Consider the following 57,671-nt stretch of genomic DNA (forward strand, 5'->3'; position numbering starts at 1 on the left):
TGGAGATACGGGTCCTACCGGTGCCACTGGTATTACTGGAGCTACCGGTTCTACTGGCGCTACGGGCAGCACTGGAGATACTGGTCCTACCGGTGCCACTGGTATTACTGGAGCTACCGGTTCTACTGGCGCTACGGGCAGCACTGGAGCTACCGGACCTACCGGGGCTACAGGTAGCACTGGAGATACTGGTTCTACCGGGGCAACGGGCATCACCGGAGCTACTGGTCCTACCGGTGCCACTGGTATTACTGGAGCTACCGGACCTACCGGTGCTACGGGTAGCACTGGAGATACTGGTCCTACCGGGGCTACAGGTAGCACTGGAGATACTGGTCCTACTGGTGCCACAGGTTCTACTGGATCAACCGGTCCTACCGGCGCTACGGGTAGCACTGGATCAACCGGTCCTACTGGCGTAACGGGTAGCACTGGAGCTACTGGTTCTACCGGGGCTACAGGTAGCACTGGAGATACTGGTCCTACCGGGGCAACGGGCAGCACTGGAGATACTGGCCCTACCGGTGCCACTGGTATTACTGGAGCTACTGGCCCTACCGGGGCTACGGGTAGCACTGGAGATACTGGTCCTACCGGGGCTACTGGTAGCACTGGAGATACTGGGCCTACTGGCGCCACGGGCAGCACTGGAGATACGGGTCCTACCGGGGCCACTGGTATTACTGGAGCTACCGGACCTACCGGGGCTACGGGTAGCACTGGAGATACTGGTCCTACTGGCGCTACGGGCAGCACTGGAGCTACCGGACCTACTGGTGCAACGGGTATTACCGGAGCCACTGGAGCTACCGGCGCAACAGGTATTACTGGACCAACGGGTCCTACTGGCGTAACGGGTAGCACTGGAGCTACTGGTTCTACCGGGGCTACTGGTATCACTGGACCAACGGGTCCTACCGGAGTTACTGGGCCTACTGGCGCCACGGGCAGCACTGGAGATACGGGTCCTACCGGTGCCACTGGTATTACTGGAGCTACCGGTTCTACTGGCGCTACGGGCAGCACTGGAGCTACCGGTTCTACTGGCGCTACGGGCAGCACTGGAGCTACTGGTTCTACCGGGGCTACAGGTAGCACTGGATCAACTGGTCCTACTGGTGCCACAGGTTCTACTGGATCAACCGGTCCTACTGGCGCTACGGGTAGCACTGGAGCTACCGGACCTACTGGTGCAACGGGTAGCACTGGAGATACTGGTCCTACCGGTGCCACTGGTATTACCGGAGCTACCGGACCTACTGGCACCACAGGTATTACCGGGGCTACCGGACCTACTGGCACCACAGGTATTACCGGGGCTACCGGACCTACTGGCGCTACGGGTATTACTGGAGCCACTGGTCCTACCGGGGCTACAGGTATCACTGGTGCAACGGGTATTACCGGAGCCACCGGACCTACCGGCGCTACGGGTATTACTGGCGTAACGGGTAGCACTGGAGCTACCGGACCTACTGGCACCACAGGTATTACCGGGGCTACCGGACCTACTGGCGCAACGGGTATTACTGGAGCTACTGGGCCTACCGGTGCCACAGGTATCACTGGAGCTACCGGCGCCACAGGCATTACAGGTGCAACTGGTCCTACTGGCGTGACAGGTGTTACTGGTGTCACTGGGGCAACTGGAACAGGTGGTTTTACAGATACTGCACTTTATGCTGCTAATAGTTCTGGACCTACCATTGTTACTGTAGCCGGTGGAACGAATATTCCTCTGCCAAACTTTCAAAACATCACTGGTTTTACGGCAAACGGCACAAGTACTGTTTTTACCGTTCTGCAAACTGGTAAATATTATATTACGTATCAAGTCAACACCACTACAGCTCTTTTGATTAGTACACGTTTGCTTTTAAATGGAGCAACTACTATTTCTGGTTCTGTTCAATCACCTGTTATCTCAACTTCATTTATCAACAACACTGTTATTGTTAATTTAACAGCTGGAAGCACCATTTCACTGCAGTTTTTTGGGGCAGTTGTCACAGCTATTTTAGTTGGCGGGGGCGGTGCTGCAGGAGCAGCCTTGACCATTATACGGCTAAGCTAAACGAAAAAAGAAAGGCTTTTTCAGCCTTTCTTTTTTATGTCTTCTATTACATTTATACACTGTTCAATATCATCAGATTGCAAAAGGTGAAAAACAGATTGGATGATTGAAAACTCTAAATTCCACCATTCTAATAACTGCAGTTTTTCGATTATTTCGGATGAAAATCGATATTTCATGAGCTGCTGGGGATTTCCTGCGGCTATTGCATATGGAGGCACATCTTTTGTGATCACACTATTTGCTCCTATCACAGCCCCGTTGCCTATACATACTCCGGACATAATCGTCGCACCATATCCAATCCATACGTCATGTCCAATATGAACATCCCCCTTCGATTTTGGGTGTCCTTTAATATGTGCAGCTTCTTTGAAAATTTGATTAAACGGATACGTTGTGACCCAATCTGTACGGTGTTCCCCGCCTAGAAAAATTTTCACTTCGTTTGCGATGGAACAAAACTTCCCAATATGTAATGTCGTTCCTTCCCCCCATGTCAGCACTTGGAAATCTGGTCCGGCATAAGAAAAGTCACCGATATTGTACGAGCTTAGTTCACTTCTTTGATTCAAAAACATAGAAGATCCGGCCTCCTTAAAAGTGATAGATCTTCGTATGTATATGCTACTTTACGCCTTCACATTATGATTGAACAAGCGCTACAATTTGTTTTTTCTTCCATACGAGCTGATAGTAGCTGTATTGGAGGAGTAAGTTCACAAAGAACGCAGCAGGGTAGCCAATCCATATTCCCTTAATGCCGAGGGATGTATAATGTGATAGCACATAGGCGACTGGTACTTCTACAAGCCAAATGGAACAAATACTAAAGATCGTCGGCCAAAGAACTGTCCCGCTTGCTCTCATTGTGGCTGCAACAATTTGGGCCGTTCCAAAAATGAGATAGCTCCATAGTGTAATGACAACCAAACTATAAGCAATGTCTATCGTCTTAGGATCTGTTAAAAAGATAGATAAAATCTGCGGTGCAAAAATATAAACGAAAATAATGATACATCCGCCTATGGCGAAGTTAAGTCCTAACCCAATTTTAATGACATCTTTCAGTCGATTCATATTCCCTGCACCAATGAATTGTGCTGCAAAGATTGAGACCGCAATGCCAAGACTCACTGCCGGCATCTGCACATAACTCACGACTTGATTGACAACACCATAGGCAGCTGTCGCCTGTGATCCATAATCGTTGACGAAAGAAATAACGGCAATTTCTGATAAAGAAATAAGGATCATATTAATGCTTGATGGGATACTGAGCTTTAATAACGTTTTTAATAGATCCCCTTTCATCAATAAATGCTTTCTCACCGATGCATCAATACGAAGCGGATGCTTTGTCTTATATAAGTAGATATGTAGAATGATAAACGTCACAATTGTTGAAATCACTGAAGCATACGCAGCGCCATATAAGCCGAACGCCGGCAGTCCCAGCCAGCCAAATAATAAAATGGGCAGCATCAGAATATTCGTTGCCGTACTAATCATTAAGAAATAAAAAGGTGTTTTCGAATCCCCTGTTCCCCGCAAGAATGTTGTATAAACAAAATAAAGAAATAAGATCGGCATTGAGATGAATAAAATTCTGGCGTAAGCCGCACTTTTCTCCACGATATTAGCAGGTGTTCCCATGAGGTTTAAGATGTCTGTTGCGAAAAAACCTCCAATGATCGCTAAAGAGACGCCGATCAAAAAAGTGAATGAAAGCGTTGTGCCAATGATTTCTTTTAATTTCTGTTCATTTTTTGCTCCATACGCCTGTCCAATAAGGATCGAGCTTCCCGATCCAATTCCAATGGAAAAAGAAACGAGCAAAAAGAAAAGCGGAAAGAATGCAGAAATGGCAGCTACTGCATCCTCTCCAATCCATCTTCCGACAAGAACAATGGACACTAACTGTCCGATCGATTGCAAAATATTGCTTAGCAAAAGCGGGATGAGAAAAATGGACATGGTTTTTACTAAAGATTGATTGTTATCTAACGTCATGATGGTTCTCCTTCTCTCTCTAAATCTAAAGGTTCTCAGCTAATATGCTGACAATACGGTCTTCTATCTCTTTCCCTTTTTCGTCATCAACAAGGTGATTTAACAAGATGGAAAAAGCGAGCGTTTTTCCGCCCTGCGTGTCAATATATCCAGAAAGTGTGCTGACCGTTGTTAACGACCCTGTTTTTGCACGTACTTTTTCTAGCGTAACTGGTTCTTTCAATCTGTTCCTTAACGTGCCCCCCACCATTCGTTCACTCGCCCCTGCTAAAGGGAGCGCATGTTCATAGGTTTTAAACCATTTTTCCTTTTGAATGTTTGTCAAAAATAAAGTGAACTGGTTAGCAGAGACAAGGTTAATAGGTGATATCCCCGAGCCGTCACGCAAAACTGCAAGCGAAGGATCGATGCCAAACGCAGGAAGCCGTTCATTCATGACGTCCAGCCCAGCTTCAAAGCTCCCTTTGTTCTTCACTTTTTTGCCTAGTTCCTTTAGCAAAATTTCTGCATGTGTATTGTTGCTTAATTTCATCATAGGAACGAGCAGCTCTGATAATGGCATCGATGTATGGGAGGCGATTTTTTTGGCTTTTTTAGGAACTTGTTTTGCTTTCAGTGGTCCTTTTACTTGAATGCCTTCCGCCTTTAACGCTCGTTTCAATAAGTCTAAAGCATAGGCGGCCGGATCCCATAAAGCGACCCATTGTTTAGATGAGCTTGCTTTAACCGGAATGGTCCCAGTCAACGTAATCTTGTTGGTTCCGTGAGAGCGCTTAAAAGAGATTTTCTTTTTTCCACCTTCTGGAACTGTTTTCACTTGATTGATGACTTGAGCGACATCCGTCTTCGGGATCATCTCATACTCGGCTTTCTGTCCTGCTTTTTTTCCTGGTTTTACTTCGAGAATCACGGTCCCTGCATCATAATCTTGATTCGGTGAAGCCGTGAGAGCAGAAATTTGTGCCCCGTAATATTGATCCTCATCACTCCAAGGCAGATCAATGGAGTATCTCGTGTCATCAAACCAAGTGTCATCTGCTGCAAGCTGTCCGCGAATGCTATGTATTCCGGCCTTTTTGACTTTTTTGGCAAGTGCTGCAAAATCCTTCTCTAATAAAGTCGGATCGCCGGTGCCGCGAAGATAAAGGCTGCCATGTAACGTTTTCTTTTGAATGGAACCATCCATCCAGATGTCTGTAGGGAATGTGTGTGTTTCTCCAAGTATATCAAGTGCGATGGCTGATGTGAGCAGTTTCATATTAGAAGCAGGAGTAAGACGAATATCGGCTTGATGTTCATAAAGAAGAGAGTTGTCAGAAGTATCGCGGACGCTGATGCCAGAGATCGCGCCCTCTAAATCAGGTGCTGTTCGTATGAGTTCGTCTAAAGCGGTCATCCAAGCCAGTGAATCATCACGAGCTGTGAGCTGTTCATCTTTCGCTGAAAAAGGAAGAAATAAAATCGACAGGATACATATTTGTAAAAACATGAGCTGTGAAAAACGCTTCACGTAATCCCTCCTTATTGTAGCCGCCAAATTTAGAAGAATATGTTCATTATACACAAAAGAACGTTTGTTCTCAAAGGTTTTTTAAACAGAAAAGTCAGCTTTCTTTGACGAAAACTGACAAGCCCTTTACCTCTTTTCTGGATTCCAACCATCGGCTCCTCCAAGAACTGCTTGAACCGTGATCTGACTTGCTTCGTTATTGGTTAAAATAGTTGACCATTTTACGCGGTTTGCTGGACTGCTCCCTGCTCCTGTCGATCCAAATTCTTTATACCTGGCCGTTCTTTCGTTGTCACGGTTATCCCAGTTATGCCATCCCTCTGCTTTTATATGGTCATCCATTTTTGTATGGAGGAATGTCACAGCCGAAAAAGGTCTCCACGGACGTCCTAAATAAACCGATTGCGCAACTGCCGTTCCCTTTTTCAACGTAGAATCTATGAATACGTAGCCGTACCTTTGTGCTTCTGTTGTGGATGCTGCAGTAATATACCCATTTCCAAGGCTTTTTATTTCAGCTCTTTTAAACACAGCCGTGGCTGATCCAAAAATAAAATCGACCGTGCCCTCGATATAGCAGTTTTCATAATATTGCCGCCCTGTGCCTGTTGCATAAAGTGTATCTTGATAGCCTAACACACGTATTTGTTTGAACACAGCGCGGTCTCCAGACACATACAGCGCCACCGCCTGACCAGCATGTCTTCCAGCTGTATTTTGGAAGGTAATATTTTCTGCATAAAAATCGTTTGCACGAATCATTGTGCTTGAGCTATTGGTTGTACTCCCAGTGCTTGCATTGGTGTCATCATACGTAAGGATCGTCTTGTGCTGGTTTTCACCGATAAAAGATACGTGTGGTTTATTTTGCGGAAGCAAAATTTTTTCTCTATATACGCCATTTTTAATATAGATCGTTGTCCGCTGTTGATTGTTTGCTGGAATCGCATCAATGGCAGACTGAACGGTGCGGTATGCCCCGCTTCCCTTTTGATCAACGACAAGGACGCGGTTATGCCCTGCTTCTGCTGCTTGAAGTGAAGCTGGGTCAAAAAGAAATAAAGACAAGACCATGACAATCCATACGTTTCTACATTTCATCACATATCTCCTCCTCATTTTGTGAACGTTTTCATCAAACATTCTTTTTGATCCTATTCCCTACACACGCAAAAAAACACCCACGTTTTTATGTTGTGGATGTTTTTTTAGATTTTTCATATTGCATCGCATAAATTCCTTCATTTTCAATCCATTCACAAAACAGAACGTCTCGATAAGAGGAAATATGCTGCTTTTTTAATTGCTCAAGCAGCCAGGATTCATCAAAGCCAGCTTCTTTTAGATCTTTTTTTAAAATTTCACCGTCAATAATAAACGTTCTAGGCAATTTGACTTCTTTTCCCTTCACGTTCACATCTTCTGCTGTGGCTGGTGCGTATTTCATTTTCGGAAGAACACTGACAGATCCGTCAGTTTCCAAAATGGCATATTCAATTTCATTCAGGGCAAAATGGCCTTTTGCGCGAACCAGTGTCTGCAGCTGATTGATATCAAGCATATTCCTCTTCAACCGGTTGTAGTGAATCTTCCCCTTATCAATCACAAGCGTAGGTCTTCCTTCTAAAAACGCACGAATGGACTTAAAGCGCTGTGAAAGCCATTCAACTGTATAAATGAGAACGCCCCATACCGCAACAGCAAATAAAATGTGCTGAATCTTGACTTCTGGGTCAAAAATGGCGTTTCCGACCATTTCGCCTAAAATAAGTGCAGAAATGAAATCAAACGGTGTGATTTGTGCAAATTGTGTTTTTCCTAATAATTTTGTAATTAAAAATAAAGCAAAAAATCCGATGAAGAGTTCAGTCAAAATATTAACGAACGGCACAAAAGTTCCTTCCTTTCTTACTGCATTTATAACAGCATATACATGAAAGGAAGGATCTAAACGTGTTCGTCATTTCCATCAACGCATCCATTCTTCATCTCTATCTCCAATACATAAAAAGCCATGACCACACTTCGGTCATGGCTTTTCTTTATATTGTAACACCCTTTGTTTGACCTATTTTGGCAGAACCGAACTCCCCATTAAATAACGGTCTACCTCGTGCGCCACTTGTCTGCCTTCATTAATTGCCCAGACAATCAAGCTTTGCCCGCGTCTTGCATCTCCCGCTGCAAATACGCCTTCTACATTTGTTGTATATTCCCCATACTTTGCGTCAATGCGATTGTTTTTGCTGTCCACGCCAAAGTGTTTCACAAGCGGCTGTTCAGTTCCCTCAAAACCAATTGCAATAAAGACGAGCTGAGCAGGCCATACCTTCTCTGTCCCTGGAATCTCATGAAATTCAAACTTCCCTTGTTCGTTTTTCACCTTTTCCATTTGAATGGTATGAAGCTCTTTTAATTTCCCATTTTTATCTGCCACAATTTTTGTGGTTTGAATTGAATATTGACGCGGATCTTCTCCGAATTTTGCTTGTGCTTCTTCATAAGCATAATCCAGTGAGAAGACATAAGGCTGTTCTGGCCACATGTTATCCCCTACACGTGTATCCGGAAGCTTTGGATGCTTCCCGAATTGAACAACACTTTTTGCTTTTTGGCGAAGTGCAGTTGCGACGCAGTCAGCGCCTGTATCTCCTCCGCCAATCACAATCACGTCTTTTCCTTTTGCATCAATGAAGTTTTTGTCTTTGAATCCTGAATCAAGCATGCTTTTCGTTGCGAGTGTTAAATAATCCATTGCAAGGTGAATCCCTTTTGCTTCCCTGCCTTCAATTAACAGGTCACGCTGCTTTTGTGCACCTGTACAAAGGATAACCGCATCAAACTGCTCTTTCAGTTCGTCGGCAGTGATATCCACGCCGATTTCTGTGTTTGTCACAAAGTCAATACCTTCTTGTCTTAGCAGTTTAACTCTGCGCTCAACGACTTCTTTGTCGAGCTTCATATTCGGAATGCCGTATGTCAGCAGTCCGCCAAGGCGGTCAGAACGCTCGAATACTGTAACAGCGTGTCCTGCTTGGTTTAATTGATCAGCACTTGCAAGTCCTGCTGGTCCTGAGCCGACAATGGCAATTTTCTTCCCTGTACGGCTTGAAGGGATTCTTGGCGTGATCCATCCATTTTCAAAGCCTTTATCAATGATCGTGCGTTCGATATTTTTAATCGAAACAGCTGGATCATTAATAGCGACTGTACATGAACCTTCACAAGGCGCAGGACAAACTCTCCCAGTAAATTCAGGGAAATTGTTTGTTTTTTGCAATCTTTCGAGGGCTTCTTTCCATCTTCCGCGATAGACCAGGTCATTCCACTCTGGAATTAAATTATAGATCGGGCAGCCAGACACGCCGCCCCTGATCTCCATCCCAATTTGACAAAACGGTGTTCCGCAATCCATACATCTAGCGCCCTGCTTCTTCAATACGTCATCTGTATAAGGAGCTGAATATTCTTTCCAGTCATTTTGACGAGTGAGAGGGTCACGTTCATTTGGCTTTTCTCTTTTATAATCCATAAAACCTGTTGCTTTGCCCATTGTCCTCTCCCCTTTCTTAATGAGCGAGGGCTGCTTTTTGCCCGTTTGCCGTTTCTTGATTTTTCGGTTTTGTGTTTGCTTCAAAGGCAAACATCACCGCTTCTTCATGACTGAGGCCCGCTTGTTTTTGTTCTTCAATGCTTTGAAGCATCATTTTGTAATTTCTCGGAATGACTTTGATGAATTGATCCTTTTCTTGCTCCCAGCTTTCAAGAAGTGCTGCTGCTTTTGAGCTGTTTGTATAATCAAGGTGTTCCTTGATCATTTGCTTCACTTCTTGTTCTTCTTCATGATCTGTGAGCTTTTCAAACATGATCATTTCCATGTTGCACATTCTTTTGAACTGTTTGGCATCCGATGTATGGATGTAAGCCACACCACCAGACATACCTGCACCAAAGTTTTTCCCAACGTCTCCTAAAATGACGACACGTCCGCCAGTCATGTATTCACAGCCGTGATCTCCAATTCCTTCAACAACCACATGTACACCTGAATTACGAACAGCAAATCGTTCACCAGCACGCCCGTTAATATAGGCTTTCCCGCTAGTTGCACCGTAAAATGCGACGTTTCCTACAATGACGTTTTCATGTCCATTTTGTACAAAATGATCAGAGGTTTTAACAGCAATTTTGCCTCCTGAGAGTCCTTTGCCGATATAGTCATTTGAATCACCTGTTAAATAGAGAGACATACCCTTTGGCACAAATGCGCCAAAGCTTTGTCCAGCTGAACCAGTGAATCTTAGTGTGATCGTATCCTCTGGCAAGCCCTCTTCCCCGTAGCGCTTAGACACTTCACTGCCAGTGATGGTTCCGGCCACACGGTTGATATTGCGAATGTTCAATGATAGATCAACTGGTGTTTGATGATTCAGCGCTTCTTGTACATAAGGAAGAATTTCATTTATATCCAGCGATTCATCAATTTTATGATTTTGCGGTGTTCTGAATGTCCGCGCTCCTTCTGGCTGATAAAGCAGTGTTTCAAGGTTTAGCTGCCCTGCTTTCCAGTGAGCTTTTGCTCGTTCACTGACCGCTAGGACGTCCGTACGTCCGATTAATTCATCCATTGATGTAAAACCGAGTTCTGCTAAGATTTCTCTTACTTCCTCTGCAATAAACATCATGAAATTCACAATGTGATCAGGGTTACCCATGAATTTTTTGCGAAGCTCTGGATTTTGTGTGGCAACACCGACCGGGCAAGTATCTAAATGACATGCTCTCATCATTACGCAGCCTAATACGACAAGTGGAGCTGTCGCAAAGCCATACTCTTCTGCTCCTAAAATCGCAGCCATGACAACGTCGCGGCCAGTCATTAACTTTCCGTCCGTTTCAAGAACAACTCTCTCGCGAAGACCGTTTAGCACAAGGGTTTGATGCGCCTCTGCCAATCCAAGCTCCCAAGGAAGTCCTGTGTGTTTAATACTCGTTTTTGGTGAAGCTCCTGTACCGCCGTCATAGCCGCTGATGACAATGACGTCTGCAGTTCCTTTTGCTACACCTGCTGCAATCGTGCCAACGCCTGCTTTAGATACAAGCTTGACACTGATGCGTGCATCACGGTTTGCGTTTTTCAAATCATGAATCAGCTGTGCCAAATCCTCGATGGAATAAATATCATGATGCGGCGGTGGTGAAATTAATCCGACACCTGGCGTAGAACCACGTACATCGGCCACCCAAGGATACACTTTATTTCCTGGCAGCTGTCCGCCTTCTCCCGGCTTTGCCCCTTGCGCCATTTTAATTTGCAGTTCATCTGCATTGACTAAGTAATGACTTTTCACACCAAATCGGCCAGAAGCGATTTGTTTAATGGCACTTCTGCGGTCATCACCGTGTTCATCTACTGTAAAGCGGGCAGGATCTTCTCCGCCTTCTCCGCTGTTACTTTTACCGCCAATTCGGTTCATCGCAATCGCAAGTGCCTCATGCGCTTCTTTACTTAAAGATCCAAATGACATGGCACCTGTCTTAAAGCGGCGCACGATGGATTCAGCAGATTCAACCTCTTCCAGACGAACCGGCTTTTGTTTTGGCTGAAATGCAAACAAATTTCTGAGGAAGCCGATTCTTTCTTCATCCGCTGCCTTTGTATATTGTTTAAATAAATCGTAATCTTCATTACGGCATGCCCACTGGAGCGTATGGATCGTTTTTGGATTAAAGGCATGGTGCTCTCCATTTTTTCTCCACTGGAATTCACTGCCTGATTCAAGTGTCTGGTCAGTTGCTGCTTGGTACCCTGCTTCATGACGAAGTTTTGCCTCATGAGCAATGGTGTCAAGATCAATCCCGCCAAGCTGAGAAGCTGTTCCTGTGAAATACTCTTGAATGACGTCTTCACTAATCCCGACTGCTTCAAATATTTGCGCGCCTCTATAGCTTTGCACAGTGGAAATCCCCACTTTGGACATGACTTTGACGACACCTTCTGTCACGCTTTTACCAAACTTTGTAACAGCTTCATCAAAGCTGATCGAAATCGCTTCGTCTGCAATCAGCTGTTTGTACGTTTCATAGACAAGGTAAGGATGGATCGCATCTGCCCCGTAGCCAATCAGTGCGGCAAAATGATGAACCTCTCTCACCTCTCCAGATTCAACGATCAGACTGACCTTTGTCCGCAGACCTTGACGCACAAGGTGCTGATGAAGTGCACTTAGCGCAAGAATTGGTGGAATCGGTACTTTTTGTTCTGTCATTTCACGATCTGAAAGGATTAATAAAGAGACACCTTCTCTAATCGCTTTTTCCGCCTCTTCAAACATCGCATCCAGTCCGCGCTTTAAATCATCGGTGAAAAGTGTATGAATTGTTTTGCTTTTAAAGGCATTATGAACAATTGTTTTCAAGCCGTTAAATTGTCCGCTCGTTAAGACCGGAGTATAAAGTTTAATTCTTCGGCATGAATATTCATTCGGATGTAAAATATCGCCTTCGGCACCTAACCAAGTCATGGTTGATGTCACCAGCTGCTCACGAATGGCATCAATCGGCGGGTTCGTGACTTGTGCGAACAACTGCTTAAAATAAGAAAACAGAGACTGCGCACGATCTGATAACACAGCAAGCGGTGTGTCACTTCCCATTGAACCAATTGGGTCTTTGCCTTCCTCTAGTAAAGGAATTAAATACTTTTGAATGTCTTCGTACGTATAATGGAACGCACGCTGACGCGTCAACAAATCATCCATTATACTAGAATTTTCTGAATTTTCTTCCGAGCGATTGACGTGGACCATTTCTTCATCGAGCCATTTTTGATAAGGAAGTTCATTTGCAATGGTCGATTTCACTTCTTCGTCAGAAATAATTCTTCCTTCTTCTAAATCAATGAGCAGCATTTTGCCCGGCTCAAGACGATCTTTATACTTCACATCTTCTTCATTTGTGTCAATTACACCAACCTCAGAAGAGAAAATGATATGATCATCATTCGTGACATAGTATCTAGCCGGTCTTAATCCGTTTCGGTCTAAGATAGCCCCGATTTGTTTACCGTCCGTAAAGGAAATCGCTGTTGGTCCATCCCATGGCTCCATGAGAGAACTATGGTATTCATAAAATGCTCTTTTCTCTTTCGACATGTGCGTGTTTTCCGTCCAAGGCTCAGGAATCAGCATCATTGCTGTATGAGCAGGTGTACGGCCTGCAAGCACAAAGAATTCAAAGGCATTGTCTAAAATGGATGAATCACTTCCGTCTGCATTCAGCACTGGCAAAATCTTGTCTAAATCGTCTCCGAAGGCTTCAGATACGAATTGTTGTTCTCTTGCTCTCATCCAATTGATGTTTCCTCTTAATGTGTTGATTTCTCCGTTGTGTATTAAGTAACGGTTTGGATGGGCTCTTTCCCATGTAGGAAATGTATTTGTACTAAATCTTGAATGAACAAGTGAAAATGCAGAAACAAATGTTTCATCCTGTAGATCAAGATAAAAAGCATCGACTTGATCTGATGTTAAAAGCCCCTTATATACGATGGTTTGACTCGACAGGCTGACAAAGTAAAATTGTTTTTCCTCTTTTGTTCCCCAGTTCTCAGCCTGTTTACGGATGACATATAATTTTCTTTCAAATGACAAACGATCTGTGATGTTGTCGTTTGCTCCGATAAAGACCTGCCTCACAACCGGACAGCTCTTCGCTGCGACAGTACCAATTTTCCCGGCATCGACAGGAACCGTTCTCCAGCCGATTAATGTTTGACCTTCTTGTTTAATAAACCCGTTGATTTTCTGTTCGATGGCTTGACGCGTTTTTTCGTCATCATCTTTTGAAAAGAAGACCATTCCTACCCCGTAACGGCCCTTTTCTGGAAGTGCAAATTCTTTGCAGTTCTTTCTAAAGAAAGCGTCTGGCAGCTGTACCATTAAACCGGCACCATCACCTGTATACGGATCACTGCCTTGCCCGCCGCGGTGATCAAGCTGGCACAGCATTTGTAATCCCTTTTTGACGATGCTATGTGTCGCCTCCCCTTTTAAATGGGCGTACAGTCCGATTCCACATGCATCATGTTCAAATTCAGGACGGTAGAGACCTTGTGGTTGTGGTAGTTGATTATAAGTCATCGTTTCTCTCCCCCGTTTAAAAGATCCGTTTTTCACAGTAATAAAATCTCACAAACTCTGTAACTTATTTTAAGTTTTCAAATTGATATAAACAATATATAATTTAGATCAAAACAATCTCTTTTTGAGATAGATGGGTGTGAAGTGCAAAAATGGAGCTTCGTCAATTACGTTATTTTGTAGAAGTCGCAGACCGTGAACACGTGTCAGAAGCGGCTGAAAACTTACATGTTGCCCAATCTGCCATCAGCCGGCAGATTGCGAATTTAGAAGAAGAACTTGGAGTGGCCTTATTCGAACGAGAAGGACGAAATATCAAATTAACGAAGATCGGCAGACAATTTTTAGATCATGTCAGAACTGCACTCAAAGCCATTGATTACGCAAAAGAGCAAATTGATGAATACTTAGATCCGCACAAAGGGACGGTGAATATTGGCTTTCCTACAAGTCTAGCAAGCCAAGTGCTCCCTTCTGTCATCTCCGCTTTTAAGCAGGAATATCCAGAGGTCGATTTTTTACTTCGTCAAGGATCCTATAAGTTTCTCATTGAAGCCGTTAAAAATCGTGATATCGATCTTGCCTTCTTAGGACCTGTACCGACAAACGATTCTCAAATAGAAGGAAATATTTTGTTTTCTGAAAGCATTTATGCCCTTTTACCGGTTAGCCACCCCTTTAGCGGACAAAGGAGCATTCATTTAAGTGATTTAAGAAAGGATCATTTCGTGTTATTTCCTGAAGGGTATGTGCTGAGACAAATTGCGGTTGATGCTTGCAAACAGGCAGGCTATGAGCCTACCATTTCATCTGAAGGAGAAGATTTGGATGCGATTAAAGGTCTCGTATCGGCAGGTATGGGCGTTACCTTATTACCCGAAAGTGCCTTTTATGAAACAACACCGCGATTTACAGTGAAAATTCCGATCGATTTTCCTCAAGTGAGAAGAACGGTTGGCATTATTGCATCTAAAACGCGAGAAATGTCTCCTTCTGCCCATGATTTTTATGTGTTTGTGAAGGATTTCTTTTCTAAAATTGAACAATATAAATAATTCACTAAAACAAGACATTTCATTTGTAGAAATAATCCCTCTTTGTATATGATGGGTTACAGAACAAAAGACTATATGGAAGAAAGGTATTTGTATGAAATCAATTTTATCATTTTTAAAGCCGTATCGGCTGTCCGTTGTGTCCATTGTTATTCTCACCTTTTTAAGCAGTATGCTCCAGCTGTATTTACCGACGTTAACAGCAGATATCGTTGATGTCGGAATCGTCCAGGGAGATATTGCTTACATATGGAAGGTTGGCGGCTGGATGGTGGCTTGTTCTTTACTCGCCATTTTGCTCACCATTTGGAAGTCTTACTTGTCATCAAAGACAGCACTTGGCTTCGGCCGTGATATGAGAAGACAGCTGTTTGTGCATGTCGAACAATTTTCATTAGAAGAATTTCAAAAGATCGGCACGTCTTCCTTTATTACAAGATCAACAAATGATGTGAAACAAGTCCAAGATGTGACGATCATGATTTTACAAATGATGACGCGGGCCCCGCTTATGCTTGTGGGCGGAATCATTTTGGCTGTTTCCAGGGATGCTGTCCTGTCTCTTATCTTTTTAGCAGCCCTCCCCCTTCTTGGCGGATTTATTTATTTGGTGTCAAGAAAAGCCATTCCGCTATTTGGCCAGCTTCAGAAAAAAACAGACCGGCTGAATTTAATTATGCGAGAATCTCTTTCAGGCATCCGGGTCATTCGTGCATTTAACCGTGTGGATGATGAAAAGCAGCGATTCCAAGAAGCTAACACGTCCTATAAGGATACTGGGCTTAGAGTCAACCGATTAATGGCTTACTTGTTTCCATTTATGCTGATCATCATGAACTTCACGAATATCGGTATTGTCTGGCTTGGGGCAAACCGAATTGATGCCGGAGAAATGGAAGTTGGGAATCTCATTGCGTTCATTCAATATGCGATGATGATTTTAATGGCACTGATTATGCTGTCGATGAGCTTTATTATGGTCCCAAGAGCACAAGCATCAGCTAAACGTATGAATGAAGTGTTAAACATGGAACCAAAGATTAAAGACAAGGAAGAGTCTATGACTGAGCTTCACAAGCCCGCGCAATCCATTCGCTTTGAGGATGTATCATTTTATTACTCAAATGCAGAGAAACCGGCTGTTCAAAACATCACGTTTGAAGCCAAAACTGGCGAAACAACAGCCATTATCGGAAGTACGGGTTCTGGAAAAACCACGCTGCTCCAGCTGATGACGCGCTTTTATGAAGTGACAGAAGGCCGGATTACACTAGATGATGTAGACATTAGAGAGCTGCCACAGGAAAAACTGAGAAACCAGATGGGCTATGTCTCGCAAAAAGCTGTTTTATTCAGCGGAACCATTGCCGAGAATGTGCGCTTTGGCAATCAGGATGCAAGCGATGAAGACGTCTGGCAGGCGCTGCGAACTGCGCAGGCCGAGGAATTTGTTTTGCAAAAAGATGGCGGAATTGATGCAGAAATTGATCAGGGTGGTTCAAATCTATCGGGCGGCCAAAAGCAGCGGCTTTCCATTGCAAGGGCGCTAGTGCGAAAACCATCATTCTATTTGTTTGACGATAGCTTTTCAGCACTTGATTACAAAACAGATGCAAAGCTGCGGGCATCATTAGAAGCAGAAAAAGCACATGCAGCCCTCATCATTGTCGCTCAACGAATCAGCACAGTGAAGCATAGTGATAAAATCATTGTACTTGATGAAGGGAAAATCGCAGGTATCGGAACACACGAACAATTAATAAAGGATAATCTTGTGTACCAAGAAATTGTCGCATCACAGGAAGGTCAGGAGGTGAGCGAGGATGAGTAAGAAAATGTCTTCCGGCATGGGCCATAAAGGCGCCCACCCTAAAGGGCCAGCCGCAAAACCGAAGGAATTTAAGAAAACACTGCTTCGGTTGACAGGCTATTTAAAACCAAGAAAATTTCAGCTGATCATCGTCTTTATTGCAGCAATTGGTTCAACTGTCTTTAATGTCATTAGTCCAAAGCTGCTTGGGGATGCCACCTCTTCCCTGTTTGACAGCTTTACGAATGGAACAGCTGTTCAATTTGATGTCATTTCACGAATACTTTTGCTACTTGTCGTCCTGTACGTCGTTGCTTCTCTCTTTTCATTCGTTCAGCAATATGTCATGGCCGGTGTCTCTCAACAGACCATTGCTGAATTACGCCAGGAAGCAAATGACAAGCTCACACGTCTCCCCCTTCGTTATTTTGATAAAACAACCCACGGGGACACACTAAGCCGTGTGATGAATGATATCGATAATATTAATACATCGCTTCAGCAGGCGCTCACCCAAGTGATTACATCTGTTATTACAGTCATTGGGATTGTCGTGATGATGCTCTTCATCAGTCCGCTGCTTACATTGCTTGTTTGTTTGACGCTGCCACTCAGCCTGTTTGCGATTCGCGGCATTACGTCATTTTCACAAAAGCATTTTAAAGCGCAGCAAAAAGAGCTTGGGACGATCAATGGCCATATTAATGAGATGTTCACAGGTCATCAGACAGTCCGTGCGTATGGCTACGAAAAGAAAGCGATCGATACATTTGATCAATTAAATGAAAAGCTGTATGAATCTTCAAGGAAAGCGCAGTTCATTTCTGGTTTAATGATGCCAATGATGACCTTTATCGGGAACCTTGGCTATGTGGCAGTCAGTGTAGCCGGCGGGATTCTTGTCATTAACGGGAATATTCGTGTCGGGGATGTGCAGGCGTTTATCCAATACACACAGCAAATGTCTCAGCCGCTTGTGCAAGCATCAAGCGTCGCAAACTTAGTTCAATCAGCGATCGCTTCTGCTGAAAGGGTCTTTGAAATCCTTGATGAGGAAGAAGAAAGTACCGAAGAAGATGCGGCAATTGATCTTGCATCACTCTCAGGTGATGTGAGCTTTGAACAAGTTCAATTCGGATATGAAAAAGATCATCCGATTATTAAAGATTTGAATTTAGATGTGCAAGAAGGACAAACGGTTGCCATTGTCGGACCAACAGGCGCAGGAAAAACAACCATCATCAATCTTTTAATGCGTTTTTACGAATTAGATCAAGGCTCCATACGCATTGGCGGTGTCAAAACAACTGATCTCAGCCGTCAGCAAGTACGAGAATTATTTGCGATGGTTCTTCAGGATACGTGGCTCTTTGAAGGAACGATTTACGACAACATTGCCTACGGCAGGCAGCACGTTTCCAAAGAGGATGTCATCAAAGCCGCCAAACATGCCTATGCGGATGATTTCATCCGTACACTTCCAGATGGATATGACACACTGTTAACAGAAGATGCCGGCAACCTGTCACAAGGTCAGCGCCAGCTGTTAACCATCGCCCGTGCCATTTTATCTGATCCAAAGATCTTGATATTAGATGAAGCAACAAGCAGTGTGGATACACGGACAGAGATGCATATTCAAAAAGCAATGAATGAATTGATGAAAGGCAGAACGAGCTTCGTGATTGCACACAGACTTTCAACGATCAAGGATGCAGACCTCATTTTAGTCATGAAGGATGGAAGCATCATAGAAAAAGGATCGCACAGCGAACTTTTAAAACAAAAAGGCTTCTATGCAGATTTATATATGAGTCAATTTGCCGAAAATCAAGTTGGTTAACATCAAAAAAGAGGGTAAACACGCATGTCACATGCTGTCTACCCTCTTTTCAATTGTTATCTGCTCGCTTCTTCACTTTTACACTGAGCTTCGTTATATACTCTGCTTCATCTTTAGACATGAGCGAATGAAGTAAATACTCCTCAAATACATCTCCATCCAGCAACATGCCCTCTTTCTCGATTTCATCTAATAAATGCGAATAAGCAGACTCAATCTCATCATATGTACCTTGATCATATATCACCGCATAGATCCCGCCAGGTTTTTTCACTGCCCCCGGTCCATCCATTCGGCAGAACAGCTGATCTGACTGATGATAATGCCGCTTACGGAACTGCTCCTTTTTTAAGACAGAACCATTTGCCGCAGCTCCTTTTATGCCAACTCCCTTTAAAAATTCCCCTACAATACGCGATATTTCTTCTACAGGTGTATTTAAGTCAATCGGGTTTGAAGCACTTAGTATAACTGGTTCTTCTGGCAGCTCTTGAAACAGAACCTCTCCTATTTTCACAGTTGATAATTCATGCGTTGTCTCGATCACCCGCATAAGAAAAGCTTGGATATCTTGCAGTTTTTCAATCTCTTGTTTGACCTTTTCTACTTGGTCGGCCGCTAGGCTTTGCAGTCTCTCGCGAGAAGGTTCTGTGAAATATTGTTTTAACTCTTTGATCGGAAATTGAACAGCCCGCAACGATTGAATCGCAATAAAATGGTCAAATTGCTCAAGTGTATAGTAACGGTAGCCATTTTCATGAACACCAGCCGGCTTAAATAAATCGATTTTATCATAATACAGAAGCGTATCTTTTTTTACATCAAATAGCTTGGCAAACTCTCCAGTGAAAAACGTTTTTTGCACATCATTGATCATGATGAAGGCTCCTTTCTTGACTATGGAGTTACTCCATCCTTTATCATAACATGCAGAAACACCACTACGCAGGGAAAGGATAAGAAGATGAACAAAATAACTCAACATGAAGTGACATTAGCACATGCAAATAAAGAGGACTTCCCTTCTATGAAAAAAGAGCTTCAGAAAGCTTTTACAGCTGGCGTGATCGACGCATTTGGAGATGCGCAGGATGGACCGATTCCACCAGATGAAGTAATTGATGAATCTTTTCATTCGAATGAACACATTGTTTATCATATTATGCTAAATGGCGAAAAGGCAGGCGGCGTTGTTATCAAAATCAACCAAGAGACACATCACAACTCGGTTGATTTGCTATACATCTCATCATCCTCTCACGGCCGGGGCATTGGCCAGGCAGCATGGAAAGCCATCGAAGCGCAATATCCAGAAACAATTGTATGGGAGGTTGTGACCCCATATTTTGAAAAACGTAACATTCATTTCTATGTCAACAAGTGCGGCTTTCAAATAGTTGAATTTTATCACTTACACCATCCAGACCCAAACGCACCTCGTGAAGCAGATCAGGGCAATGAGACTCTAGCACCTGAGGAATTTGAATTTTTTAAATTTGAAAAGGTGATGAAGAAAAACGTTTCAAACGGATGATAACGAGCATTTCTTTAAGATAAAGTTAAAAACACTACCTCATAAAAAGGTAGTGTTTCTTAAATCTCTTCTAGTTTCTAATCTGACCGTCGCCACATAGAAGCAGCTTAGTTGTCGTGAGTGCAGGAAGTCCCATTGGCCCTCTTGCGTGGAGTTTTTGAGTAGAGATGCCGATTTCTGCTCCATAGCCAAGTGCGCCGCCGTCTGTAAAGCGAGTCGATGCGTTATGATAAACAGCCGCCGCATCGACTTCGTTTAGAAACGTGAGTGCATGTTTTTCATCTTCTGTCACGATGGCTTCTGAATGCTTTGTGCCATACTGATCGATATGGCTGATCGCTTCCTCGATTGAATCGACTACCTTCACTGCAAGATCAAGACTTAAATACTCATCTGTCCAATCCACTTCCCCAGCAGGAACCGCATCTGAAAAGTAAGACTCTGCTGCCTGATCGCCATGTACAGTGACACAGTGCTCCTGCAAAGCTTCATTTAATGAGGCTGCATTCTCTTTCAGCCAATCGCGATGAATAATCAGCGTCTCAAGTGCATTACATACAGCCGGACGATTCGTTTTCGCATTGATCACAATCTCAATGGCTTTTTTCACATTCGCGGTTTGATCAATAAAAACATGACAGTTTCCTGTCCCTGTTTCAAGCACTGGAATAGTGGATTCCTCCACCACTGTTTTGATTAAAGAAGCTCCGCCTCGCGGAATTAACACATCGATCCATTCTTTTAGTTGAAACATCGCCTGAACCGATGAACGGTCTGTTTGTTCAATCAATTGCACCGCATCACGAGGAATTGTTGTTTGATCCAATGCTTCATGAATCACACTGACAATGGCTTTGTTGGAAGAAATAGCGGAGGAACCGCCTTTTAAAATCACTGAGTTGCCTGCCTTTAAGGCAAGGCCTGCTGCATCGACAGTGACGTTCGGTCTCGCTTCATAGATCATCCCGATCACGCCGAGCGGTACTCTTCGGCTTTTCACATGTAAGCCGTTATCAAGAGTCCATTCATCCAATATTTCTCCAACAGGATCTGTTAATCTCGTCACGAGCCGCAAACTTTCAGCAAACTCATGAATTCTTTCTTCATTTAACATTAACCGATCTAAGAGTGCCTCTGAGAAGCCCTTTTCTTTCCCAGCATTTAAATCTTTTTGATTCTCCTGTAAAATGAAGCGGCTTTTTTGCTCTAACGCTTCTGCCATTTTAAGCAGCGCGTCATTCTTTTCCTCTGTCTGAAGTAAACTTAGTTTTTTTGAAACGTGCTTTGCTTTTTTCGCTTTTTCTTTGACCGATGTGACAACTTCAGCTGTCAGTGTCATGGAATTCCTCCCTTTTGGTTAACAAACTGGAATCGATAAATCTAAATGACAAACAAATGCTTCAAGATCGACGACATGAACGATTTCATCTTGTAACAAGTCAATCTTACGTGCGAGTTCATCTGACGCATAATTCACAATGCCAAGCCCTATTTCTCTTCCATCTTGATCTAAAATACGGACGACATCGCCTTTTTTAAATGAACCTTTCACACTGACAATCCCATCAGAATCAAGACTTCCCTCTCGGCGCATGAGAAATTCCTGTGTTTTCTCTTGAACCATGATCTCCCCTTTTGGTCCAGAATGAAAGGCAATCCACTGCTTCTTATAGTTCAGCGGCGCTACATTTTCGTCAGCGGTAAAATAAGTCCCGTCCTCTGTCCCATTGATCGCTTTGTCTAAAATGTGAGGCGTATCTGCTTTTCCTAAAAAGCCATTGATACCTGCGGCCATTGATATTTTAAAAGCATCGAGCTTTGATTTCATTCCGCCTGTACCTACACTGCTGCCTGCGTCTCCAGCAGCTGCTTCGATGTCTTCTGTAATGTCAGTGACTTCAAGAATTCTCTTTGCATTTGGATTTGTATGAGGATTATCTTCATACAAGCCATCAATATCAGATAAAATGGCAAGGAAATCCGCATCAATTAAGCCAGCTACTTTTGCAGACAATGTATCGTTGTCTCCAAACTTCAATCGATTGATCGTCACTGTATCATTTTCATTAATAATGGGGATGATGCCTCGATCTAATAACACATTCATTGTGTTGCGCACATTTTGATAGCGCGTTTCATCAGAAAAATCACTTCTTGTGATTAAGAGCTGTGAGGCAATATAACCGTGTGATAAAAATAAAGTAGAATATGATTCCATTAAAAGCCCTTGCCCAATTGAGGCAGATGCCTGCTTTTCCGGCAGTGTTTTCGGTCTATCGATAAATCCTAGTTTTCGGTAACCAGCTGCAACCGCACCAGATGAAACCAAAATGACTTCGTGTCCTTCATCTTTCAGTTTCACAATTTGATTGACGAGGTTTTCTAGTTTTTTTAAACTAATCTCACCTTGAAAGCTAGTAAGAGAGCTGCTTCCGATTTTCACAACAATTCGTTTTCTCTCTTTATCTGCGTACACCTTATCACTCCTGTACCTGAACTCTATTTATATAGATACTTTTTGTTTTTGCTGATTGCTTATTTCTTTTGATCGATTGGCAGCATGTTTAACAGCCTGCTTGATCGCTTCTCCTCCGCCAAAATCATCTAATGCATTCAGTCCAGCAGCAGTTGTTCCATTTGGTGACGTAATTTTCTCTCTTAGGACTGAAGGATTTTCCTCTGTTTCTTGGAGCATTTTTGCCGCACCGAGGAGTGTCTGCACGCCGATTTGGCGAGACAATTCCTTTGATAAACCTGCCTCTTCTCCTGCTTCTTCAATTCTTTCCATTAAGAAATAAAAGTAGGCGGGCCCGCTTCCAGCAATTCCAGTGAAGATATCCATTTGCTCTTCCTGAATGGTATAGACTTCGCCCATTTCAGATAAAAAAGCCTGACTTATACTCATATGATTGTTTTTCACATAACGTCCAGCAGATAAAGCAGTCGCTGATGCGCCGATCGTACTTGAGGTATTTGGCATGACCCTTATAACAGGCTGACCTTCGTGCAGCATGTCTTCAATATACAATAGCTTAACACCTGCAAGGACAGACATGATAAGCTGATCTGGCTGAATACGAGATTTTAATGATTCAAGTGCTGCTTCAGCATCCTTTGGCTTCATAGCCAGGATCAACATATCCATTTCTTCAAAAGGAAATGAATCCATTGCGGCTGTTTGAATTCCGTATTGTTTCGTTAGTTCATTCAATCGAAGTTGATTTTGTCTGTTTGTTGCGTAGATTTGGCCTAGCGGCATCTGTCCTGATCGCACAATCCCTGCAATCATTCCTTCCGCCATAGAGCCTGCTCCAATGAAAGCAACTTTCTTTTGATCAATGATATTGATCCTCTCCCTTGTTCGCTTTTTGTTCGCGTTTTTCGCACGTTAGTAATCGTAACATGATGAGAAATCGTGTCAAGAAAGAGCCAGAGCTTTTCAAAAGTCCCGAATGCATGGCCGATAGCTTGCTGTAAGTATGTTAGCCGTGTTTTTCGAATACAGCAATTTAGATCAAAAGAACTATCATCATTTGAATCATAGGACCCTTTCGTTCGACTGAATTCACCATTTTATTTTTGGTTTCGGTGACTTCAATTCTATTTTTTAGAAAGCGCTCTCATTTTAATCACTTTCTATTTTCCTATTTGGTGAATGTGCTTGAATCTTTCGATTAGACTATTGACATATTTTAGAAAACATGTCCGTTGAAATGATATTTTACTGGTGATACCGTGAAAGAGAAATCATGTGAAAAAGGAGCGTTCATAATGAAAGTGAAAGAAAACTATGTCAATGTGATTCCAATGAAAGAAATCCGTTCTACCGATGACCTTCTTTTCCCATTCCCTATTTACAATGAGCTGCGTGCAGAAAGTGATATTAGATATGATGAGACAAGAAAGTGCTGGGATCTCTTTCGATATGCGGATATCCAGTCTGTTCTAAAGCAGCCTAAAGTGTTCTCTTCACAGCGGGGAAGAAGCACGTCTAAAACAAGTATTTTAACGATGGATCCTCCAAAACATACAAAGATGAGAGCGCTCGTGAATAAAGCATTTACTCCAAAAGCGATCAAACAATTAGAAGATAAGATCAAAGACCTGACACATGATCTATTAAATCAAGTCAAGGATCAACGTACGTTTGATATCGTGCAAGATTTAGCAGCTCCCCTGCCAGTGATGATCATCGCTGAGCTTCTCGGTGCAGAGGTGCAGGACAGAGAGCTGATTAAAAAACATTCTGATGCCCTTGTGGCAGGTGCTAAGGATGAATCAAAAGAAGCCATTCAGGCTGTTGTAGATATGCAAAAACGCGCTGAAGAGGAGCTGTCCGTTTATTTTGCTCAATTGATCAAAAAACGAAAAGAAACGCCTGCGGATGACTTGATCTCGCTTCTCATTCAAGCGGAAATCGATGGAGAGCGTTTAACGGAGAATGAACTGCTTGGCTTTTGTATTCTATTACTTGTTGCAGGCAATGAGACAACGACCAATTTAATAACCAATGCCGTACGACTGCTGACAGAGCAGCCGCATATCGCTGAATCCGTTCGACAGGATCCCTCTCTTATTCCTCAATTAACTGAGGAAACATTGCGGTATTATCCGCCTGTTCAAGCCATTGGCCGAATCGCCGCAGAGGATGTTGAAATTGCTGGCGCACGCATTGAAAAGGGAGACTACCTCATCGGCTGGGTTGCTTCAGCAAATCGGGATGAACAGAAGTTTGAAGATCCAGATACGTTCCGGCTTGATCGGAAATCAAATCCGCATATGAGCTTTGGGTTTGGCATTCATTTCTGTCTCGGTGCACCGCTTGCCCGGCTTGAAAGCAACATTGCGCTTGATGTTTTAATCCATACGTTTCAAGACATCACCTGCGCTACAGATCAGCTAAAACCTATACAAAGCACGTTTGTTTTTGGGGTGAAAGAATTTCCTGTACAAGTCACCCGTTTTTAAAAGTCCCTTTTTCAGGGGCTTTTTTTCATTTTCTTCAATTCATCATCTCTTTCTTACCTTCCACCTCCGAACATGCTAAAATAAAGTCCATACAAAGCGATAACGGAATGCAGAAAGGAAGCCGAAAACTCATGACCGATTATACAGCGATGAAAGACGGAATATTCAAATCAGTTTGTTCGTTAGATTGCCCGGATCAGTGCGGTCTTTTAATACATAAAGAAAATGGAAAGATCGTGAAAGTGCAGGGGGATCCGGATCACCCTGTCACACAAGGAAACATATGCAACAAAGTGCGTAATGTCACAGCCCGTTTATACGATGAAAAAAGACTGACCACTCCTTTAAAACGTGTTGGTAAAAAAGGCGAAGCACAGTTTGCACCGATTACGTGGGAAGAAGCCATTGAAACCATTCGTCAAAAATGGACAAAGCTGATCGAAGAAAAAGGGTCAGAAAGCATTTTGCCTTACAGCTTCTATGGGAACATGGGCAATCTCAACGCAGAAGGAATGGACCGCCGCTTTTTTTATCGTCTTGGTTCAAGTCAGTTAGACCGGACGATCTGTCAGTCAGCGGGAACGACTGGCTATAAATATACAATGGGTTCAAGCATTGGGACAGATCCTGAAGACACCATTCATACGAAACTATTTATCTTTTGGGGCATCAATGCCGTATCGACCAATATGCACCAAATCACCTTGGCACAAAAAGCGCGAAAGCAAGGAGCTAAGATTGTTGTGATTGATGTTCACAAGAACCAAACCGGCCGGATGGCAGATTGGTTCATTCCGCTTCGTCCTGGTACTGACAGTGCGCTTGCCCTTGGCATCATGCATGTCCTTTTTAAAGAGGAACGTACAGATGAAGCCTTTTTAGAGACCTACACGGTCGGCCATAATGAGCTGCGCGAGCATGTGAAGCAGTATGATCCAGACACAGTTGAGCGAATCACGGGTGTCCCTAAGGATGACATCATGACACTAGCTAGAATGTACGCTGAGACATCGCCATCTCTCATTCGCATTGGGAATGGTTTGCAGCACCATGATAATGGCGGGATGAGTATTAGAACGATTTCCTGCCTCCCTGCCCTGACTGGTCAATGGCTGCACAAGGGCGGCGGAGCGATGAAATCAAACTCTTCTTTTCTTAGCTATAATGAAACAGCTCTTCAGCGGCCGGATTTATTAAAAGAACGCACGCCTAGATCATTTAATATGAATCAGCTGGGCAGCGTGCTGACAAGCGCAGAGCCTTCCGTTGATTCTCTCTTTATCTACTCGTGCAACCCAGCAGTTGTAACACCTGAAGCGAATAAAGTCAGAGAAGGTTTGCTGAGAGAGGACTTATTTACAGTGGTTCATGATTTATTTCTAACAGAAACAGCGGCGTATGCAGACATTGTCCTGCCGGCGACATCTGCCTTTGAAAATGAGGATTTCTATACATCATATTGGCATCATTATATTCAAATTCAGGAGCCAGTGATAGAACGCTACGGAGAAAGCAAATCCAATACTGAAGTATTCCGCCTGCTAGCTCATGCGATGGGCTTTGAAGATGAAGCCTTCCGAGAGACAGATGCTGAGCTCATGGAACAAGCTCTTCATCATCCAGAAAATCCGCATTATGAGGACATTTCATACGAAGCATTAAAAGAAAAGAAATGGATCAAAGCAAAACGTGGAACTTTCGAGGAATTAAAGCTTCAAACCCCAAGCGGAAAAATTGAGCTTTATTCTGAACAAATGAAAAAAGACGGGTATCCAGCACTTCCAACCTATGTGCCCCTTTATCAGGAAAGCGATTATCCGCTTACCTTTATACCGGGGCCTAACCATAATTTTCTGAACTCCACCTTCTCACTTCATGAAAAGCATCAAAAGCTTGAGAAATTTCCAAAGCTTTACATGAATGAACAGGATGCAAAGGAAAGACAAATTGAAGATGGTGACATGGTCCGTGTGCTGAACGACCGAGGAGAGTGTGAGCTTGTCGTGTCAGTCGGTCAAAATGTATTATCTGGTGTGGTGGTCAGTCAAGGATTATGGGCAGATCAAAAAGGCAAAAAGCATTTAGTGAATGGATTAACACCTGATCGATTGGCAGATATGGGCGGCGGCGCGACGTTTTTTTCTGGCAGAGTCGAAGTTGAAAAATTATCATAGAAAAAGTAAAAGCCAGCAAAAACTGCTGGCTTTCAGATTGTTGACAAAGGGCTAAAATGATCTTGATTTTAGCCCTTTGTCTTCTTTTCAGCGTGATAGAAAACCTTTGAAGTCTAGGAAGCTCGAGCACTGGAGCGGAGCGAATTTGACATTCGTGAGCACCAGCGCGCAGAGCTGACAACGAATGCAAGGGTTTGTCTACACGCTGAAAGCCAGCAAAAACTGCTGGCTTTTTGATCTGCTTTTATCGTCCAATAAACAGCTGGTTGGTCATCACATTCGCACTTCCGCTGCTTTGGTAGCCTTCTACAGTAAATGCCGTTTCATACATTTTACCCATTGGCATGCCTAAGCTTTCCCATTTATTAAAATGCGCACTGACGGAGACCGTTCCGCTTGTACGTTTGGTTTGACGTACACTCCAATATTGCTTGAAGGTCGCAATCCCGATAATGGAAGGCTGATTGACGCGGGTCGTTTCATAAATGTCATATGTGCCTCCATCGGCATAAAATGATCCTTTATACGCTCCTGTTGGACGATATGTGCCCCATGAATCAACAATGTAGTATTCTGCTAATGGAGATTGTGTCCAGCCATAGACACATAAATAGGAATTCCCGCCTGGGTTAAAGTTTGCGTTGTAGTTGATGGAGATGTTGCCAAGCTGATGATGAGTTTTAGTGGAATCAAACTTCTTTCCTTTCCGAAATAAAGCATTTCCGATACTGTTCCAGCCTGCAGTAAATGCCCCGCCGTTATTGAGTGTCATCGAGGTGTTTCCATAATCCTTCCATAATTCATAATCGTATCCGCTATGTGTACCCATTTCATTATTATAAATCGTTTTCGCATCAACTGGCACAGCCGTCAGTGTCAGCACAAATCCAATACACACCACAAACAATAGCCTCAATCTTTTCAAATTCATTTTCCATCCCTCTCCTTTTTTCATCCGTATTGTTCTGTCATCCCTAAGGTGAAAAAACCATCACCTCCTTTCATGCAGCCTTCTCAGTTAGATGAAACGATACTGCTTTAACCCGGCATGGATATCTCTTGTTTGTGTATAAATCCTTTGATACAAATGAAATAGATCAGCATATACTTCCGCATGCTGCTGATTTGGCTCATAAACAGCAGCTTGATGGATCAACTGATGGGCACATACTTCAAGTGACGGATACCATCCGCAGCCAACCGCAGCAAGCATGGCTGCACCTAAAGCAGGCCCTTGTTCATTGTCTAACTGGATGACGTCAGCCTGAAAAATGTCTGCTTGCATTTGAAGCCATGTCCGGCTTCTTGCACCGCCGCCAATGGACACAATAGAATCTATGTTTTTTCCTGCCTGCCGGAATAATGCGATAGATTCATTCAGCGAAAAGGTAATTCCTTCTAACACAGCCCTGACAACATGTGCCCTTTCATGCCTGCTGTCTAATCCAATCAAGCTGCCACGGATGATCGAATCCGCATGAGGTGTTCTTTCCCCGACTAAATAGGGAGTAAAAAGCAATCCTTTCGCTCCTGGCGCAACATGAGCCGCACCTTCTAAAAGTGATTGGAACGATTCCTCAGGTGCCAGTAAGTGTTTTGCCCAGTTAAGACTATATCCCGCTGAAAGGGTGACGCCCATTGTGTAAAAAGCGTCTTTTTTTGCATGGTGAAACAAATGCAAATTCCCCTGAAGTTCCCTTTCATGATCTTCTTCATAGGAGAGAATGACACCCGACGTGCCGATGCTGCATAACGTGCGGTCAGAGGATAAGATGCCAGCACCAATTGCTCCGCAAGCATTATCTGCCCCGCCGGCAAAAACCTTCACGCCTTCTTTCATCCCAACATCACGTGCAATGTGCGGCAAAAGTGTACCAACCTCCGCCTCTGATGTGACAAGTGGCGGGCAAATATGAGGAGAAATATCAAATGCCTGACAAATCTCCTCACTCCACGTCTGTTCACCGATATTTAACAGCAAAGTGCCAGCCGCATCAGAATAATCTATATGGACAGCGCCTGTTAAACGAAATCTGACATAATCTTTTGGGAGTAAAAACATGTCGATTTGTTGATCAATATGTGGTTCATGTTCCTTTACCCATAGTAATTTAGGCAGTGTGAATCCTTCTAACGCCTGGTTTTTTGTGATCTTTTGCAGCCGGTCCCCCAGCTTTTTTGTCATGTGTTCACATTGTGCTGTCGTTCGTGTATCATTCCATAAAATTGCAGGGCGGAGCACTTCGCGAGATTCATTTAATAGAACCAACCCATGCATCTGTCCGGAAAAGCTGATGCCTTCGACTTGCCTTGAATGAACAGGTTGCTTTGCCATCAGTTCTTTCATCACAGCTATTGTCTGCTCTACCCAATCTTCAGGATGCTGCTCACAATATCCCGGTTTCTCTTGAATGAGGCGGTACGGCTTAGAGGCTTCGCAGCACACCTTTCCGCTCTCATCGACTAATATCGCTTTGACCCCGCTCGTTCCAAGGTCAATTCCCATCACATACTTCATGTTTTCACTCCTTCAAAACAGGTCCGCCCCTTCAATTAATCTTCTAACAAGTATTGGTTTAAACGGGCTTTCAGCTGTTCCTCTCTTCCTGATTCGTTTCTGATCAAAGGATGTTTCAGCGCATATTCTTCTAATGTATGAAAGTTTGCCTTCCCTTCTGAAATGTCACGTCCAATTCCTTCAGAAAAGCTGCGATACCGGTGCTTTATCACATCTTCAAACACACGATCTTCTATGAGTCTATGAGCGACCCGCAGTCCCTTTGCGAATGCATCCATTCCGGCAATATGGGCATATAAAATATCTTCAAGTTCAAAGGAAGCTCTTCTCACTTTTGCATCAAAGTTGAGACCGCCAGCCCCTAGCCCGCCATTTTGCAAAATTTCATACATGGCAAGAGTTGTGGCATACAGATCGGTTGGAAATTCATCTGTATCCCACCCAAGAAGCGTATTTCCTTGGTTCGCATCAACAGAACCGAGCAGCCCATGAATTCTTGCGACACGCAATTCGTGCTCAAACGTATGGCCAGCCAGTGTCGCATGATTGGCTTCGATATTTAATTTAAAATGAGAATCTAATCCATATTGCTTTAAAAAAGCGATGGATGTCGCTGCATCTGTGTCGTATTGATGAGTTGTCGGCTCCTTTGGCTTTGGTTCAATTAAAAATTGACCTGTATACCCAATTTCTTTTGCATAATCAACAGCCATATGCAAGAAGGCCGCCATGTGATCAAGCTCTCTTTTCATATCTGTATTAAGCAGCGTATCGTACCCTTCTCGTCCACCCCAGAAAACATAATTTTCTGCACCAAGTTCTTTGGCGGTTTCGATGCCTTTTTTAACCTGCGCGGCCGCATAGGCAAAGACATCTGCATGACAAGATGTCGCAGCACCGTGTACAAATCTAGGATGCTTGAACATATTGGCCGTGTTCCACAGCAGCTTTACTCCACTTTGCTGCATGTATTCTTTCATTCTTTCTAAAATGATGTCTAATTGTTGATTGGTCTCTTGAAGCGTCTCTCCCTCTGGCGCGATATCGCGGTCATGGAATGAAAAATACGGTACATCTAGTAGGTCAAAAAGCTGAAAAGCGACTTCCAATCTAGCTTTTGCTAAATCCATTCCGCTATAGGAGTCCCATGCTCTCAGCATCGTGCCAGTTCCAAACATATCAGTTCCATCAGCGGTTAATGTATGCCAATAAGCGACTGAAAAACGCAGGTGGTCTTTCATTGTTTTTCCGCCAATCACTTCGCTTGGATTATAGTATTGAAAGGCGAGTGGATTTTTTGATTGTTTTCCTTCATATTGAATTTTGCTGATTCCTTCTAAGCTGTATAACGTTTTCATATTTGATTTAGCCATTCTTCATTCCTCCTGAGTACACTTTGTAAGTTGATTCAACAAACGAATGATCAATGTATGAGAAAATCTCTTTGAATTTTCCATATTTTTTAGTTTTTTAGAAATATTTTCGTTATAATAAAGTTAAAATCATCTTTTTTATCGAATACATACGGAAAAAAGCAGCTCTTCTCAACTTAATCTAAAGACGAAACAAATGGAGTGGATAACGTGGATATCGCTGATCAGAACTTTGTAAAAAAAATAAATCAAAAACTATTATTAAAAGAAATTCTCCAGCATGCGCCCATTTCGCGAGCAAAATTATCTGAACGCACTGGATTAAATAAATCGACTGTTTCTTCTCAAGTAAGTACGTTAATGAAGGAACATCTTGTCTATGAAATCGGCCAAGGTGAGTCTAGCGGCGGGAGAAGACCGGTTTTACTGATGTTTAATAAACGTGCTGGCTGCTCCATCGGGATTGATGTTGGTGTTGATTATGTCAATGGCATATTAACAGACCTTGAAGGGTCCATTCTTTACGAAGAGCAGATCAAGCTCCCACCGAGCTCTCCTGATGTGACGATACGTAAATTAATTGAATTAATACAGCAGCTCATCACACAAATGCCCTCTTCCCCATACGGGCTCATTGGCATTGGTCTATGCATACATGGGTTAGTAGATGCAGATGAACAAATCGTGTTTACGCCTCATTCCAAATGGAAAAATGTTGATCTGAAAAAGCCGCTCCAAGACACATTCCAAGTGCCGATCTTCATTGAAAATGAAGCAAATGCCGGTGCATATGGTGAAAAAATCTTTGGTGCCGCTAAACACTATGACCATTTGATTTATGCAAGCATCGGCACTGGCATAGGGATCGGAATCATTATCAATCATCACTTATACAGAGGAGCTTTCGGCTTTTCTGGTGAAATGGGACATATGACGATTGATTTTAATGGACCAACATGCAGCTGCGGGAACCGTGGGTGCTGGGAATTGTATGCATCTGAGAAAGCCTTGTTTCAGTCTCTTCAAACAGATGGTCAGCCCATCTCCCATCAAGACCTGGAACAGCTGGCCAAGTTAAATGATATGAGAACGCTCAATGCTCTGCGCAACTTTGGTTTTTACCTTGGCGTCGGTCTCACAAACGTCCTTCATACCTTTAACCCGCAAGCCATTATTTTAAGAAACAAAGTGATCGAATCACATCAAACGGTTCTACATGTGATTGGGGAGGAGGTATCCTCGCGAATGGATACGCAATTCAGCTCACAGATAGAGCTGCTCCCCTCATCATTAGGACACAATGCACCAGTATTGGGGATGACATCTCTTGTCATAGAAGCTTTCCTGCAAGATGCCACCCTCACAACATGATCTATTTATTTTCCAATAAAGACAGCCCGTAGCGCGTTGTCTTTTTTTTATTCATCTGTTTCCTCATAGCGAAAATAGTGAAAATCAGCAGGCAGACGCTCGCCGCTCGTATCTTGACACTGCATACCGACAAACGCCCCTGTAAAAAATCCCCCACCTCTAATGAAATCATCGGATAAATGGATGGATTCAAGCGGCACATCAATTTCCTTCCACTCTTTTTGATCAAAAGAATAAGAATATTTATATGTCTCTTTCTGAACGGTCACTTTTAAATAGACATAAGTGACCTCGTCTGGAATGATGATTTTATGTGTCAATGGCTGAGAAAAGGCAAGGTTTTCACAGACAGATAGTTCAAGCGTGCGCCCAAGTTCCTCATCATATGTCACCTGGAGTGCTGTCCAGTTTTCCGTATTATAATAATTCACAAGACCAGCGGCTTGCTGAAAGTTTTCTGGGAAGAACGAAACAGCTGTCTCTGCTTCAAAATAAAAGCTTTGCCAGCGCCTTGCAACAAAAGCTTGGGTAAACTTAGACGTTAAAGATTCGTGACCGAATAACCTTAAATGCTGAGGTTTCTCCGTTAACGAACCAATCTGATCAGTAAACGGAATTCTTAATGTTTGGAAGTGTCTATTTAGTGTTGATTCTTTAAATTCATCGACTGTATGATAGGTTGGTGCAAAAACCTTTTCTTCGATCTTTGGCGCTTCAACCTCAAGCGTCCCCTCTTTTCCGCCAACAACATAAGGCCAGCCATCCTTCCATTCGAGCTTTTGTATGGCTGTTTCTCTTCCTAAAGGGCACCACCCTCTCTGTTGAAAAATAGATTCCTTGCTTGATTGAATTGGGCGGCCAGTGAGATGAGCGAGATACCATTCATTTGTATGCGTTTGAACGATTGAAGCATGCCCGCATTTTTGAAGCGGATGTTCAGGCGCATGGAAGGCACTTAAAATCGGGTTATCAGGATGAACCTTATAAGGTCCTTCAATATGCGGGGACCGGGCGATCGTTGCCGCATGCTCATACCTGGTACCTCCTTCTGCCGTTAATAAATAGTAGTAGTCACCGATATGATACAGATGCGGCGCTTCTGTCAGTTTAATCGGTGTGCCTTTAAAAATGACCTTCCTTTGACCGATGAGCTTCTTTTCAGCCACACTATATTCCTGCAAGGCAATACCTGCAAAGGAATGATGCTTTTCCCTATGATCCCACAGCATATTTAAGACGTATTTCTTCCCGCTTTGATCATGGAATAAAGATGGATCAAACCCGGAGCTGTTGAGCCGGATCGGTTCACTCCAATCGCCGTCCACTTCGCTTGCCGTGACCAAATAATTATGACCGTCTTTAAATGGACCATCCACTACTTTGATATCTGAATAAATAAGCCAAAACTGCCCATCCGCATAGCTTAAGCACGGTGCCCATACTCCGCCAGAATTAGGATTTCCCTTCATATCCAGCTGCGAGGTTTTTTGCAAAGGACGCGCAGCAAGGCGCCAATGGACGAGATCTTTTGAATGATAAATTTGCACCCCTGGAAACCACTCAAATGTAGAGACGGCCATATAATAATCTTCTCCGACACGACAAATACTTGGGTCGGGGTTAAACCCTTTGAGCACTGGATTGGTAATCTTCATTGAACTTCCTCCTCTTTCAGAGACCTACATTTTAAAATCGTCCATATGATCGATATATACCTTGTCTCTGTTCTCAAGCTCCCGTACAACTTTTTTATGTTTTTCTTCATCTAGGTTATAAAAATTAATATCCACCATCGCTAAAATCAGTAAGCATACAGGAATCACCGTTGTCGTGATTAAAATGCCAAGTAATGCTTCTGGTGTTTGCACTTGATTCGCAATATAGCCAAAGCGATCGAGTACAAGCCCTGGCACAATCCCGCCTAATGCCATTCCAAATTTAAAGAAGAATCCGATGATGGCATAGATGAGTCCACCCATCCTTTTCCCTGTTTTATATTCGCCATATTCAACGGTTTCAGGAATGAGCGCCCACATATATGCACCGGCTGTAATACTTCCTGCAGCTGCAACTAGCCTGAAAATAAGTATTAAAGTGATTTGACTCGGCGGTATCACAAGTAATGCAAGAAGACCTACGATATTCAGCAATAATGAATAATTCAGCAGCTTTTTCTTTCCTAACAGCTTGTGCAGTTTTGGAATAAACGGCAGCACCATTAAAGCAGGCAGACTCCCAATGAGTCCGTACCATTTCACTAAATCTTCTCTGCCGAGGTTATACGTCACATAATAGATCCCAACAGAGTTGCTGATCGAGTTCACGCCAAAAATAATAATAAAGAAAATGCTTAATACAACAAGCGGACGATTCACACGTAACTGGACAAAGATATCACTGAACTTAATTTTTTCCTCCGGCTTTTGAAGCGTGACACGTTCATTCGTGCTTTTAAAACAGAAAATAAGTAATGCACCGCCAAGAACGCCGAGAAAAGCCATCGTCATCTGCCAGCCGAGGGCTGTATTTCCTGTTTTATCACTCAAAAAAGTCGCAAGAAAAGGAACAAAAAAAGCAACAACTAGACCTCCGAGATTAGCAAAAAGCATACGAACAGACGTAATACTGACAACCTCTTGGTTATTTCTTGTCATTGCGGATGTTAAAGCACCATAAGGAACATTGATGAATGTGTATGTAAGCGATAAACCAACATACGTGATGTAGGCATAAACGAGTTTACCCATTTCAGAAAGATCAGGTGTTGTAAAGCAAAGGATGGCGAGTACCACAAAAGGAAACGCCCCGAATAACAAGTAAGGTCTGAACCTGCCAAAACGGCTGTTCGTTCGATCCACCAATGCACCAATAAACGGATCTGCAAGCGCATCAATGGCCCGAACAACTAAAAACATCGTCCCTGCTGCTGCCGCTGATAAACCATACACATCTGTATAAAAAAATAATAGATACGTAGAGACAGTTGCATAAATTAAGTTACATGCGAAATCTCCTGAAGCATATCCCACTTTTTCAGACATACGAATCTTTTTTAAATTCTCACTTACCATGAGCTTTCTCCCTTCTTCTCTTAGCCTCTTCTAATGAACAGATGATGGAGGGCAGCAGCAGTCAATGCAATGAATATAAAGCGCTTTCAATTTGTTGTAAAAATGAAGCTGAACATCTAACCCTTTCAGCTTAGCCCACATACGCAGCAAATGATTTGAATGACAGAATCATCCCCTTCAATAGTCGGATCATCACTTAGAACTCATCTTAGTTTATCGACTAAACAAACTAAGATGAGTTCATTTTATAAAATCTGATCTGACTTTTCAATATTTTTCGAAAAAATAATCCAAATAATTGATTTCTTGTCATTTTTCTGCTGAAATGACGTGAAAAACTGAAGTGAATCATTTAATGGTTGCAATTCAGCTCATCCCATGCTATATTTATCAAGCGATGAGCTGAATTGTGTAAGTCGGGTAACATGTCTCCTTGAGACACACACGAATGTGGCGTGTGGTTATTCCGCCTCAATACGCAAAAGACATCTTCTCAGGAAGATGTCTTTTTTCTTATCCTATTTTTGTCCCATTTTCTACAGGCTCATCTGTTGCTAGTAATACTACGTCTTCTTTTGACGGCATGCCCCCTAATACAAGCACTTCTGACTTGAACCCTGCAATTCTTCTTGGCGGAAAATTGACGACTGCTACGATTTGCCTGCCAATGATATTCTCAGCTGTATACCGTTTTGTCAGCTGAGCACTGGATTGTTTTAGACCAATCTCTTCACCAAAATCAATCTTGAGTTTTAATGCAGGTACTCTTGCCTCTGCAAAGAATTCTGCTTCGATAATCGTCCCAACACGAATATCTAACGCTAAAAACTGTTCAATATCTGCCATCTGATTCTCTCCTCTTCATTCCAGGGTAAGTTCATTTACTAGAGACATCCATTGTTTTTTCATTGTAGCACATTCATTTCGTAAAAAAAGTGAGTCAAAAAGCCGATTCATCGCAAATCCAACCTTTAGTTTACATAATAATTTTATTGTCTTGTATTAAATGTTTGCATCCTGAAAATGAATTCAGTAAAATGGCAAATAATCCTACTGCTTCCTCCCAAATATATTGGGGAGGGGTTAACACTTGTTTACATTATCGGATATGTGGACATTTTGCTGGTCGTTTTTCGTCATTCTTCCTATCGTTGCCATCTTGCATCAGGTTGGCCATATTATGGTCGCGTGGATGTTTGGCGCAAAGGTTTCTTTTGCTCTTGGCAGAGGCAAAAAAGTATTGAAAATAGGCGTTGTTGAAATTAGACGTATCTATTTTCTAGATGCATTTTGCCATTATGAAGAAATGAGGAAAAATAACCGATTCTCGCACATTCTTGTCTACCTAGGCGGATCATTATGCAACCTGCTCAGTGTTCTCATCCTGAATACAATGATCGCCAATGATATCCTGCCAGAACATCAATTTTTCTATCAATTTGCTTACTTCTCTGTCTACTATGTATTTTTTGCACTGCTGCCAGTCCAGTATGCAGATCATCATCCGAGTGATGGGCAAGCGATTGTGAACATCATTCGGCACGGTGAACCATGTGACATCATTGACTAACAGGATGGCTTCCGGCTGTCAATTTGATAATGAATCGTTAAAAAGGGAATACCGAATAGCTTCATTTGATGAACTGCTGTGAGACTTTTATCTGTCTCCGGCTTCATATGAAAGCTTTCTTCCATTGGCAGTTTCATGGTGATAAAAGGCGTATGCAAATACAATCCTTCGTCACCGGTACTGCCTTTTGGACATGCACTTTTTAAGAGAAAGTCTTCCTTTTCATTAAAAGGTTTTAAAATGGCGGTCATCTGAGAATATGGAAGCGGCAGCGCAATATTCATATAGCCCGCAGCTGCATCGTGATGATGAGCATAAAGTGCAAAAAAGACCTGCTCCCCTTTTTCGTTGTGACGAATCCACGCCCTGACTTTCTTTCGCTCTTCTTTAGGATGTTGAAATGTAGTCAGACGTCCCTTCATTTCATATGGGATACGAGATGTTCCTAAATAGAGCTGCCCTATTTTCTTAAACATGGGCTGAAGTAAAAAAACAAACGGCCTCACCCACCAATGAAAACAGACTGCTGATTTTAACGTAAATGCCGTCGGATTTTCATAAAACCTCCGAATCACAGGTGATACCCTTTCAGCTGAAAACGTCGTTCCATTTAAATCATCAAGTGAATCGACTAAACCGAGCTTCTCGCGATCATGCATTCTTTCCTTTTGAAAAGAGATCTTATGAAAACGGCCATGCACGCTTGATATCGGAAAGTTCTTCTGTATCAATTGATCCTTTGGCCCTTCGATCAGCCATCCAATCAGACCTGGTAAAATCACAAAAAAGGCATTGATACTGCCATGAAACCAAATCATCTGATCAATACTGATATAGGTCACGTGCATGAGCATGCCGGCAGAATATAGAAGAGATAGCACGATCGTCGCCATTAAGATGCAGCTAGAAAACACAACCAGCCTTTTTGCCACAGTCGATCGAAACCTTGTTCTCATACAAAGAATGCCGTACAAATAGAGTGCAATGACATATAGCATAACGCTGAACGTATCAAATAGACGGGAGAAGCTAATCCCAACAGCAATCATCACAGGCGACAGCAAAATCACCCAGCCTGCCCCTTTGTATAAAACTGTCTCTTTTTCTCTCTGTCTCCCTAATAATCCATAGAAAAGCGGGATAAAAAAAGCAGAGTAATGAAAATGAATAGCAGTCAAAAGCACGATGATTGGTGAAAAGGTCATCACCTGTATATCTGCTGTATACAGCCAAAACCAAAGCCCGCCTAAAGCGAGATACATCCATGCACCATCAATCATCAATTCATGAAGCGGAACGGTTCCCCTTTTCAGCAAACGAGTAAAGCCATATAACGCCAAAATGATCGTATACAAAAACCATCCCGATGCAAACAAAGCAGAATGATAGATAAATGCAGCCGTTGCACAAAGAGCAGCTAGTGGAAAGGCTTTCATTAAAATGCCGATCAGTACTCCCGGCTTACTCTCACTCTCTTCCTTCGCAAAAAAAGCTAACACTGCAGGAAGGAAAAACAGAATCGCTATCAGTACAAAAAACTCTGCTATCGGACCTGTCATCAAACGGGCGGCGATAAAACAACACATGAAGAGAAGGCTTGATATCAAGTGCCATTTATTCATCATGAGACTCCACCCTTTCAGTAAATCGGCCTTTATATGTAAAAAGAGTGCCAAACAGTCGATTTTTCACATGCACATGAATGGTATACTCATCTGTACGCTCGTCGTAGCCTTCTGTGACATCTGACACACCATAAAGCCATGAAGGCAGCTGCCACTCACGTCCTAATAACAGCAGCCTCTGCTTACCGGATTGAATGTGGAGAAAACCATGCTTTGTTACTGTAAAATGAAGCTCTGACATAAGAAGTCTAGGCTTTCCAAAATAGTCTAGTACTTTATGACTCTTCTGATCAATGATCATATCTGCATCAAAGTGCCTTTCCTTCTTTGGGAAATAAAACGTACGGAACCAGTGCATGCCTTCCTCTCCCTTATTTGTCATAAAGGGTTTATTCACAATTCGGAAGGGAATGTTTTTTCCTCTCTCGGGGAAAAAACAGCGAAAGTGTGGACCAATTTTGAAGAAAAATCGAATGAGCCTCGTTCCGCCGCCTATTTCCTCCATAGTGCCTTCAGCGGTAAACGCACGGTTGTATCTCTCTTTTAATTTTGGATGAAGCTTATCGTAATCCTTTACTTGATGACGATGAACGACCATGTCTACCTCCCCTTTTCCGTTTGATCGAAAATACATCTATACAATCTTTTAAATTAATCATTCCTCCAATGGATAGGATCAAAAATGCACTCATCACAAGCGGTTCATGAAGTGTCGATTGTGGGGATACAATCCCGATACAAAGCATCATCAGAAGAAACACGCTTTGAAGAATGAACAGATATTTCTTTGATAGTTTAGGTATCAGCCACGATACGCCTATCAGGGCATAAAATAACCGAAACCCTGTACTATGATCAAAAGCAGAATGTGAAAATGGGAGGACCGCTTGGCATAGCCAGACGATAGCAAACAGCAAACAAATTCCATAATGGGCAAGGGTTCTCTCCAGTAACAACCGAGGATGCGTTCCCCTTTCAAGCCACGTCTTTAGTGCGCCAAAACTAAAGGCTGTCATAAACCCAATCATCGGGCGAAAAAGAAATCGATCTGCCCACGCCCATCCTTTTCCTTCTTTCGTTTCGTAATCAAATTGAGTTTGAAACACAATTTGATCGTTCGTTTTCACATATTTCCAATAGCCGCCGCCTTCTTTGATAAAAGACAAGGGGTGTGACGATTTAAATTTCAGCGAGGATGCCCGTTCATTCCGTTCATCCATCATTCTAGTTCGATATGCTCCTGTCCCTGTGACACTTACACCAAATCCAAGATGCTTTTCATACAAAAAGGTTTGGGGCTGTTCATCTTGAGGTTCATTTAATGAAATGGTTGAAAAGCGCAAATCCCACTGTTCATGAAGCTTTGGATTTTGCGTATATTCCCATACTTTCTCTAAAGGTGCATGAATGGTTGTTTCCACATAAACAGGCTTTCTTTTCATCTGCCTCTACTCCTATATGTGAATTATTTCACATAATAAGCATACCATGTTTCACAAAACTGTCAAATCTTTATTCATTTTTTCTTAAAAAATTGTGCCATTTATGATATCGGTTCGCTGCAAAAAAAGACCTGTCATATAGACAGATCTTCTTTTTGCAATACTCCTATGATATAGAGCCGAACCGCATAGCTTACACTTTCTTCAAGCTGTTCTTTTCGTTGAAATCCCTTTTTATTAGAAATATCACCGAAGCCGTGCAGTAAGCTTCTCAGTCCTCTGACAACATGCGTCATTTCCTCTTCCTTTACACCAAAGCGTGACATAATGGATTGAACAAACTGAACAAGGCGCTCTGCTGCAAGTCGTACTTCTTTTTCGTTCATATGTGAAAAGGCAGCTTCATAAAGACCGGGGTGTTCTCGGACAAATTGCACATATTGTCTGGCAAAGGCTAAAACAGCTGCTTCTTTTTCCAGCCCCTCTGTGACTTGCATCCCTTCCTCACAAAGCATGGACAGCCCCCTTACTGCGAGTGCTGCCTGAATCTCATGAAGACCGGATACGTGATTGTAAAGAGAAGGCGGTCTGATGTTCAGCCTTTTAGACAATGTTGCAATGGTCAAAGCGGAAAAGCCCTCTTCATCAACAAATGCTGCCGCTGTATCCATAATTTTTTCTTGTGTAATTCCCATTCTTGGAGACACGGTTTACTGCCCCCCTTTTTTTAGCTGGTGCTGCCTTTTACGGACGGCAGCCTGAAGCTTTTCATGAGGTTCAATAATAAGGTCACCATGTCCGGCAGCAAGACAGGATAAGCGCAGCGCTAGTAATTTTCCAGCGCTTTTTAGTGCGGTTTCTGCATCCCATGTGGCAAATGCCGGGAACGGAAAGCTCCACCGAAACTCACCCGTTACCGATAAGCCGCCTTTTGTCACAAGTGCATCACCTGCAATGACAACTCCTGACTTTTCATCGTATAAAGAAATGCTGCCAGGTGTATGCCCTGGTGTTGCAATCACTTTCAGCGGTCCAATCTCATCTCCTTCTTCGACAAGCACATCTGGTTTTGTATGAATATTTTTCATAAAACTGCCTTTGATTTTTTGCTGGGGTTCACCAGGGAGCAAGGAAAAGTCACCTTCAAAAAGGCGGGCATCACGTTTTGATAAATAGACGACTGCCTCGGGAAAAGCCTTTTTCACCTCATCTAATGCACCGATATGATCCATATGGCTATGAGTGAGAATAATCTTATGAATTGGTTTGTTCTTTTTACGGGCAAATTCGATGATCGAGTTCGCCGCCATTTTTAAAGCAGCATCAATTAAAATGAGTCCTTCCTCTTCCTCAAATACATAGCAATTTACCGGAAATAATCGCGGCATCAATGTAAGCTGGTGCAGACGGTCAAAAGTTGTTAATCTCATGATTGCCCTCCTAAAACTAATATCGTTAGTTTTATATTAACTAATGGTATTAGTTTTAGCAAACATTTTTTCATCAACCGCAATATAAATATCAATTTGCGCTTCTTTTGGATCAATAGATCTTTCATCATACCATTCAAAATCACCTGTATAAGTGCGGTATTGTCGCTGATCCCACGTCCAAATCTTATGCCATGCTTCAAGCACGACCTCTTCAATTGGTCCCTTTCTCGTTTGAAATCTTGCGTAGGTGGACGCAGGAATCTCTATGACATGATCTCGCTGATGGTCCGCAAATTGCCCAGCCGTAAATAAATAAGAGCCATGTTCATCTTTCTCATAATCTGAATAAAGCCCTATGACTGGGGCTTGTCCCCCATGAAGCTGCTGCGCAAAAAATTCCTGCCAAAGCGGCGCAATCTTCCGCTCTTTTGTTTGCTCTATTTCGTTTGTAGTTCGAACAGACAACCCTTTGATCCATTGTTTCTCTAATGTCACGATATCGTACATACATTCTCATCTCCTTTTCTCCCATCATATAAAAAGAAACCTGACAACTGTGTGTCAAGTTTCTAATCTCTTCATAAATTGTTTTAATTTGAGATCAAACGCTTCCTTGATGTGCTGAGGTGAAAGAATGTCGACGTCCGGTCCTAAATGGAATAGGAAACTGTGCAGCCAATCATCTTGCGGCACGGTCAATGCTGCCAAATAGGTTCCATCTGAACTGACGATCAATTCGTTCTCATCCACCCATTCCTTCACTTTGCCAACTGATGCTTCCGTTAACCTTAGCGTGAGTGTTGTGACTGAAGGTTCTTTATGCCAAGAGTCATTCCAAGGCTTCTCTTCATTTTTGATTCTTTTCGGCCTGAAATATGCTGAAATGGTGATGAGGTCTGTCATTCTTGTCAGCTTGAACAGACGAAAAGCTTTTTTCACACAGCAGAACGCATACAAATACCAATGCCTTCCTTTTAAGACAAGCGTATAAGGCTCCACTTTCCGTGGAAGTGTTTCACCTTTTGCATTGCGATAAGTGAACTGGATGAATTGATGCGCGGAGGCAGCGCTATGGATCAGCTGAAGCTTCTTCTCTGCCTGGCTGTCTTTTCCCCATGAGCTTAAATCAATAAAGACATGGTGCTGTTTCTCACTTTCATGAGTTTGTCGCGGAATAAGAGATTTGATTTTTTTCAGTACATATTCACTTTCTTTAAAGGAATATGCACTCGTCATGCTTTCAAGAGCTGTTAAAATAAGTTCAATGTCATCATCGGTAAATAATTTTTTCTCTAAACGATAGTCATCAACAAGTGAAATGCCTCCGCCTGCTCCTTGTGTTGTCACAACAGGAATCCCGGCTTGATTGATGGTCTCAATATCGCGATAAATCGTCCTCACACTCACTTCATGAAGTTCAGCAAGGTCTTTCGCTTGGACTTGCTTCTTGCTAATAAGCAGCATCACAATAGATAAAATACGATCGATTTTCATGCCTTTTCCTCTTTTTCATAAATGTAGGTTTTGATTTGATAAAAAAAGAAAGAATGGTAAAGATAAGGAACAGCCAGCATTCGTTTACATCCCTGCACATGCAGGAGGAGGTTGCATCATGACACATCACGTGTGGCAGTTATTCATAATTGGAGGCATTATGCTGATCTGCATCATCTTTCGAATGAATCGTATGAGACGCTATCAGCTTGTGCGCCCAATCAGTCTTTTGATGAGAATGTATGTATTTGGACTCACTGCTCTTATTCTCTTATTAGAAGGCTGGCAAAATCACAGCATTTTCATCTATGCCGCTATTGGTATGCTCTTTGGAAGCAGTCTGGCCGTTCATGCCTATGAGACGATCCGGATGAAAGAAGAAAATGGCCGTCTTTATGTGAAAACGAGTAAATGGATTGAAAGCTTCATTTTATGCTTATTTTTATCTAGACTTAGTTTTAAGCTGGGTGAGCTGACAAACCATTCGCTCACAAAGATTGGTGTCGTTGAACTGTATCAGCATATTGTGAGTGATGATGCCATGACCATGCTCAGCTTTTTTCTGTTAGCTGCTTACTATGTCGTTTTTTCTTATCAAATGATGAAAGCAGGTAAACGATCAGCACATATGCATCATGCGTAAAAACCTTCCTATATGAGTAGGAAGGTTTTTATTAGTCATGCTGCGCATGGTGAATCATTTGTTCAAGTACTTCCATCACATGCTGATCTTCAGGGCTGTAAAAAATCGATGTCCCTGCTCGTCTAGATTTCACGAGACGAAGGTTTTTTAAAAAACGGAGCTGATGAGAAACAGTTGATTGCATGAGATTCAGCGTTTCCGCGATATCATTGACCGAGTATTCACCTTGAGACAGCAGGTGCAGAATGCGAATACGTGTCGGATCAGATAAGGCTTTAAACGTTTGGGAGACAAGAAATAAACTTTCTTCATCCAGCTCCATCCGTTCCTGTTCTTGATTTGTATTCAGTTCTTCCTTCATTTCGCTTCACCTTTCTTGTTAGTCAAATCACGACTTATTCTATGTATCATCATATACTAAAACGTGCGGCGTGCAAAGCGGGCACACTTTAGAAAAAAGATTTATTCAAATAGCATTGACACTTGGTAGCATTCTTTTTAAAATGAGCATTATTTATTCATTTTTTTAGAGGAGCTGATAGGCAAATTGACGGAAGAGCCAAGACTAAAACGCAGCCTGACTGTCTTTCCACTTGTTGTGATCGGGCTTGCTTATATGGATCCACTTGTCGTATTTGATTCATACGGCATTGTTGCTCAGCTGACGAAAGGACACGTAGCTGCAGCTTATATATTTACGTTGCTGGCATTACTATTGACAGCGCTTAGCTATGGGAATATGGTGAAGGCTTTTCCAAAAGCAGGATCTGCTTATACATATGCGCAAAAAAGTATTCACCCTCATGTCGGCTTCCTTGTAGGCTGGACACTTTTACTGGATTATTTATTTCTGCCTATGGTGAATTTTGCGATCGGAAGTGCTTATTTAACCGCAGCCTTTCCTGATGTACCTCATTACATTTGGATCATCATACTTGCTATCGCCATAACGACTGTCAATGTAATCGGTATTCGGCTTACAGCCAACATAACGGCGCTATTTGTGACGTTTCAGGTCATTGTCGCCGTCACCTTTGTTGGGTTTGTTATTTATGGGCTCTCGCAAAACGCTGGCAGTGGAGAGTTATTGTCAGCCCGGCCTTTTTATTCAGCGAGCTTAGATCCAGCGCTTATTTTTTCAGGAGCGACCATTTTATGTTTCTCCTTTCTTGGATTTGATGCCATTTCGACGATGTCTGAGGAAACCATTAAACCAAAAAAGACGATTCCGCTTGCCATTTTCTTAACAGTTGCAATTGGAGGCGTACTGTTTACGTTGACGTCTTATTTTTTGCAGCAGGTGTTTCCAAATTTTCAGCAGTTTAAACATCCTGATGCAGCCTCACTTGAAATTGCAGAATTCGTGGGCGGCGCATTTCTCCACTCGTTCTTTTTAGCTGGCACAATGGTCGCTGTCATTTCTTCCTCCTTATCGTCACATGCGAGTGCAGCAAGGCTTTTATATGCAATGGGAAGAGATCAATCGTTACCGAAGCGATTCTTCGGTTATATTCATCCGAGATTAAAAACCCCTGTTTTTAATATTTTATTAATCGGGGCTTTCTCCTTAACCGCAGTCGTTGGCGAACTTGAAGTCATTTATTCCTTTATCAGCTTCGGCGCGTTAATTGGATTTACCTTTGTGAATTTGTCTGTTTTTGCGTACTTTTTCGTCAGACAAAAACAAAGAGGTGTTCTGAATACATTGAGATATGCAGTGATCCCTCTATGCGGGACGGCGTTTTGTATTTGGCTGTTAACGAGCATCAGTACAAATGCATTAATCATTGGCATGATTTGGCTGATGATCGGTTTTATTTATTTCTGCTTCAGGCTGAAAACAAGGTCTGAATTTACGTTTGGATATGATTGATTATAAGGTTTTCACTTGGTATCCTGCTTAGGATATGTCATAATAAAAAGGCTGTACTTCCCTTTTAAAAGCGGGGCAAAACAGGGGTGAACTGACCTTGAAAAAGAAAAAAACAGGATGTTTTGCCATTTCAGGCTGTTTCACGATTTTTCTCTTTGTTTTCGTATTAGCAGCCATTGCCATCTCCTTTAATCAAAAGGAGTTAAAAAAGCTGCCGATTGATACGGAATCAATTGTTTTGTCGAGATTGGATGATTACAAACCGCTTGTAGAAACAGAGTTAAGAGATCAAGATTTAGATCAGTATACCGCGTTAATCCTCGGTATGATGTATCAAGAATCAAAAGGCAGAGGCGGAGATCCAATGCAGTCCTCTGAATCTCTTGGTTTGAAACGAAATGAAATCAATGACCCTCAGAAAAGCATTAAACAAGGAGTCCATCATTTTTCGACTATGTACAAGCATGGGAAGAAAAAAGGCGTTGATTTGGAAACCATTATTCAAAGCTATAACATGGGAATCGGCTATATTGATTTTGTTGCAAAAAACGGGGGAAAACATTCCGAGAAATTGGCAAAGCAATACTCCAAAAAGCAAGTGAAACGAAACCCCAAGGTCTATACGTGCGGAGGCAACAAAGATAACTTCCGCTACCCGTATTGCTACGGTGATTTCACTTACGCTGAAAAAGTAAAAGAAAAAACGAAAACAGTTGAAGAAAAGATGAAATTGGCTTCATCATCCACACCATCATCGTAAAAAAAGCACTTCCGTCAAGGAAGTGTTTCAAATTGTTGACAAAGGGCTAAAATGATCTTGATTTTAGCCCTTTGTCTTCTTTTCAGCGTGATAGAAAACCTTTGCAGCTCTAGGAAGGACGAGTACCGGAGCGGAGCGAATTGTACATTCGTGAGCACCGGCACGCAGACCTGACACCGAATGCGAGGGTTTGTCTACATGCTGAAGCACTTCCGTCAAGGAAGTGCTTTTCATTTTATCGCTGTTCTTTCCCAATTTCCGGGAGGATCGTTTTTGCTAAATGCTGATCCATTTCCTCATACTCATCATAATGAATCGTTTCATACAGCTCTTTTCTCGTTTGCATATCCCCAAGTATCCCCTGCTGCGTTCCCTTTTCCATGATTTCTGTAAATAAACGCTCATACGCTTTTGCAGCGACTCTGAGTGATGACACAGGGTAAATGACCATTTGAAAGCCAAACATTGAAAATTCGTCTGCATGATAATAAGGCGTCTTGCCAAACTCCGTCATATTTGCAAGGAGCGGACCTTTAATATTGTTTGACGCATGCGTGAAGTCCTCTGCTGTGATGAGTGCCTCAGGGAAAATAGCGGCAGCTCCTGCTTCTACGTAAAGATTGGCCCGGCGGATGACATCCTCCATCCCATTTACGGACTTTGCATCGGTTCTCGCAATCACCAAAAGCGTTGGTGCCGCTTGTTTGATGGCTTTGATTTTTGCGACCATTTCTTCTACTGGAACGAGTGATTTCCCATTTAAATGCCCGCATTTTTTCGGCATTTGCTGATCTTCAATTTGAACAGCTGCCACCTTGCTCTCAACCATTTCTTTTGCTGCTCTTGCTGCATTTAAAACACCGCCATAGCCTGTGTCCATATCCACCAAAAGCGGCAGCTGGGAAGCTCGAATTATCTCCTTCGCTTTTTCAGCCATTTCTGTTGAATGGATCATGCCGAGATCAGGCAGTCCTTTGCTGGCGCAAAAAGCGGCACCTGATAAATAGAGCCCTTGAAAGCCCATTTTTTTTGCATAGAGCGCAGACATTCCATCGTGAACGCCTGGAATTTGAAATAAAGCCGATTTGTTCATTTGTTCTTTAAAGGCTGCGGCTAAATCAGCCTGACTTCTTTCTTCATTCACGATCCACACGCTAGCTCCCCCTTATATGACGAATAGGTCCATAAATGCTGGTACTGTTGTTGTTTTTAATTGATTTGGATTTTGGCAGAGTGACACAATTTGATCTACTTGTTTTTGTGGAAATCTTGTCTTTAAATGATAGAGCCATTTCTTTTCAAGCAGCGGAATGCCTTCCTGTCTTCTTCTGCGATGACCAAGCGGGTATTCAATTTCAATTCGGTCTGTCATCGTCCCGTCTTTAAAGAAAATTTGTACACAGTTTGCAATTGATCTCTTTTTCGGATCTAAATAATCCTCTGTATAACGCTTATCCTCTTTCACAACCATTTGATCACGCAGACGATCAATGGCCGGATTTTTCGCCGTTTCTTCTTCATAATGGTCAGCTGTTAGCTCACCATAAATCAGTCCAATGGCTGTAATATACTGCAAGCAATGATCACGGTCTGCCGGATTATAAAGCGGCCCTTTCTTATCAATAATCCGAATTGCTGACTCATGTGTCGTAATCTCTACCCGATCAATTTCATCTAAACGATCTTTTACAGCGTCATGCAACATCACAGCCGCCTCTGCAGCAGTCTGCGCATGGAATTCAGCAGGATAAGCAATTTTGAAAAGAACATTTTCTATGACGTATGATCCAAGAGGCTGGGCGAGCGTAAGTGGTTTTCCTTTCATAAGAACATCTTCAAAGCCCCACTTCTCTGCACTAAGCGGCGTTTGATAGCCCATTTCCCCTTTTCGTGTCATCATTGCCAGTCTCACTCCGCGGCTTGTTGCATCCCCTGCTGCCCATGATTTCCTAGATCCTGTGTTTGGGGCGTGGCGATATGTTCTAAGCGGGGAATTATCAACAAACGCTTGTGATAACACATGCTGGACTTCTTCCTTTGTTCCACCAAGCATTGCACATACAACTGCACTTGTTGCCACTTTGACAAATAGCACATGGTCCAATCCATTTCGATTCAGACAATTTTCTAAAGCGAGCACACCTTGAATTTCATGTGCCTTGACGATTGCATGCAGTACGTCATTCATCGTTAGCGGCTCTTCTCCGTTTGCAAGGCGAGTTCTGCTGATATAATCACTTACAGCTAATATTCCGCCTAAGTTATCTGACGGATGGCCCCACTCCTGTGCAAGCCATGTGTCATTATAATCTAACCAGCGAATCATACAGCCAATATTAAAAGCCGCTTGAACAGGATCTAGCACAAACGAAGTGCCGGGAACTCTTGCTCCGTTAGGTACAACTGTTCCAGGTACGATGGGACCAAGGTGCTTCGTACATTCTGGAAAATTGAGTGCCAGCATACCGCACCCGAGCGTGTCTATGAGCACATAACGCGCGGTTTCAATGGCCTCTTTGCTCGTAATTTCTCCGTCTACTGCATAGGCAGCAATTTCTTCTAATAGCTGATCTGTTTGATTGGCGACTGCTGTTTTGTTCATATTCATTCCCCCGTTTTTCCATCATCATTTGAAACCTTTAATCCTCTTGGCCCTAAATACCGGACTCTCGGTCTAAAAATGCGATTATGCAAATGCTGTTCAATAACATGAGCGGCTAATCCACTAGCCCTTGCAGCAAAGAAAATGGGTGTATAAAGTGAAATAGGAATTCCAAGCACGTAATAAATAGGAGCGGCGTAATAATCAAGATTCGGATAGAGGTTTTTCTGCTCTTTCATGTATGCCTCTCCTGCTACACACATGTCATATAGCGTTGTATCTCCCTTCGATTCGGTAAGCGTTTTCAATGAACGTTTTAAAAGAGCGGCGCGCGGATCCATTTTTCTCATGTATACTCTGTGGCCAAAGCCCATCATTTTTTCTTTTGCGGCTAATTTTCGTTCAATGAGCGCAAGAAATCCTTCCGTTGTTTTTCCTTCAAGAAGCATGTGCATGACAGCTTCATTTGCTCCTCCGTGGAGGTCACCTTTTAATGAAGAGATCGCTCCAGTAAAAGCACCATACATGTCAGAATGCGTGGATGCAATGACTCTAGCCGCAAACGTTGAATTCGGCAGCTCATGTTCACTATATAATGTAAGTGTTTGGTCAAAAGCGGTGATTTCGTCTTCGGTCGGGGTGCGTCCAGTTAGCATGGATAAAAAGTTTTCAGTGTAGGATTTGGTCTGATCTGGAGAAATAGCGGCGTCTTTTGTGAGAATATGATAGCTTCCAGCAACAATGGCCGGCAGCTGGCCTAGTAATCGAACTGCACGCTTCACTTGGCACGCTTCTGATCGATCATGTAGTGCATCATCGTACCCCGCAAGAGCAGATAAGCACGTTCTCATCGCATCCATAGGGTGAGTGGTTTTTGGCAGCTTCGTTAAAATGGTTTGAATGGTTGGATGTAAGTTCGTTTGTGAGGATATATCTTGCTGAAATTGGTGATATTCCATCGTATCTGGTAATCTTCCATAAATAAGCAGATAGGCTGTTTCTAAATATGTCTTGTTTTGTGCTAGCTCAATGAGGTCGTACCCGCGAATCACAATTTCCTCTTGCTCCACATCTAAATATGATATGGACGTTTCGCTTGCCACAATGTCTTCAAGCCCCGGTTTATACTGCAATTGTTCAGTCATCATATAACCCCCGTTTCGTCCAATTGTTGATCTCCAAACGAGCAAACGGCCAGAAATGATGTGAATCTATAGATGGGAAGATACCGTGCAAGTCGGATATCCAATTTCCATTCTATCCAAAGCACTTCATCTTGTAAATAAAAGAACGTATGTCCAGTTGGACATACGTTAGCTGTAGTATGGAGAAATCATGATATAGACAATGACGCCAGTGAGACTAACATAGAGCCAAAGCGGCATCGTCCAGCGGGCAATTTTACGGTGACGCTCAACCTGCATCTGTGCGCCTCTAAATAGTGTAATCAATGCAAGCGGTACAATAATTGCTGAAAGCACAATATGTGTAATCAAAATAAAGAAGTAAATTGGACGAATGATCCCTTCTCCTCCGAAGTGTGTATCAGCTGCCATTGAATGATATGTCACATAGGAAATTAAAAAGACAAGTGTCGTTGAAAATGCAGCAAAGATAAATCGTCTATGTGCTTTAATGTTCTTTTGTTTAATCATAATGAGTGCTGAAAGTAAGAAGATAAACGTAAAGCTGTTCATCACGGCATTCAATAAAGGAAGAAATGTAATGTCCAGATGACTAAATTTATCTGTTTTTGGCATTAAAAATAATAAAGCGATTAATCCGTTTATGGCAATTGTTAAAATGACAACAATGCCGGTGAAATTTTTCGGTTTTTGATTCTGTTCGTTCATGTTTGAAAACCTCTCTTTATTAGTTCCGACTAAGAGTATGTTATTTAACTTTCTCTATAAAGTCAATGAATTCGCTGTCTTCGTCGAATTTTAGACAAACTTGCCGATTACTGGCGTTCTAACGGCTTGAAAGATCCATCCACTTCCTTTAGAATTGGAATTTATGTGGTTTTTATGATTTCTTATATGAAAGGAGTAATGGACTTGTCAATCTTACAGGAAACAACCAAAGATGTGAAGACGTTAGAGCAAGAATTACAGCAATTGCAGTTCCAAATGTATCGAATGCAAGAAAATATGAAAGATATTTCGAAAAAAGCAAAGATCATTGGCATTGATCAGGCGAAAGAAGATGAATGGATGATTGTCTCTGCCATTGAAAGTGCTGATACATGCAAAATCATGCTCAGCGATTGTGAAAAAGCTTTTCGCGGACAATCTGATTTTTCCTTAATCGCGGAATATCCTGAAGAAGGAAAGATTCATATTGCTGATATTAAAGGCCCTCCCGATAATGGATACGGCTCAATCTGCATGAAGCATTTAAAAGAAATCGCAAGAGAGCAGAACATTCCAGTCATCACAGGTGACCTCGTCAAAAGAGATTGGAATCACGTGGACCGCTTGATTCACTTTTATGAAAAGCACCAATTTGATGTCCAAATTAATTGGGAAGAACAAAGCGGGGAAATTTATTGGGTGGACAGCTAACGCCAAAAAACCAGCGTGTGTGATAGAATATACGCTGGTTTTTGTCGAAAATGCAAATTTTTCTGAAAAATATGTGTTTTTTTGACCAAAAAAAGGGTACAATAAAAGCATCAGGCCGCCACCTGATGCTTTCTTCCAAAAAACAATAGATTACTAGTTAAGTACTTTCACTTTGACTGATTTTACGCCCCAATTTTTTGCTTGGGATTTGCTTGGTACATGTACATCAATTTTGTTACCTTTAATTGCGCCGCCAGTATCTGCTGCGGTAGCTTCACCGTAGCCTTCAACATAAACCTTACTTCCTAATGGAATGACATTAGGATCTACTGCAATGACTTTTGCATTTGGGTTTTTGTTTAAGTTTACCCCTGTTGCAGTGATACCTGAGATGCCACCATCATTTGCTGTATAAGCCGTAGCCGTTACAGTCAATTCTTTTTGTACACTTTGACTAGCAGAAGATGATTCTGCTTTAGCTGTTTCCTTTTTAGGAGCAGCTTTTTGTGTTGTTTGCTCTTTTTGGACAGGCTCCTGTTTTTGTACAGGCTCTGAGCTTACCGGAGCTGAGCTTTGACCAGCAACACTTAGTGTTGAACCAGTCACAATTATATCTGAGTTTAAGTTATTCCAAGACTTAATATCGCTAATTGACACATTGAATTTTTGAGCGATTTTCCAGAGGCTGTCCCCCTTCTGGACTTTATACTGCTCCTGAGTTTTCTCTTTTGAAGAGATTGTCAATTTATCACCTACATAAATCATGTCTGTAGATAAATTGTTCCAACCCTTTAGGTCCTTTAGAGACACATCATTTTTTTGAGAGATTCCCCAAAGTGTATCACCTTTCTTCACAGTGATTTCCTTTGCAGAAGCTTGCTGTGCTCCAAATGCTGTTGTTGAGATTGCTGCAACAGCAACCAAGGACATAATAGTCTTCTTCATAAAGTAAATCCTCCCTTGTTAGCTTTTTATGGCGGCTAACGAGTGCTATCGTAACATATGTAAATGTCAATTCAATAACAAAACGATATGTTTTAGATTACAGTTCCTTTACATGAAACATCTCTCTCCATTGGTAAATCAGACCACAAAACAGCTCAATTACCCGCCATATCAAGGTTTTGAAAGGATCAGAAACCTCCTGTTGAAAACGTGTCCAAACGCAGCGAAAAAAATTTATTTTTCTTCTTCAACCTCTTTATTTTTCTCTTTTTCTATAAATAAACGGATTTCTTCTAGAAAAACATCCCCGTATTTCTCTCTTTTTTGAGCGCCTATTCCCTTAATATGGAGAAGTTCTTCTTCTGTTTTAGGTTGAACAGCTGACATTTCCTTCAATGTTTGATCAGAAAATACAACAAATGGCGGAACGCCCTGCTCTCTCGCCAGCTTCATTCTCACCGCTCTCAGCTGCTCAAATAATGCATCGTTTTCTTGAATCGCCTCTCTTTTAACTGCCTGCTTTTTATACACAGCCTCTTGTCCGACTAACACTTTCTTCCCTTTATGTGTCACTTTTAATGTTGGGTAAGCCCCTTCAGACATGTGCAAATACTCTTCTGTAATTAGGAATTCGATGAAATCACTGATTTGCTGGGCTGATTGCTGCTTCATTAAAGCGTATGTAGGAAGACGGTCGAAACCAAGATCAAGCACTTTTTTATTTTTAGAGCCTGCCAGTACTTGAGCAATCATCATTTTTCCAAATCGCTCGTTCATTCTAACCGTACACGATAAAACCATTTGCGCTTCTCGAGTGACCTCTTCACGCTCTCTTTCATCAAGGCAATTGCTGCATTTTTGGCAAGGAGTACTTGTTGATTGATCAAAGTAGTCCATTACAAATTGCTGCAAACATTGCTCAGTATGACAGTAATCCACCATTTGTCTTAGTTTAAGCAGTTCATGCTGATAGCGCACTTCATCTTCTGTTGACTGTTCAATGAGGAAGCGCTGCATTCGTACGCCCTGCGGCGAAAACAGTAAAATACATTCACTTTCAAGACCGTCTCTGCCTGCGCGCCCAGCTTCTTGATAGTAGCTCTCAATATCCCTTGGAATTTGATGATGAATGACAAAACGAACATTTGACTTATTAATTCCCATGCCAAATGCAGATGTAGCGACCATGACCTGGATGTCATCATTTAAAAACAGGTTTTGCTGCTCTTCTCTCACATCGTCATCTAACCCGCCATGATAAATGCCAGCTTTGATCTTTTGTTTCTTTAGCCGATTGTATATGTTTTCAGCTTCTTTTCTTGTAGCTGTATAGATAATGCCGGACTCAAGCTTGTTTTTCTTCATATAATGTGTGATAAAGCGGTCACTATTTTCTCCTTTGACCACCTGAAAAGACAAATTCTCTCTAGCAAACCCAGTAAAGATGGTTTCTTCTTCGTTCATGCCAAGCTGTTCACATATATCTCGGTGGACCTTTTTCGTGGCTGTAGCCGTTAGCGCGACTATCACTGGCCTTTTTGTCAATTTATCTAAGCATTCTTGAATAAAGCGATAGCTTGGCCTAAAATCATGCCCCCACTCAGATATACAGTGCGCTTCATCAATTGCGATTAAAGGGATCGTTAACCGATCAAGGAGCTGAAAAAAACGTTCATTTTGTAAACGTTCAGGTGTGATATAAAGCAGCTGATATTCCCCATCTGCACATTTTTTCAGCCTTTTATTCATTTCAGCTGCAGAAAGTGTGCTGTTTAAAAAGGAAGATCGTATGCCCATCTCATTTAGCGCATCGACTTGATCTTTCATTAAAGAAATTAGCGGGGATACAACGATCGTTGTTCCTTCCATCATCAGGGCAGGAATCTGGTAACAAACCGATTTCCCTCCGCCTGTCGGCATAATACAGACGGTATCCTTCTGTTTGTTTACAATCGATTCAATGGCTTGTTTCTGTCCCTGCCTAAAGGTGTCAAAGCCAAAGTATTGTTTCAGGAGTGCTTCTGCTTGTTCTAACATCCAATTCCCTCTCCGTCTTTTGTTTTGTCTATTTTAACATACATTCCTTCTTCATCCGGCGGTCTGTGCAATTTCGTTTTTTCACAAAATAAAAAGCCATTTTCCGAAATGGAAAATGGCTTGAATCATCCTAGGAAAAGCTGCGGATGCCGTAATCTAAGTAAGAAAGTTTTAAACCACCACTCCTCAAAGTGGGTGTTTGCAGAAACGTTCCTGTCTTCCTCTCTAGGAGGCATGACATTCCGGCTTCAATATAAAACTCCCTATTACAGCTTAAAGGTTAAAACTTAATTAACATTACGCGCATCGCAGCCTTTAAACTATACTACACGAAAGTTAATTAAATTTCAAGAGATCTTTTTTCTTTGAAATACTCATTTATACAAGATTTTTGTCCACGAGTACATATGGAAACATTATTCTGAAAAAATTTAACCTTCTCATATATTGCTATTTTTCTTCCTCCACATCAACATCCTGCTCTTCCTCGAGTCTTTCATACGTATCTGAATGCATTTGATCCATTGTTTCTCTATTCGTTAAATCACGCATTTGATCGGAGAATGAACGGTCAAACTCGTTTGGATCTTGAGTCGTTTCCTCATTTTTCTTTGCATCAATTGAATAACGTGTATATGGAACTGCTTTTAAACGCTCATATGGGATCTCTTTTCCTGTTTTCTCACAAATCCCATATGTTCCGTCTTCCATTCGTTTCAGTGCTGCATCGATTTCACCTTCAAGTTGATCATCGACTTGATCCAGCGTTTGTTCTGTCATGCGGTCTAAATAGATGCTCCCATGATCAGCGATATGATTCCCAACACCATTTGATATCTCACTCGATTCAACGAGCATCGATTCTTCTTTCTTTTTTGATCCCTTCACATCTTCTTTTAGTTGAATCAATCTTTCGTATAAATCAGCTTGTTGTTCTTTCGTTAAGCCCACGGTCAATCACTCCTTTCTCATTACCTTCCCGCTGGAAGGGAAAAGAAAACATCAAAAAAGCCGCCGCCTATTTGGCAGCGGCTTTTTTCTCTTACAGATGGCGAAGTGCTTCTTCGATTGGTTTATCGCCTTTAATCAAGTCAAAGGACTTATTTTTCACATTCGATTCTGTTAAGCTCTCCACAAGAACAATGGCTACGTCCTCTCTTGAAATCTCGATGTTCTGATCATCTGGAATATGTTCGGCAGCTTTAATCTTTCCTGTCTTCTCCTCATGCAGCAGGGCGCCCGGACGGACAATCGTATAGGAAAGACCAGACTGTTTTAAGTGTTCATCAGCTTTTCTTTTCGCTTCATAATAAGTTTCCATACTTCCTTGCCCTTTTCCCTGGTTCGGGTCATCGGCATTATAGGAACTGAGCATAACAAAATGCTGGATGTTTTCTTTTTTCGCTGTATCAACGAGGCGTTTTGCCCCTTCTTGATCGACCGCAATGGTCTTATCCGCACCTGTTTTTGAGCCTGAACCAGCTGCAAAGATGACAGCGTCTGCTTGTTTCACAGCATCTGTCACATCTTTTTCAAGATCACCGATGACAGGTGCTGCACCAAGTTCTTTTAGCGCATCAGCTTGTTTTTCATCTCGAATGAGAGCAAGCGGCTCATGTCCTTTTTCTTTTAAATAACGAACGACAAGTCTACCTGTATGTCCATTTGCTCCTGCAACTAACACCTTCATTGTTCATTCTCCTTTCTGTATCTGTTTCATCTTTAACCTTTTTTGCTATCATTCAAACACTTAAGCAGAAAAAAGCCCTTCCCATCAGATGGGAAAGGCTCAGAAATGTGCGATCTATGAAAATAAGAACGAAGAATGAGAAAAGTGCATATGATCTATGTAATCGCAAGATTGATCAGCAAAGATGTTTTGTCAAAATGGCTTGCACATCACTCAAATCAGTCTCTTTGGAAAAGTCGAGTTCAAATACTTTTGAGCTTGTGACAAGCAGCATACCTGTGTCCTGATCAAACACGCCAGCTTCTTGAATGGCAAAACTTTCAATTGATCGATACGGCAAGGAGACCCTGACTTTCTTCTTAGAAAATACGCGGTTATCGCCAAAGATCAGTCGTTTATTTGTAAAGCAAATTTGGTCGTGACGCAGTCTGTAAACAGCCTCAATTCTTTCCCCTTCAATCAATAAGGATTCGAATTTCTTATCATTTTGTTTACTGACAGAAAAAATACCCACGTAAACCCCCTCTTCCTGCATCAAATTCCTTTATGACAAAACGGCCACACGGCTCTGTGGGTACGTTTTATTCTCACTTATAGAATACGCTATAAATGATCGTTATTCCATTACGAATAGATTAAATTTCATTTAACTTTTTCTTTTTGATCCGATGCTCTTTCCTCTATTTATTTAGACTGTTGAAGCAGGAAAAAAGTTTCAGTTCTTTTCGAGAAAAAATGCTGAATCATTCCAATAAAAAAACAGTGATTATGCCAAATCACTGTTTTTAAATACCTATTCGTCTTTTGGTGTATCAATCGTTCCCTCGGCATACACATCGGAAATCTGTTCAAGCGTAATCGCCATATCAGCATCTTCGTGTTCATGCCATGCATTTTGATTTTGCTGCTCGTCATTTTGCTGCTTTTTCATCATCATCACCCTTTACTGTTTTTCTTAGTATGAGTGATGACCCTCAAAATCATTCAGCCGAAATATCTTCGAAATACTCCTTGTAATACCCGCCTACTTTACCCGTATTATCAACGACAAACAGGAATTCCTCTGTTTCATTTTTCACTTCATATGTGCTTCCAACCGTTAATGCCCGGTCGACCATATATTTTTTCGCATTTGTATGTACACATTTTACTTGTTTTAACGTTTGAGCTGTTTGCCAGTTTTGATGGATCATGATTTAAAAACTCCTTTTTTCATCTATACATTTATTGTAGCCAAATTTTCGCGAAATGCAATGAGTGTTATGGATTGCTTTCAAACATGTCGTGTAATATGATAATTGTATACGTTTACATTTTTGTGCGTATACTGTTTCGTTGCATGTCCGCTTTTCTCACCTAGAACTCGCAGAAAACAATCCATATCTTTAAGGAGGTTTGTTTATTTATGAGCTCTACAACACTTCAAATTAGTTCAAAACTCGAATCTTTTCTCCAAGGGACGAAAAAACTCTACATTAACGGTCAGTTTGTCACAAGTCACGATAATAAAACCTTTGCTACTCCTAACCCAGCCACAG

At 42.3% G+C, this 57,671-nt stretch carries 50 protein-coding genes and 1 other RNA gene (1 of these 51 running past the window's edge); 14 read left to right on the plus strand and 37 right to left on the minus strand.

Annotated elements, in window-relative coordinates; translation table 11 throughout:
• Positions 1-2,074, plus strand: a 2,074-nt coding sequence (locus tag AC3WTB_RS10410; protein ID WP_492333798.1) for a beta strand repeat-containing protein, incomplete at its 5' end; no start/stop codon positions are given.
• 20 nt (positions 2,075-2,094) lie between these two features.
• Here the strand turns inward: AC3WTB_RS10410 and AC3WTB_RS10415 are convergent.
• From AC3WTB_RS10415 to gltB, 7 genes are all read right to left on the minus strand, one after another.
• Entirely contained in the window at positions 2,095-2,655 is a 561-nt protein-coding gene (locus AC3WTB_RS10415; RefSeq protein ID WP_039179171.1) for a CatB-related O-acetyltransferase, read from the minus strand.
• Between the two features lie 64 nt (positions 2,656-2,719).
• Positions 2,720-4,087, minus strand: a complete 1,368-nt coding sequence (locus AC3WTB_RS10420; protein ID WP_064497449.1) for an MATE family efflux transporter — start codon at positions 4,085-4,087, stop codon at positions 2,720-2,722.
• 25 nt (positions 4,088-4,112) lie between these two features.
• Positions 4,113-5,597, minus strand: a complete 1,485-nt coding sequence (gene dacB, locus AC3WTB_RS10425; RefSeq protein WP_144491457.1) for a D-alanyl-D-alanine carboxypeptidase/D-alanyl-D-alanine endopeptidase — start codon at positions 5,595-5,597, stop codon at positions 4,113-4,115.
• A gap of 126 nt (positions 5,598-5,723) precedes the next feature.
• A complete protein-coding gene (locus tag AC3WTB_RS10430) occupies positions 5,724-6,698 on the minus strand; it encodes a pectinesterase family protein (RefSeq protein ID WP_330545184.1) in 975 nt (324 codons plus the stop codon).
• Positions 6,699-6,786: 88 nt separating this feature from the next.
• Complete coding sequence (locus tag AC3WTB_RS10435) at positions 6,787-7,488, minus strand: DUF421 domain-containing protein (protein ID WP_064497452.1); 702 nt, start codon at positions 7,486-7,488, stop codon at positions 6,787-6,789.
• Positions 7,489-7,665: 177 nt separating this feature from the next.
• On the minus strand, positions 7,666-9,150 hold the full coding sequence (gene gltD, locus AC3WTB_RS10440; protein ID WP_024428371.1) for a glutamate synthase small subunit: 1,485 nt from the start codon (positions 9,148-9,150) through the stop codon (positions 7,666-7,668).
• Positions 9,151-9,166: 16 nt separating this feature from the next.
• Positions 9,167-13,738 (minus strand): glutamate synthase large subunit, encoded by a 4,572-nt coding sequence (gltB, locus tag AC3WTB_RS10445; RefSeq protein ID WP_330545185.1) that lies wholly within the window; start codon positions 13,736-13,738, stop codon positions 9,167-9,169.
• A gap of 152 nt (positions 13,739-13,890) precedes the next feature.
• Here gltB and gltC point away from each other — a divergent pair, with 152 nt between their 5' ends.
• The 3 genes from gltC to AC3WTB_RS10460 all read left to right on the plus strand — a co-directional run bounded on the left by gltC (position 13,891) and on the right by AC3WTB_RS10460 (position 18,446).
• Positions 13,891-14,793: a glutamate biosynthesis transcriptional regulator GltC gene (gene gltC / locus AC3WTB_RS10450; RefSeq protein ID WP_034280677.1), complete on the plus strand. Its 903-nt coding sequence runs from the start codon at positions 13,891-13,893 to the stop codon at positions 14,791-14,793.
• Between the two features lie 94 nt (positions 14,794-14,887).
• Positions 14,888-16,624, plus strand: coding sequence for an ABC transporter ATP-binding protein (locus AC3WTB_RS10455; protein ID WP_492333690.1), 1,737 nt, complete (start codon positions 14,888-14,890; stop codon positions 16,622-16,624).
• Positions 16,617-18,446, plus strand: a complete 1,830-nt coding sequence (locus AC3WTB_RS10460) for an ABC transporter ATP-binding protein (RefSeq protein ID WP_492333691.1) — start codon at positions 16,617-16,619, stop codon at positions 18,444-18,446. The genes AC3WTB_RS10455 and AC3WTB_RS10460 overlap by 8 nt, the downstream gene beginning before the upstream one ends.
• Before the next feature lie 49 nt (positions 18,447-18,495).
• On the opposite strand, the gene AC3WTB_RS10465 is transcribed toward AC3WTB_RS10460, so the two are convergent.
• Positions 18,496-19,323, minus strand: coding sequence for a MerR family transcriptional regulator (locus AC3WTB_RS10465; protein WP_338591187.1), 828 nt, complete (start codon positions 19,321-19,323; stop codon positions 18,496-18,498).
• Positions 19,324-19,410: 87 nt separating this feature from the next.
• Here AC3WTB_RS10465 and AC3WTB_RS10470 point away from each other — a divergent pair, with 87 nt between their 5' ends.
• Entirely contained in the window at positions 19,411-19,980 is a 570-nt protein-coding gene (locus tag AC3WTB_RS10470; RefSeq protein ID WP_492333692.1) for a GNAT family N-acetyltransferase, read from the plus strand.
• Positions 19,981-20,050: 70 nt separating this feature from the next.
• On the opposite strand, the gene AC3WTB_RS10475 is transcribed toward AC3WTB_RS10470, so the two are convergent.
• Genes AC3WTB_RS10475 through proC form a run of 3 tightly spaced genes read right to left on the minus strand, consistent with a single transcriptional unit; the run spans position 20,051 to position 23,281 of the window.
• Positions 20,051-21,319, minus strand: coding sequence for a glutamate-5-semialdehyde dehydrogenase (locus AC3WTB_RS10475; RefSeq protein WP_492333693.1), 1,269 nt, complete (start codon positions 21,317-21,319; stop codon positions 20,051-20,053).
• Between the two features lie 18 nt (positions 21,320-21,337).
• Positions 21,338-22,456, minus strand: a complete 1,119-nt coding sequence (gene proB, locus AC3WTB_RS10480; RefSeq protein WP_492333694.1) for a glutamate 5-kinase — start codon at positions 22,454-22,456, stop codon at positions 21,338-21,340.
• A 27-nt stretch (positions 22,457-22,483) separates the two neighbouring features.
• A complete protein-coding gene (gene proC / locus AC3WTB_RS10485; protein WP_492333695.1) occupies positions 22,484-23,281 on the minus strand; it encodes a pyrroline-5-carboxylate reductase in 798 nt (265 codons plus the stop codon).
• A 470-nt stretch (positions 23,282-23,751) separates the two neighbouring features.
• Here proC and AC3WTB_RS10490 point away from each other — a divergent pair, with 470 nt between their 5' ends.
• Both AC3WTB_RS10490 and AC3WTB_RS10495 read left to right on the plus strand, forming a co-directional pair.
• Entirely contained in the window at positions 23,752-24,948 is a 1,197-nt protein-coding gene (locus AC3WTB_RS10490) for a cytochrome P450 (RefSeq protein WP_492333696.1), read from the plus strand.
• Between the two features lie 131 nt (positions 24,949-25,079).
• Complete coding sequence (locus AC3WTB_RS10495) at positions 25,080-27,122, plus strand: molybdopterin oxidoreductase family protein (protein WP_492333697.1); 2,043 nt, start codon at positions 25,080-25,082, stop codon at positions 27,120-27,122.
• Between the two features lie 244 nt (positions 27,123-27,366).
• Here the strand turns inward: AC3WTB_RS10495 and AC3WTB_RS10500 are convergent, their stop codons facing one another.
• The 3 genes from AC3WTB_RS10500 to xylA all read right to left on the minus strand — a co-directional run bounded on the left by AC3WTB_RS10500 (position 27,367) and on the right by xylA (position 31,013).
• Positions 27,367-28,053: a glycoside hydrolase family 11 protein gene (locus AC3WTB_RS10500; RefSeq protein ID WP_059375506.1), complete on the minus strand. Its 687-nt coding sequence runs from the start codon at positions 28,051-28,053 to the stop codon at positions 27,367-27,369.
• An 87-nt stretch (positions 28,054-28,140) separates the two neighbouring features.
• On the minus strand, positions 28,141-29,640 hold the full coding sequence (gene xylB, locus AC3WTB_RS10505) for a xylulokinase (protein ID WP_492333698.1): 1,500 nt from the start codon (positions 29,638-29,640) through the stop codon (positions 28,141-28,143).
• A 35-nt stretch (positions 29,641-29,675) separates the two neighbouring features.
• Positions 29,676-31,013: a xylose isomerase gene (gene xylA, locus AC3WTB_RS10510; protein ID WP_492333699.1), complete on the minus strand. Its 1,338-nt coding sequence runs from the start codon at positions 31,011-31,013 to the stop codon at positions 29,676-29,678.
• Positions 31,014-31,223: 210 nt separating this feature from the next.
• Here xylA and xylR point away from each other — a divergent pair, with 210 nt between their 5' ends.
• Positions 31,224-32,384, plus strand: coding sequence for a transcriptional repressor XylR (gene xylR / locus AC3WTB_RS10515; RefSeq protein WP_099663414.1), 1,161 nt, complete (start codon positions 31,224-31,226; stop codon positions 32,382-32,384).
• Between the two features lie 47 nt (positions 32,385-32,431).
• Here the strand turns inward: xylR and AC3WTB_RS10520 are convergent, their stop codons facing one another.
• The 3 genes from AC3WTB_RS10520 to csaA all read right to left on the minus strand — a co-directional run bounded on the left by AC3WTB_RS10520 (position 32,432) and on the right by csaA (position 36,301).
• The gene (locus AC3WTB_RS10520; RefSeq protein ID WP_492333700.1) at positions 32,432-34,039 is read right to left on the minus strand and encodes a glycoside hydrolase family 43 protein; all 1,608 of its coding nucleotides are present in this window, start codon (positions 34,037-34,039) and stop codon (positions 32,432-32,434) included.
• Positions 34,040-34,063: 24 nt separating this feature from the next.
• The gene (locus tag AC3WTB_RS10525) at positions 34,064-35,455 is read right to left on the minus strand and encodes an MFS transporter (RefSeq protein WP_039179225.1); all 1,392 of its coding nucleotides are present in this window, start codon (positions 35,453-35,455) and stop codon (positions 34,064-34,066) included.
• A 513-nt stretch (positions 35,456-35,968) separates the two neighbouring features.
• The gene (gene csaA, locus AC3WTB_RS10530) at positions 35,969-36,301 is read right to left on the minus strand and encodes a chaperone CsaA (protein WP_039179228.1); all 333 of its coding nucleotides are present in this window, start codon (positions 36,299-36,301) and stop codon (positions 35,969-35,971) included.
• A gap of 244 nt (positions 36,302-36,545) precedes the next feature.
• On the opposite strand from csaA, the gene AC3WTB_RS10535 reads away from it, so the two are divergent.
• Positions 36,546-37,025 (plus strand): hypothetical protein, encoded by a 480-nt coding sequence (locus tag AC3WTB_RS10535; protein WP_039179231.1) that lies wholly within the window; start codon positions 36,546-36,548, stop codon positions 37,023-37,025.
• On the opposite strand, the gene AC3WTB_RS10540 is transcribed toward AC3WTB_RS10535, so the two are convergent.
• The 7 genes from AC3WTB_RS10540 to AC3WTB_RS10570 all read right to left on the minus strand — a co-directional run bounded on the left by AC3WTB_RS10540 (position 37,022) and on the right by AC3WTB_RS10570 (position 43,019).
• The gene (locus AC3WTB_RS10540; RefSeq protein ID WP_492333701.1) at positions 37,022-38,650 is read right to left on the minus strand and encodes a YndJ family protein; all 1,629 of its coding nucleotides are present in this window, start codon (positions 38,648-38,650) and stop codon (positions 37,022-37,024) included. The genes AC3WTB_RS10535 and AC3WTB_RS10540 overlap by 4 nt on opposite strands.
• Entirely contained in the window at positions 38,640-39,248 is a 609-nt protein-coding gene (locus AC3WTB_RS10545) for a DUF4166 domain-containing protein (RefSeq protein WP_492333702.1), read from the minus strand. Before AC3WTB_RS10545 ends, AC3WTB_RS10540 begins: the two co-directional genes overlap by 11 nt.
• Entirely contained in the window at positions 39,211-40,092 is an 882-nt protein-coding gene (locus tag AC3WTB_RS10550; RefSeq protein WP_492333703.1) for a hypothetical protein, read from the minus strand. The genes AC3WTB_RS10545 and AC3WTB_RS10550 overlap by 38 nt, the downstream gene beginning before the upstream one ends.
• A gap of 134 nt (positions 40,093-40,226) precedes the next feature.
• Positions 40,227-40,799: a TetR/AcrR family transcriptional regulator gene (locus AC3WTB_RS10555; RefSeq protein WP_492333704.1), complete on the minus strand. Its 573-nt coding sequence runs from the start codon at positions 40,797-40,799 to the stop codon at positions 40,227-40,229.
• Positions 40,800-40,802: 3 nt separating this feature from the next.
• Positions 40,803-41,522, minus strand: coding sequence for an MBL fold metallo-hydrolase (locus AC3WTB_RS10560; RefSeq protein WP_492333705.1), 720 nt, complete (start codon positions 41,520-41,522; stop codon positions 40,803-40,805).
• Between the two features lie 36 nt (positions 41,523-41,558).
• Positions 41,559-42,032 carry a GyrI-like domain-containing protein gene (locus AC3WTB_RS10565; RefSeq protein WP_492333706.1) on the minus strand — a complete coding sequence of 158 codons (474 nt, stop codon included), beginning with the start codon at positions 42,030-42,032 and terminating at the stop codon, positions 41,559-41,561.
• Between the two features lie 54 nt (positions 42,033-42,086).
• Positions 42,087-43,019, minus strand: a complete 933-nt coding sequence (locus AC3WTB_RS10570; RefSeq protein WP_492333707.1) for a helix-turn-helix transcriptional regulator — start codon at positions 43,017-43,019, stop codon at positions 42,087-42,089.
• 118 nt (positions 43,020-43,137) lie between these two features.
• Here AC3WTB_RS10570 and AC3WTB_RS10575 point away from each other — a divergent pair, with 118 nt between their 5' ends.
• Positions 43,138-43,662 carry a CcdC protein domain-containing protein gene (locus tag AC3WTB_RS10575; RefSeq protein WP_144494310.1) on the plus strand — a complete coding sequence of 175 codons (525 nt, stop codon included), beginning with the start codon at positions 43,138-43,140 and terminating at the stop codon, positions 43,660-43,662.
• Positions 43,663-43,693: 31 nt separating this feature from the next.
• On the opposite strand, the gene czrA is transcribed toward AC3WTB_RS10575, so the two are convergent.
• Complete coding sequence (gene czrA / locus AC3WTB_RS10580; RefSeq protein WP_024422670.1) at positions 43,694-44,023, minus strand: Zn(II)-responsive metalloregulatory transcriptional repressor CzrA; 330 nt, start codon at positions 44,021-44,023, stop codon at positions 43,694-43,696.
• A 186-nt stretch (positions 44,024-44,209) separates the two neighbouring features.
• Here czrA and AC3WTB_RS10585 point away from each other — a divergent pair, with 186 nt between their 5' ends.
• Positions 44,210-45,535 (plus strand): APC family permease, encoded by a 1,326-nt coding sequence (locus tag AC3WTB_RS10585; RefSeq protein ID WP_058837914.1) that lies wholly within the window; start codon positions 44,210-44,212, stop codon positions 45,533-45,535.
• 97 nt (positions 45,536-45,632) lie between these two features.
• Complete coding sequence (locus AC3WTB_RS10590) at positions 45,633-46,295, plus strand: lysozyme family protein (RefSeq protein WP_039179260.1); 663 nt, start codon at positions 45,633-45,635, stop codon at positions 46,293-46,295.
• Between the two features lie 235 nt (positions 46,296-46,530).
• Here the strand turns inward: AC3WTB_RS10590 and prpB are convergent, their stop codons facing one another.
• The 4 genes from prpB to AC3WTB_RS10610 all read right to left on the minus strand — a co-directional run bounded on the left by prpB (position 46,531) and on the right by AC3WTB_RS10610 (position 50,750).
• Complete coding sequence (prpB, locus tag AC3WTB_RS10595) at positions 46,531-47,448, minus strand: methylisocitrate lyase (protein WP_492333708.1); 918 nt, start codon at positions 47,446-47,448, stop codon at positions 46,531-46,533.
• 12 nt (positions 47,449-47,460) lie between these two features.
• Positions 47,461-48,897, minus strand: a complete 1,437-nt coding sequence (locus AC3WTB_RS10600) for a bifunctional 2-methylcitrate dehydratase/aconitate hydratase (protein ID WP_492333709.1) — start codon at positions 48,895-48,897, stop codon at positions 47,461-47,463.
• A gap of 2 nt (positions 48,898-48,899) precedes the next feature.
• A complete protein-coding gene (mmgD, locus tag AC3WTB_RS10605) occupies positions 48,900-50,042 on the minus strand; it encodes a citrate synthase (RefSeq protein WP_058837917.1) in 1,143 nt (380 codons plus the stop codon).
• Between the two features lie 168 nt (positions 50,043-50,210).
• Positions 50,211-50,750 carry a DUF420 domain-containing protein gene (locus AC3WTB_RS10610; protein ID WP_024422676.1) on the minus strand — a complete coding sequence of 180 codons (540 nt, stop codon included), beginning with the start codon at positions 50,748-50,750 and terminating at the stop codon, positions 50,211-50,213.
• A 198-nt stretch (positions 50,751-50,948) separates the two neighbouring features.
• On the opposite strand from AC3WTB_RS10610, the gene AC3WTB_RS10615 reads away from it, so the two are divergent.
• Positions 50,949-51,461, plus strand: a complete 513-nt coding sequence (locus AC3WTB_RS10615; protein ID WP_039183160.1) for a GNAT family protein — start codon at positions 50,949-50,951, stop codon at positions 51,459-51,461.
• Between the two features lie 153 nt (positions 51,462-51,614).
• Here AC3WTB_RS10615 and AC3WTB_RS10620 read toward each other — a convergent pair whose 3' ends face one another.
• The 8 genes from AC3WTB_RS10620 to AC3WTB_RS10655 all read right to left on the minus strand — a co-directional run bounded on the left by AC3WTB_RS10620 (position 51,615) and on the right by AC3WTB_RS10655 (position 57,326).
• Positions 51,615-52,406, minus strand: coding sequence for a LysM peptidoglycan-binding and 3D domain-containing protein (locus tag AC3WTB_RS10620; protein WP_039179273.1), 792 nt, complete (start codon positions 52,404-52,406; stop codon positions 51,615-51,617).
• Positions 52,407-52,640: 234 nt separating this feature from the next.
• Positions 52,641-54,443 (minus strand): DNA helicase RecQ, encoded by a 1,803-nt coding sequence (gene recQ, locus AC3WTB_RS10625; protein ID WP_039179275.1) that lies wholly within the window; start codon positions 54,441-54,443, stop codon positions 52,641-52,643.
• A gap of 133 nt (positions 54,444-54,576) precedes the next feature.
• A non-coding RNA gene (gene ssrS, locus AC3WTB_RS10630) (6S RNA) lies at positions 54,577-54,761 on the minus strand.
• Between the two features lie 132 nt (positions 54,762-54,893).
• Positions 54,894-55,394 (minus strand): TraR/DksA family transcriptional regulator, encoded by a 501-nt coding sequence (locus AC3WTB_RS10635; RefSeq protein ID WP_126681689.1) that lies wholly within the window; start codon positions 55,392-55,394, stop codon positions 54,894-54,896.
• 91 nt (positions 55,395-55,485) lie between these two features.
• The gene (locus AC3WTB_RS10640) at positions 55,486-56,133 is read right to left on the minus strand and encodes an SDR family oxidoreductase (protein WP_064497474.1); all 648 of its coding nucleotides are present in this window, start codon (positions 56,131-56,133) and stop codon (positions 55,486-55,488) included.
• Between the two features lie 175 nt (positions 56,134-56,308).
• A complete protein-coding gene (locus tag AC3WTB_RS10645; RefSeq protein WP_024422682.1) occupies positions 56,309-56,647 on the minus strand; it encodes a PH domain-containing protein in 339 nt (112 codons plus the stop codon).
• A 279-nt stretch (positions 56,648-56,926) separates the two neighbouring features.
• Positions 56,927-57,064 (minus strand): YozQ family protein, encoded by a 138-nt coding sequence (locus AC3WTB_RS10650; RefSeq protein WP_080967843.1) that lies wholly within the window; start codon positions 57,062-57,064, stop codon positions 56,927-56,929.
• Between the two features lie 49 nt (positions 57,065-57,113).
• The gene (locus AC3WTB_RS10655; protein ID WP_024422683.1) at positions 57,114-57,326 is read right to left on the minus strand and encodes a DUF6501 family protein; all 213 of its coding nucleotides are present in this window, start codon (positions 57,324-57,326) and stop codon (positions 57,114-57,116) included.
• A 212-nt stretch (positions 57,327-57,538) separates the two neighbouring features.
• Here AC3WTB_RS10655 and AC3WTB_RS10660 point away from each other — a divergent pair, with 212 nt between their 5' ends.
• Positions 57,539-57,671 carry the 5' end (the start) of an aldehyde dehydrogenase family protein gene (locus AC3WTB_RS10660; RefSeq protein WP_039179283.1) on the plus strand. 1,352 nt of this gene lie beyond the right edge of the window, so only the first 133 of its 1,485 coding nucleotides appear in the window; the start codon lies at positions 57,539-57,541; its stop codon lies off the right edge, out of view.

It is taken from the genome of Bacillus sp. EB106-04-04-XG123, assembly GCF_058791855.1.

Excerpts from the sequence above, each read along its gene's own strand:
- AC3WTB_RS10415 (WP_039179171.1), bottom strand. The coding sequence starts at position 2,655 with ATGTTTTTGAATCAAAGAAGTGAACTAAGCTCGTACAATATCGGTGAC.
- AC3WTB_RS10420 (WP_064497449.1), bottom strand. The coding sequence starts at position 4,087 with ATGACGTTAGATAACAATCAATCTTTAGTAAAAACCATGTCCATTTTT.
- AC3WTB_RS10430 (WP_330545184.1), bottom strand. The coding sequence starts at position 6,698 with ATGAAATGTAGAAACGTATGGATTGTCATGGTCTTGTCTTTATTTCTT.
- gltD (WP_024428371.1), bottom strand. The coding sequence starts at position 9,150 with ATGGGCAAAGCAACAGGTTTTATGGATTATAAAAGAGAAAAGCCAAAT.
- gltB (WP_330545185.1), bottom strand. The coding sequence starts at position 13,738 with ATGACTTATAATCAACTACCACAACCACAAGGTCTCTACCGTCCTGAA.
- gltC (WP_034280677.1), top strand. The coding sequence starts at position 13,891 with ATGGAGCTTCGTCAATTACGTTATTTTGTAGAAGTCGCAGACCGTGAA.
- AC3WTB_RS10455 (WP_492333690.1), top strand. The coding sequence starts at position 14,888 with ATGAAATCAATTTTATCATTTTTAAAGCCGTATCGGCTGTCCGTTGTG.
- AC3WTB_RS10460 (WP_492333691.1), top strand. The coding sequence starts at position 16,617 with ATGAGTAAGAAAATGTCTTCCGGCATGGGCCATAAAGGCGCCCACCCT.
- AC3WTB_RS10465 (WP_338591187.1), bottom strand. The coding sequence starts at position 19,323 with ATGATCAATGATGTGCAAAAAACGTTTTTCACTGGAGAGTTTGCCAAG.
- AC3WTB_RS10470 (WP_492333692.1), top strand. The coding sequence starts at position 19,411 with ATGAACAAAATAACTCAACATGAAGTGACATTAGCACATGCAAATAAA.
- AC3WTB_RS10475 (WP_492333693.1), bottom strand. The coding sequence starts at position 21,319 with ATGACACTGACAGCTGAAGTTGTCACATCGGTCAAAGAAAAAGCGAAA.
- proC (WP_492333695.1), bottom strand. The coding sequence starts at position 23,281 with ATGGCGGAAGGAATGATTGCAGGGATTGTGCGATCAGGACAGATGCCG.
- AC3WTB_RS10490 (WP_492333696.1), top strand. The coding sequence starts at position 23,752 with ATGAAAGTGAAAGAAAACTATGTCAATGTGATTCCAATGAAAGAAATC.
- AC3WTB_RS10495 (WP_492333697.1), top strand. The coding sequence starts at position 25,080 with ATGACCGATTATACAGCGATGAAAGACGGAATATTCAAATCAGTTTGT.
- AC3WTB_RS10500 (WP_059375506.1), bottom strand. The coding sequence starts at position 28,053 with ATGAATTTGAAAAGATTGAGGCTATTGTTTGTGGTGTGTATTGGATTT.
- xylB (WP_492333698.1), bottom strand. The coding sequence starts at position 29,640 with ATGAAGTATGTGATGGGAATTGACCTTGGAACGAGCGGGGTCAAAGCG.
- xylA (WP_492333699.1), bottom strand. The coding sequence starts at position 31,013 with ATGGCTAAATCAAATATGAAAACGTTATACAGCTTAGAAGGAATCAGC.
- AC3WTB_RS10520 (WP_492333700.1), bottom strand. The coding sequence starts at position 34,039 with ATGAAGATTACCAATCCAGTGCTCAAAGGGTTTAACCCCGACCCAAGT.
- AC3WTB_RS10525 (WP_039179225.1), bottom strand. The coding sequence starts at position 35,455 with ATGGTAAGTGAGAATTTAAAAAAGATTCGTATGTCTGAAAAAGTGGGA.
- csaA (WP_039179228.1), bottom strand. The coding sequence starts at position 36,301 with ATGGCAGATATTGAACAGTTTTTAGCGTTAGATATTCGTGTTGGGACG.
- AC3WTB_RS10540 (WP_492333701.1), bottom strand. The coding sequence starts at position 38,650 with ATGATGAATAAATGGCACTTGATATCAAGCCTTCTCTTCATGTGTTGT.
- AC3WTB_RS10545 (WP_492333702.1), bottom strand. The coding sequence starts at position 39,248 with ATGGTCGTTCATCGTCATCAAGTAAAGGATTACGATAAGCTTCATCCA.
- AC3WTB_RS10550 (WP_492333703.1), bottom strand. The coding sequence starts at position 40,092 with ATGAAAAGAAAGCCTGTTTATGTGGAAACAACCATTCATGCACCTTTA.
- AC3WTB_RS10560 (WP_492333705.1), bottom strand. The coding sequence starts at position 41,522 with ATGAGATTAACAACTTTTGACCGTCTGCACCAGCTTACATTGATGCCG.
- AC3WTB_RS10565 (WP_492333706.1), bottom strand. The coding sequence starts at position 42,032 with ATGTACGATATCGTGACATTAGAGAAACAATGGATCAAAGGGTTGTCT.
- AC3WTB_RS10570 (WP_492333707.1), bottom strand. The coding sequence starts at position 43,019 with ATGAAAATCGATCGTATTTTATCTATTGTGATGCTGCTTATTAGCAAG.
- AC3WTB_RS10575 (WP_144494310.1), top strand. The coding sequence starts at position 43,138 with ATGACACATCACGTGTGGCAGTTATTCATAATTGGAGGCATTATGCTG.
- czrA (WP_024422670.1), bottom strand. The coding sequence starts at position 44,023 with ATGAAGGAAGAACTGAATACAAATCAAGAACAGGAACGGATGGAGCTG.
- AC3WTB_RS10600 (WP_492333709.1), bottom strand. The coding sequence starts at position 48,897 with ATGAACAAAACAGCAGTCGCCAATCAAACAGATCAGCTATTAGAAGAA.
- mmgD (WP_058837917.1), bottom strand. The coding sequence starts at position 50,042 with ATGACTGAACAATTGCAGTATAAACCGGGGCTTGAAGACATTGTGGCA.
- AC3WTB_RS10610 (WP_024422676.1), bottom strand. The coding sequence starts at position 50,750 with ATGAACGAACAGAATCAAAAACCGAAAAATTTCACCGGCATTGTTGTC.
- AC3WTB_RS10615 (WP_039183160.1), top strand. The coding sequence starts at position 50,949 with ATGGACTTGTCAATCTTACAGGAAACAACCAAAGATGTGAAGACGTTA.
- AC3WTB_RS10620 (WP_039179273.1), bottom strand. The coding sequence starts at position 52,406 with ATGAAGAAGACTATTATGTCCTTGGTTGCTGTTGCAGCAATCTCAACA.
- recQ (WP_039179275.1), bottom strand. The coding sequence starts at position 54,443 with ATGTTAGAACAAGCAGAAGCACTCCTGAAACAATACTTTGGCTTTGAC.
- AC3WTB_RS10640 (WP_064497474.1), bottom strand. The coding sequence starts at position 56,133 with ATGAAGGTGTTAGTTGCAGGAGCAAATGGACATACAGGTAGACTTGTC.
- AC3WTB_RS10650 (WP_080967843.1), bottom strand. The coding sequence starts at position 57,064 with ATGAAAAAGCAGCAAAATGACGAGCAGCAAAATCAAAATGCATGGCAT.
- AC3WTB_RS10655 (WP_024422683.1), bottom strand. The coding sequence starts at position 57,326 with ATGATCCATCAAAACTGGCAAACAGCTCAAACGTTAAAACAAGTAAAA.